We start from the raw sequence: 56,236 nt of genomic DNA, 5'->3' as shown, positions 1-56,236 counted from the left end.
GCCGGGCCGCACTCCTGCTGGCCGCCGAGGCGGGCGCCGAGGTGACCGCCGTAGATCTGCACGAGCCCTTCCTCGACGAGCTGCGCTCCTGTGCGCGGGCCCGGGGGCTTGCCGGATCGATCACCGCCGTCAAGGCCGACATGGCCGAACTCCCCTGCCCGGACGGCTCCTTCGACCTGGTCTGGGCCGAGAGCTCGGTCTACGGCATCGGCTTCGACACCGCCCTGCGCGCCTGGCGCCGGCTGCTCGCCCCCGGCGGGGCGCTGGTCGTCACCGAGTGCGAGTGGACGGCCGCCGAGCCGTCCACCGCGGCGCGCGCCTTCTGGGACCAGCACTACTCGCTGCGCACGGGCGAGGAGAACCTGCGGGCCGCCACCGCCGCCGGGTACCGCGTGCTCGGCCGGTACCTGCAGCCCGAGTCCGACTGGGACGAGTACTACGGACCGCTGGCCGCCCGCGCGGACGCGGCGGATCCGGGCGTGCCCGGCATGGCCGAGGCGCTCGCCGCCACCCGCGAGGAGATCGCGATGCGGCGTGCACACGGGGCGGAGTTCGGCTACACGGGCTACGTCCTGCGCCCGGTGGAATCCTGGCCGACCCGGCCGGAGACCGCCGCGGACCGCCTCGCCGTGCACGCCGTGAACGCCGCCGCCTTCGCGACGGAGGCGGAGGCCGACCTGGTCGACGCGCTGCGCGAGGACCCCCGGGCGTGGCTCCCGGACCTGTCCTACGTCGCCGAGGCGCCGGACGGCTCGGTCGCGGCGTACGCGCTGCTCACCCGCTGCCGGGTGGGCGGGGCGCCCGCCCTGGCCCTCGCGCCCGTCGCCGTCGAGCCGCGCCACCAGCGCACGGGCGCCGGTTCGGCCGTCGTGCGGGCGGTACTCGACGCGGCACGCGCGCGGGGCGAGCGGCTCGTGCTCGTGCTCGGGCATCCCGCGTACTACCCGAGATTCGGTTTCGAGCCGGCCTCCCGGCATGGGATCCGGCCCGCTTTCGAGGTTCCCGACGAGGCGATGATGGCGCTCGCCCTCGACAACGGCGGTGATTCGGCGCCGCCGCCGGTGGGCACGATCGAATATCCGGCCGCTTTCGGCGTCTGAGCCTGCCCGGCACTTTCGACGAGGGCGTCCGCCCGCATGTCCCGGCGCGCACCCGCGCGCCGGGACATGCGGGGCCTGGAGTGCCTGGAGTGTCCGCCGCGTACGGCAGACTTGAGGCTCGAACCGAAGCGAAGGATGGGTATGCCGACCACACCTGCCACCGCGGCGAACACCTCGTCGAACGGGAACGGCACCGGAGAAGCGATCTTGCTCGAACTCGTCGACGAGGACGGCAGGACGATCGGCACAGCGGAGAAACTCTCCGCGCACCAGGCGCCCGGGCAGCTGCACCGGGCGTTCTCCGTTTTCCTCTTCGACGAACAGGGCCGACTGCTGATCCAGCAGCGCGCGTCCGGCAAGTACCACTCCCCCGACGTCTGGTCGAACACCTGCTGCGGTCATCCCTACCCGGGCGAGGCGCCGTTCGCCGCGGCCGCCCGGCGCACGTACGAGGAGCTGGGCGTCTCGCCGTCGCTGCTCGCCGAGGCGGGCACCGTGCGCTACAACCACCCGGACCCGGCGTCGGGCCTGGTGGAGCAGGAGTTCAACCACCTCTTCGTGGGGATGGTGCAGTCACCGCTGCGCCCGGACCCCTCCGAGGTCGGCCGGACCGCGTTCGTGACGGCCGAGGAGCTGACGGCCCGGCACGAGGAGGCGCCGTTCTCCGCGTGGTTCATGACGGTGCTGGACGCGGCGCGGCCCGCGATCAAGGAGCTGACCGGGTCCGCCACCGGCTGGTAGCCGCCCGGCCCGTCCGCGTCCGTCGGCGGGGCGGACGGGCCGCGTCAGCAGCCGTGGCCGGGCTTCAGCGGCAGCGCCGCCCAGATGACCTTGCCCCCGCTCGCGGTGTGCTCGACGTCGCAGGCGCCCCCCGCCTCCTCGGTGATCTCGCGGACGATGAGCAGCCCACGGCCGCCCGTCTGCCCGTGGTCGGCCACCAGTGCCGTCGGCCGGTAGGGATGGTCGTCCTCGACGGAGACCCGCACCCATTCGGCGCCGACCGCGACCTCGACCGCGAGCATCGGCGAGAGCAGGGCCGCGTGCCGCACCGCGTTCGTGACCAGCTCCGAGACGATGAGCAGCAGGCCCTGGATGAGGTCGTCCGAGGCCGGTACGCCCTGCCGGGCCAGCAGGTCGCGCACCGCGTGCCGCGCCTGGGGGACGGAGGCGTCGACGGCGGGGGCGGTGAAGCGCCACACCCCTTCGTACGGCACCTGCCCGTCCCCGCCGGGGAGTGGGCCGGGGCCCCTCCCGTCGTTCTCCATCGTCCGGTCGCCGCCCTCGCGCTCGATTGTCACCACATGTCGAGTGTTGGGAACGTACTGCCCCGGACCGCGCTACTGACCAGAAGTCAGCGGTTAATGACGGGATTTGATCGAAGGCGTATGACAGCGTCAGTTGTACGACTGATCCTGTCCTCCTTGTTCGCGCTTCCCGGTTTCTTCAGGTTGTACGAGACTCACGATGCGGCGGCCGCCGATGCCGGTGGCGATCAGTCCCAAACCGTCGAAGAGCAGTGCCAGGGAGAAGAAGCAGCCGATGACGTACTGGCTGCTGCTCGGCCACTCGGCGAGCACCAGAATGCCGATGAGCAGGCCGAAGGCCCCTTGCAGGAGGGTCAGGGCGAACTGGGGGCCGCGCACCACCAGGCTGCCGACCAGGCGGAACACCCCGCCGGTCAGGAAGAGGAGCGCCGCGAACATGGTCAGCGCCTCCGCCGCCACGTCGGGCCTGCGGATGATCACGACGCCGGCGGCGAGGTTCAGCGCGGCGACCACGACGCCCAGCCAGAAGAAGCTGCTGCCCCGCGACTGGACGGCGTGCAGCACGCCGACGATGCCGCCGACCAGCAGGAGCCAGCCGAACAAGAGCATGGAGGTCAGGGTGGCGACGCCGGTGTAGACGAGGCCGACGATCCCGGCGACGGCCAGGATGACCCCCAGCAGCGCGAGCCAGCCGAAGCCACGGCTGAGCCGGGCGCCCTGGGCCTCGGCGCTCGCGCTGCCGGGCCTCGCGGATGTGGTGCCCCTACCTCGGAACATCAGGGTCTCCCTCTCGCTCGGCGACCCCCTTCTTGATCTTACGTTCGAGGGATGCGGATAGCATCCGGCGCATGGAGCCGCAGCTGAGGCACACCGTCGCCGACGGCGTCGCCACCGTCGTCATCGCCCACCAGGCCAAGCGCAACGCCATGACAGCGGACATGTGGCGCCAGGTGCCGCCGCTGCTGGCGGGGCTCACCGCCGACCCGGCCGTGCGGGTGCTCGTGCTGACCGGTGAGGGCGCCACCTTCTGCGCGGGCGCGGACATCTCCTCGTTGCGCGGGTCGGCCGAGGGGGCGCAGGAGCTGGCGGTGCGGGCCGAGGAGGCGCTCGCGGCCTTCCCCAAGCCGACGCTCGCCGCGGTGCGGGGCTTCTGTGTGGGCGGTGGCTGCCAGCTGGCGGGCGCGTGCGACCTGCGGTTCGCCGAGGAGGGCGCCTCGTTCGGGGTCACGCCCGCGAAGCTCGGCATCGTCTACCCCTCCTCGTCCACCCGGCGCCTGGTCTCGCTGGTGGGGCCCGCCACCGCCAAGTACCTGCTCTTCTCCGGTGAGTTGATCGGCGCCGAGCGGGCCCTGCGGACCGGTCTCGTCGACGAGGTGCTGCCCGCCGGCGGCCTGGACGCGCGAGTCGCCGAGTTCGCCCGCGTCCTCGCCGCGCGCTCCCAGCTGACGCAGGCGGCGGCCAAGGAGTTCACCGCGGGACGCACGGACCGGGACGCCCACTGGACGGAGCAGGCACGCCTCGGCGGCGAGACGGCCGAGGGCGTCGCCGCGTTCCTGGAGCGCAGGCAGCCCCGCTTCACGTGGAGCGCCCAGAGCGGGTGAGGCCGGCGCCCCCTGGAGGTACCGGGCCGGGTCACAGGTCGTGGGGCGGACGGTTTCCCCCTCACATACCGACCAGTAGGTAACCTGTTGCCATGACCTCTACGACGCCCTCGTCCCCGGCCCCCGCGCTCCACCCGCGCGCCGGGCGCCGCTGCCACACCGTGCTGAACGCCACGCACTCGTCGCACTACTTCTCGCCGGACGTCACGCGGGAGCTGGCGGGGCTCGGGATCACCCATTCCGCCGCCGTGAACTTCGCGGTGCGCGCGGCGGCGCTCGGGGCCGTCGGCGCGGGCACGGTCGCCGCCACCTTCTACAACTACAAGTACGAGCTGGTCGCGGCGCACGTGCCGAGGATCTGGGAGACCGCGTCCCCCGGGGACGTCCTCGCGGCCCGGCTGCGCGGTGTCGACGCGACCCTGCGCAGGCTGCTCGGCGACGACGCGGTCGCCTCGCCGGAGATGGCGGAAGCCGCCCGCCTGGCGCTGCGCGCCACCGAGGCCTGCTCCCGCCCCGCGCGGCCCCTGTACTCCGCGCACGCCGACCTGCCGGTGCCCGAGGAGCCGCACCTCGCGTACTGGCACGCGGCGACGCTGCTGCGCGAGCACCGCGGCGACGGGCACCTGACCGTGCTGCTCGGCGCCGGACTCGACGGCCTGGAGGCGATGGTGACCCACACCGCCACCGGCAAGGGCACCGCCCCCAAGTGGGTCCTGGCCACCCGCGGCTGGAACCGGCAGGAGTGGGACGCGGCCGTGGAGCGGCTGCGCGGGCGCGGACTGCTGGACGGCGAGGGCGAGTTGACCGAGGCGGGCGTGGCGCTGCGCCGGGAGGTCGAGGCCGAGACGGACCGCCTGGACCGGGCGCCCTATGAGCACCTGGGCGTGGCGGGCGTCGAGCGACTGACGGAGCTGGGCACCGCGTTCATCGGCACGGCACTGGAGGCCGGCGCGTTCCCGGCGGATCTGGTCGGCAAGGGCTGACGGCCACCGGCGTTTGCCGGTCGCAAGGGTCGGGCCCGCCGGGTCCGGCCCCCGTCGTCGGTGCCACCTGCCACAATTGCCCGGCAACCCCAGCGAGAAGGCGGTACCGGAACGTGGCAGCTTTGAAGACGTCCACTCCCTCGTCCATCGAAGGCAGGATCGCCGAGGAGCTCGGCGTACGGGAGCGGCAGGTGAAGGCCGCCGTCGACCTGCTCGACGGCGGTTCGACGGTGCCCTTCATCGCGCGCTACCGCAAGGAAGCGACCGAGATGCTCGACGACGCGCAGCTGCGCGCGCTCGAGGAGCGGCTGCGCTATCTGCGCGAACTGGAGGAGCGGCGCGCCGCGATCCTCGACTCGGTCCGTGAGCAGGGCAAGCTCACCGCCGACCTGGAGGCCCGCATCCGCGAGGCCGACACCAAGGCGCGCCTGGAGGACATCTACCTGCCGTTCAAGCCGAAGCGGCGCACCAAGGCGCAGATCGCCCGGGAGGCGGGCCTGGAGCCACTGGCCGACGGGCTGCTCGCGGACCCGGCGGTGGAGCCGAAGACGGCCGCCGCCGCGTTCGTGGACGCCGGCAAGGGCGTGGCCGATCCGCAGGCCGCTCTCGACGGAGCGCGCGCGATCCTCGCCGAGCGGTTCTCGGAGGACGCCGACCTCATCGGCGAGCTGCGCGAGCGCATGTGGGTGCGCGGCCGTCTCGTCGCGAAGGTACGGGAGGGCAAGGAGGAGGCGGGCGCCAAGTTCGCCGACTACTTCGACTTCGCGGAGCCCTTCAAGGAGCTGCCCTCGCACCGCGTGCTCGCCATGCTGCGCGGCGAGAAGGAGGAGGTCCTCGATCTCGTCCTGGAGCCCGAGGAGCCCGTGGAGGGCCCTTCCTCGTACGAGGGGATGGTCGCCCGGCGCTTCGGCATCGCCGATCGGGGCCGCCCCGGCGACAAGTGGCTCCAGGACACCGTGCGCTGGTCCTGGCGGACCCGCATCCTCGTCCACCTCGGCATCGACCTGCGGCTGCGACTGCGTACGGCCGCCGAGGACGAGGCGGTGCGGGTCTTCGCGGCCAACCTGCGCGACCTGCTGCTCGCGGCGCCCGCGGGCACGCGCGCGACGCTGGGCCTCGACCCCGGTTTCCGTACGGGCGTGAAGGTCGCCGTCGTGGACGCCACCGGCAAGGTGGTCGCGACCGACACGATCCACCCGCACGTCCCGGCGAACAAGTGGGACCAGTCGCTGGCGACGCTCGCCGGGCTCGCCAGGAAGCACGCGGTCGACCTGATCGCCGTCGGCAACGGCACGGCCTCGCGCGAGACCGACAAGCTCGCCGCCGAACTCATCGAGAAGCACCCGGAGTTGAACCTCACCAAGGTGATGGTCTCCGAGGCCGGCGCCTCGGTGTACTCCGCGTCGGCGTTCGCCTCGCAGGAGCTGCCGGACCTCGACGTGTCGATCCGCGGCGCGGTCTCCATCGCGCGGCGGCTCCAGGACCCGCTCGCGGAGCTGGTGAAGATCGACCCGAAGTCGATCGGCGTCGGCCAGTACCAGCACGACCTGTCGGAGGTGAAGCTGTCGCGTTCGCTGGACGCCGTCGTGGAGGACTGTGTGAACGGTGTCGGCGTGGACGTCAACACCGCCTCCGCCCCGCTGCTCGCCCGGGTCTCCGGCATCGGCGCGGGCCTCGCGGAGAACATCGTGGCGCACCGCGACGCGAACGGCCCCTTCAAGAGCCGCAAGGCCCTCAAGGACGTGCCCCGCCTCGGCCCGAAGGCGTACGAGCAGTGCGCGGGCTTCCTGCGCATCCGTGGCGGCGATGACCCGCTGGACGCCTCCAGCGTGCACCCGGAGGCGTATCCGGTGGTGCGCAAGATGGTGAAGTCGGCGGGCGGTCAGGTCTCCTCGCTGATCGGCGACACGGCGACGCTGCGTTCGCTGCGGCCGGACGACTTCGTGGACGAGGTCTTCGGTCTGCCCACGGTCACCGACATCCTGAAGGAGCTGGAGAAGCCCGGGCGCGACCCGCGTCCCGCCTTCAAGACGGCGACCTTCAAGGACGGCGTGGAGAAGATCTCCGACCTGGCCCCGGGGATGATCCTCGAAGGCGTCGTGACGAACGTGGCCGCGTTCGGTGCCTTCGTGGACGTCGGGGTGCACCAGGACGGTCTGGTGCACGTCTCGGCGATGTCCGAGAACTTCGTCAAGGACCCGCGGGACGTGGTCAAGCCGGGCGACATCGTCAGGGTGAAGGTCATGGACGTCGACATCCCGCGCAAGCGGATCTCGCTGACGCTCCGCCTCGACGACGAGGCGGCCCCCTCGGGCGAGGCCGGCGCGGAGCGGCCGAAGCGCGGCGGGCGCCCGCCTCAGCAGCGACGCCAGGGTCAGGGCGGCCAGGGGCAGGGCGGCCAGGGCCGGCGCGGGCAGAAGCCGCAGCGGCAGGGCCCGCCGCCCGCCAACGACGCGATGGCCGAGGCGCTGCGGCGGGCCGGTCTGGTCGATCCGAAGCGGGGCTGACGAGGGGGCGGGGCGGAGGTCAGAGCGACAGCTCGGTCACTTCGCCCGCCGCCACCTCCAGGCGGCGCGTCACGCTCACCGCGTCCAGCATCCTGCGGTCGTGCGTGACCAGCAGCAGCGTGCCCTCGTAGGACTCCAGGGCCGCCTCCAGCTGCTCGATCGCGGGCAGGTCGAGGTGGTTCGTCGGCTCGTCCAGGACCAGGAGGTTGACGCCCCTGCCCTGGAGGAGCGCGAGGGCCGCGCGGGTGCGTTCGCCGGGTGAGAGCGTCGCCGCGGGGCGCAGCACGTGCTCCGCCTTCAGGCCGAACTTGGCCAGGAGCGTGCGGACTTCGGCGGGTTCGGTGTCCGGTACCGCCGCGCAGAACGCGTCGAGCAGGGACTCCTCGCCGTGGAAGAGGGCGCGGGCCTGGTCCACCTCGCCGACGAGGACGCCCGAGCCGAGGGCCGCGTGGCCCGCGTCCACCGGGACGCGCCCCAGGAGGGCGCCGAGCAGCGTCGACTTGCCCGAGCCGTTCGCGCCGGTGATCGCGACGCGGTCCGCCCAGTCGATCTGGAGCGTGACGGGGCCGAGGGTGAAGTCGCCCCGGCGCACCCGCGCCTCGCGCAGGCTCGCCACGACCGCGCCCGAGCGGGGAGCCCCCGCGATCTCCATGCGCAGCTCCCACTCCTTGCGGGGCTCCTCGACGACGTCCAGGCGCTCGATCATGCGCTGCGTCTGGCGGGCCTTGGCGGCCTGCTTCTCGCTGGCGTCGGCGCGGAAGTTGCGGCCGATCTTGTCATTGTCGCCGCCGCCCGCCTTGGCTGCCTTGCGGCGGGCGTTCTTGACGCCCTTGTCGGCCCAGGAGCGCTGCATCTGGGCGCGGCCGTGGAGCGCCGCCTTCTTGTCCGCGTACTCGTCGTAGTCGTCGCGGGCGTGCTTGCGGGCCACCTCGCGCTCCTCCAGGTACGCGTCGTAGCCGCCGCCGTAGAGGTTGATCTGCTGCTGGACCAGGTCGAGTTCGAGGACCTTGGTGACCGTGCGGCTGAGGAACTCACGGTCGTGGCTGACCACGACCGTGCCGGCGCGCAGGCCCCTGACGAAGCTCTCCAGGCGTTCCAGCCCCGCCAGGTCGAGGTCGTTGGTGGGCTCGTCCAGGAGGAAGACGTCGTAGCGGGACAGGAGGAGGGAGGCGAGGCCGGCGCGGGCCGCCTGGCCTCCGGAGAGGGAGGTCATCTCCTGGTCCAGGCCGACGCTCAGGCCCAGGTCCTGCGTGACCTCCTCGGCGCGCTCGTCCAGGTCGGCGCCGCCGAGGGCCAGCCAGCGCTCCAGGCTGTCCGCGTAGGCGTCGTCGGCGCCCGGGGCGCCGTCGACCAGGGCCTGGGTGGCCTCGTCCAGGACGCGCTGGGCCTCGGCGACGCCGGTGCGGCGGGCCAGGAACGCGCGGATCGTCTCGCCGGGGCGGCGGTCCGGCTCCTGGGGCAGGTGGCCCACGGAGGCGGACGGGGGCGAAAGCCGCAGCTCGCCTCCTTCGGGGGTGTCCAGGCCCGCGAGCAGCCGCAGGAGGGTGGACTTGCCGGCACCGTTGGCACCGACGAGGCCGATGACGTCGCCGGGGGCGACGACCAGGTCCAGGGCGGCGAAGAGGGTGCGGTCGCCGTGGGCGGCGGTGAGGTCTTTGGCGACGAGGGTTGCGGTCATCAGGGGGTCATCCTACGGCCGGGCCGGTGCGGCCCCGCAGGGTGCCGGTCGGTTCAGCGGGCGGCGGTGGGGGCGACCAGGACGCCGGTGGAGGTGCGCGCCACCACGTAGGAATCGCCCTTCGTGGCCTTCGCGGCCAGGGGCACCCGGTGCTCCCCCGCCTGGAGGACCTCGTCGAGGACCTCGTGGACGTGCGCGCGGGCCAGGCGGTCCACGCGGTACGCGATCAGCTGGACCCGGCACGTCGAGGTGACCTGGAGCCGCGCCGTGTCCCGGCACGCGGCGAGGCCGGTGAGCCGGCGCTGCTCTCGCGGGCTGCGGTCCAGGGCGTGCTCGATCTGGGCCACCAGGAGGGGCACTATCGGCGCGAGGCCGTCCACGTAGGCGACCTCGGCCCCGGCCCCCTCGAAGGCCGCGCGCACCGCCCGCCGGGTCTCGTCGGGCACCGCGCGGCCGAAGGCGACGGCTCCGTAGGTGCGCAGCTCACCGGGTGCGACGCCCGCCGTGTCGGCGGCGATCTCCGCGCCCGACGCCGATCGCGCGCAGCGCCGCCGCGAGCTCGGCGAGGAGCGCGACGCGGGGGCCGATCAGCAGGACCCTGCGGCGGGCCTGCGGCGCATCGGCGGCGAGCAACTGGCCGAGCGCCTCGCGGTATTGGTCGCCGTGGAAGCGGAAGGGCCCCATGCCGTGGTAGCCGTTGCGTGCCAGGTCGGCGGGTTCCGCCGTCTGCCAGGCGAAGTCGCGCCAGACGAAGTCGTCGCCGCCGTCGGGGGCCTTCTCGATGACCGCGGTGACCGCGCCGCACTCCAGGCTCTCGCACGCGGGGCAGCCGTAGATGACGTACCGCCCGTCGCGCAGCGGTGCCTCGGCCTCCAGGAGGAGCCTGCGGACGTGGGCCGTGAAGATGGCGGGCGGGATGTCGGCGGCCAGCGGCGAGACCGCGTCGAGGTCGCAGAGGCGGAAGAGCAGGGGCCGGCCGTCCACGATGAAGTCCACGAAGTCACGGTGGACCTGGTAGTCACCGTTGGCGAGAACTCCACCGGCGCGGGCGGCCGGTGCCAGGGCGAAAGTCGCGTACCGGGCAGACATGCCGTGAGTATCCCCACCAGAGGGGTGAGGTGAGCACGGCACGCCCCACTTCGCTCGGTCGGGGCGGCGACGCCGTGCCCCCGGCCGCCCGGGACGCGGGTCGCTGCGTACGCGTGGTCGAGGGCGTAGTCGCGCCGGGGGCGCTGGACGCGGGGTGAGCCCGGGGGCGGCACGTCCGGGGTGTGCCGCTCCCGGGGCCGGGTCAGCGGGTGCGGGCCGGGTCGTCGTCGCCCGCCAGGTCCTCGCCGTCGTTCTGGGCGGGGCCGATGCGGATCTCGAACTCGCCGTCGTACTGCTCGTGGCCCGCGATCACGGCCTTCTCGACGGCTTCCGTGCCGTGCTCCCCGCGCACGATCAGCGGGTCGTGGCGCAGGTCCTTCATGAGGGAGACGCACATGCCGATCATCACGAGTGTGAAGGGCGCGGCGACCAGGATCGTGAGGTTGCGCAGGCCGGTGAGCGCGTCGTCCGAGCCGTCGCCGATGAGCAGCATGATCGCCGCCACGGCACCGGTCACGATGCCCCAGAAGATCACGACGAACCGCCCGGGTTCGAGCGCTCCCCGCTGGGAGAGCGTGCCCATGACGATCGACGCGGCGTCGGCGCCCGACACGAAGAAGATGCCCACGAGGAGCATCACGAGCAGGCTGGTGACGGTCGCGATCGGATACTCGTGGAGCAGCCCGAAGAGCTGCGCCTCCGGTGTCGTCTCGCCCTTGAGGCCGCCCCGGTCCGCGACGGTCATGGCGCTGCCGCCGAAGACCGCGAACCAGATGAGGCTGACCGTGCTCGGCACGAGGATGACGCCGCCGACGAACTGACGGATCGTACGGCCGCGGCTGATGCGGGCGATGAACATGCCGACGAAGGGCGTCCAGGAGATCCACCAGGCCCAGTAGAAGACCGTCCAGCCGCTCAGCCAGTCCGCGACGCCCTTGCCGCTGGAGGCCTCGGTGCGGCCGATCAGCTGGGGCAGGTCGTCGAGGTAGGCACCGAGCGACGTCGGCAGCATGTCGAGCATGATGACGGTCGGGCCCGCGATGAAGACGAACACCACGAGCAGCAGCGCGAGCACCATGTTGATGTTGGACAGCCATTGGACGCCCTTCTCCACACCGGAGACGGCGGACGCCACGAAGGCCAGGGTCAGCACGCCGATGATCACGACGAGCAGTCCGGTGCCCGCGTCGTCCATCCAGTCCAGCACCTCGATGCCGCTGCCGATCTGCAGGGCGCCGAGGCCGAGGGAGGCGGCCGAGCCGAAGAGGGTGGCGAAGATGGCCAGGATGTCGATGATCCGGCCCCAGGTGCCGTGGGCGTGCTTCTTGCCGATGAGCGGTTCGAAGACGGCGCTGATGGTCTGGCGCCGGTTGCGCCGGAACGTGCTGTAGGCGATGGCGAGGCCCACGACCGCGTAGATGGCCCAGGGGTGGAGCGTCCAGTGGAAGAGGGTCGTGGCCATGGAGGTCTCCATCGCCGCGGCCGAGTCGGCCGGATCAGTGCCCGGCGGCGGTGCGGTGAAGTGCGCCAGGGGCTCGCTCACCCCGTAGAACATCAGGCCGATGCCCATGCCGGCGCTGAACATCATGGCGACCCAGGAGACGGTGCGGAACTCCGGTTCCTCGCCCTCCTTGCCGAGGGTGATCTTCCCGTACCGGCTGACGGCCAGCCAGAGCGCGAAGACCACGAACCCGGTGGCGGTCAGCATGAAGAACCAGCCGCCGTTGTGCATCAGGCCGTCGAGCATGTCCGTGGTGACGTTCTTGAGCGAGTCCGTCGCCACCGCGCCCCAGACCACGAACGCGAGGGTGAGCACGGCGGTCACGCCGAACACCACCCGGTCCGTGCTCGGGGACCGGCCGCCGGGGGCGGGCGCCATGATCTCCCGCGACCCTCCCCCGTCGTCCGCTTGTCGCTGATCCTGCGTCACAGGTGACACCTTTCAAGGGGGTCGGTTGAGTCAAAACTTTGTTCTCCGATACCCCCTACCACATGTGACCGGCGTCTCAGGCGCTCAACAGTCCATGTCGGGCCGAGCTGTGACCATGTGATACGGCGCACGCTCGTCGAGCAGGAGCGGCACGAGGGCCCGCGCCGACTGCCGCAGCGGGACACGGGCGCCGGACTTGCCGCGCTCCACCGTCACGCCGTGCAGGGCCAGTTCGTCCTTGATGTCGGCGTACTGCCCGGCGTCCAGGCGGTAGCCGCAGGGCGGGTCCTGGATGACCTCGGACGGTTCGGCGGGGTCGTTGTCGGCGCCGCCGAGGTAGACCGGGCCGCGGTCGCGCAGCCCCTCGGCGCGGGCGGCGTCGGTGGCGCGCTCCAGGCGGCCGCGCCGCTCGTCGGAGAAGGCGAAGAGGCCTTCGAGCGCGGCGGTTTGGGACGTCACCCGGCGGCGGTTGTTCAGCGCCTCGTCGTTCTTCTCCGCCTCCGTGAGGGGGTCGACCCGGCTCTCGATGAGCAGGCCCGCCGCGTGCTTGATGCCGGAGATGTTGCGCAGGATGCGTTCTTGCCCGTCTCCGGCCGTCTGCTTGATGGGGTCCCCGGTGACGGGGTCCGTCCAGATGCCGTAGGTGCCGATGGTGTGTCCTGCGGCCTCGGCGGCCGGTCGTACGTACGCCTTCGACAGGGTCTGGGCCTCTTCGTGTACCGCCTCGTCGGTGTTGAGGTTGCGCGGCCAGAGGTCGAAGAGGTCCTTGTCGTAGTACTTGGGGGTGGCGCCGTACTCGTGCAGGTCGTAGATGACGTCGGGCCGGTGGTCGCGGATGACGGCGGCCAGGGCGCGGCCCTCGGCGGTCTTCAGGGCGATGTGGTCGCGGTTGATGTCGACGCCGTCGGCGTTGCCGCGGGTGTCGGCGGCGCGGCCGTCCGGGTTGGCCGTGGGCACGAACAGGAGCGTGGTGCGTGCCAGGAAGCGCCGGGTCTTCGCGTCCTTCGCGTGGGCGAGGTCGCGGATGGTCGACAGGCAGGCCTCGCGGCCCGCGGGTTCGTCGCCGTGCTGGCTGCAGATCAGCAGGACGACGCTCTTCGTGGGGCGCTCGCCGACGCGGACCAGCTGCAGGGGGCGGCCTTGCCCGGTGGTGCCTATGCGGGAGACGCGGACCCGTTTGCTCGCCTTGTCCACGGCGGCCAGGAGCCGTTGCTCCTCGGGCTGGGTGGTCCAGCGGGCGCCCTCGCTCTCCTCGAACCCGGTGCGTGGCGGCTTCGGGGTCGCCTGGGCGGGTGCCGTCAGAAGCGGTGCGGCGAGGGCGACGGTGGCGCAGGACAACGCCAGGGTGCGGATGCGCGGTGTCATGAAGTGCTGCCTCCCGGGAGCGGGTTGAGCGGACGCGGCGGGGCCACGCCGTCGAGACGGGGTGCGCGGGGGGTGGTGGACGCGGAGGTGGTGAACGCCTTCGCGCCGCCCACCAGCGGCAGCTCGGCGAAGGTGCGGGCCAGGTCGAGGGCGAGCGTCGGGGTGTCGGCGGGGCGTTCGATGAGGCCCTTGTCGGTGCCCGCCACGATCAACGCGAGGCGGTGGCCCTTGGGGACGACGTGGTCGCTCGCGGCGAGGTCGAGGGTGATGGTGTGGGGCTTGCCCGGGGTGAGCGGGCGGCCGTGCCGGGCGTCCGCCCAGTTGCCGAGGTCGGCCCAGCCGCGGCTGAAGATCGTGTAGTCGACGTCGGTGGTCTTCGCCCTGGTGTCCTTGAAGCAGGAACTGTCGCCGGTGGTGCTCGCGCCCCAGCAGGTGCGTGCGGGGAGCGTGGTGATGCCCTCGTCCTCGTCGGCGTAGTCCCGGATGGTGGCGGGGCCGAGGTCGACCAGGACCGCGGAGAGGTGGGCGGTGCGGGTCGTCGGGGTCGCGGTGACCGTCACCCTCGATGAGCCGGACAGGCGCAGGTCGCGGCCCAGCGGCCGGCTGACGAACCCGGCCTTCGCGGGCGTGGCGGTGTGGATCCGCTCGGCCCAGTCGGTCTCGCTCAGCCCCGGGTCGTCGGTGAAGGTCTCCGTGCCCCTGCCGGGGCGCGGGCCGAGCGTGCCGACGCCGGGTGCGGTGCCCTTCGCGGGGCGCAGCGTGGCGGTGTCGGTGCCGCGCGGGGGCCACACGCGGTCGGTGGTCCAGTGGTCGGGGGCGCGCTCGATGTCGGCCATCGGTTCGCGGTCGACGCCGTTGTCACGGCCGAGCAGTTCGTGGTCGAACCAGCGGTGCAGGGTGCACACCCAGTGGGTTCTGCGGAAGTCGAAGGGGTCGACGTGGCCGGCCTGGCTGAGCCAGACCTTGCGGTCCACGCCGTTCTCGGCGAGCGCGTCCCACCACTGGCCGAAGTGCTTGGTGCGCACGTTCAGGTCCTGCATGCCGTGCACGGCGAAGACGCTGGCCGCTACCTTGCCCGCGTCGGGGACGTGGTCCCGCTCGTCCCACAGGCGGGTCCAGTCGCCGCTGCGGGGCGCTCCGTCGATCAGCCGCTGATGGGCGGCGCCGCAGCGGGCGCGGGCCTCGGGGCTCTCCACGGCCCTCGCGAGGCCGTCGGGGCCGCTGCCGTAGAGCGGGGCCCCCTTGGCGAAGTAGTAGTCGTACCAGGAGGAGATGGCGCCGATGGGCACGATCGTCTTCAGGCCCTTGACACCGGTGGCGGCGACGGCGTTCGCGATGGTGCCGTCGTAGCTCTTGCCGATCATGCCCGTTCTGCCGTTGGTCCACGTGGCGCGGGCACGTTCGTCGCCGGTGCGGTTCGTGTAGCCGCGGGCGCGGCCGTTCAGCCAGTCGACGACCGCCTTGGCCGACTGGACGTCGGAGCGGCCGCCGATGTCGACACAGCCGTCGGAGCGGTTCGTGCCGGTGAGGTCGACGGCGACATAGCCGTAGCCGCGGGGCACGAAGTAGTTGTCGTAGTAGAGCGGGAAGCGGACGGGGTCGCCGTGCTCGTCGTACGTCTTCTTCTGGCTCTCGTTGCCGCGGCCGCAGCAGGCGTAGTACGGACTGGCGTCCATGATCACCGGTATGCGGCGGCCGGTGCGGTCGAGTTCGCGGGGGCGGACGATGTCGACGGCGACGCGGTCGGTCCGGCCGTTCGCGTCGCCGTCGATCCCGGTGTCGACCCACACGGACTCGCGTATCGCGTTCTCGTACGAGTACACGGGCCGGCTCTCGCCCGCGCGGCGGGGCGCCTCGCCGGGTGCGCGCGGGGCGTCGGCGGCCGACTGCGCCGCGACCGGGGACATCAGTGTGGCCATCAGGGCGGCGAGGGCCGCCGTCAGCAGCACTCTCCACAGGAGACGGGTGCGTCGCGCGCGTATCGGCATGGCGCGGAAGGTACACCGGTGAACTCCGGTGCGACAGAGGGCCGTACGCGCCGCGTCAGGTTCGTGGGGCATAGCGGCACATGTCGGCCGAATGGCGATCGTGTGACAGAGGGGGCCATGGACATGACCTGTGCGGGGCGGGCTGAATAGGGTCGTCGGACAAGACGAACCGATCTTGAGCCCCTACGACTTGGAGCTTGACGTGCACCGCAGACTCATCGCCCCGGGCGCGCTCGCGGCCTCTCTCCTGCTGGCGATCCCGGCATCGGCCGCCGACTTCTCCCCCGGGGCGCCGGGCATCGGCGATCCCTATTACCCGGCGAGCGGCAACGGCGGATACGACGTCTCCCACTACGACCTGAGGCTGAAGTACCAGCCCGGGACCGACCTCCTGGAGGGCACGGCCACGATCAACGCCCGCACCACCCAGAACCTCTCGCGCTTCAACCTCGACCTCGGTCTCAAGGTCTCCGAGGTGCGGGTCAACGGCAAGAAGGCGAAGTTCGAGAAGACCGGCGACCAGGAGCTGGAGATCACCCCGCCCGCGGGTCTCGCCAAGGGCACGCAGATCACCGTGGTCGTGCGGTACGCGGGCAAGCCCTCCGAGTTGAAGATCAACGGGTACACGGCCTGGCACCGCACACCGGACGGTGGCGTCGCGGCGCAGGAACCGGCGTCCGCCGTGTGGTGGTTCCCCTCCAACGACCACCCGCTGGACAAGGCGACGTACGACGTGTCGGTGTCCGTGCCCGACGGCAGCCAGGCGATATCCAACGGCGTTCTGCAGTCGCAGAGTTCGAAGCTCGGCTGGACCCGCTTCAACTGGCGCTCCAACAAGCCGCAGGCGAGCTATCTCGCCACGCTCGCGGTCGGCAAGTTCGACATCACGACCGACAAGACCGAGAGCGGCCTGCCGGTCCTCAACGCCTACAGCAAGGACCTCGGCGACAACGCGGGCGCGGCGCGGGCCAGCATCGAGCGCACGACCGAGGTCGCGGAGTGGCTGGAGACGGTCTTCGGCGCGTACCCCTTCAACGCGCTCGGCGGCTATGTGCCGAACGTGAAGAGCAGCTACGCCCTGGAGACCCAGACGCGGCCGTTCTACAGCCCCGCGGCGTTCGCGAACGGCTCCAACGCGTCCATCGTCGTCCATGAGCTCGCCCACCAGTGGTACGGCGACAGCGTCTCCGTGCACCACTGGAAGGACATCTGGGTCAACGAGGGCTTCGCGCGCTACAGCCAGTGGCTGTGGTCGGAGAAGGAGGGCGAGGGCACGGCGCAGGAGCTCGCGGACTACGCGTACGCGCTGCGGCCCGCCGACGATCCGTTCTGGACGGTCAAGCCGGGCGATCCGGGTCCGGACAACCAGTTCCACGGCGCGGTCTACGACCGGGGGGCGCTCGCCCTGCAGGCGCTGCGGAACGAGATCGGCGACGAGTCGTTCTTCGCCGTCCTCAAGGGCTGGCCGCAGCAGTACAAGTACGGCAACGCCAAGGTCGGCGACTTCGTGAAGTACGCGGAGAAGGTCTCGGGCAAGCCGCTCGCGGAGCTGTTCGACACCTGGCTCTACCAGCCGTCGCGGCCGGACGCCCCGGCCGCGCGGGAGGCCGGGCTCGCCCGCTCCTCGGCCACGCCCGTCCGGCCGAAGTCGTGGAAGCAGATCGCCGCCACGAACGGCGTGCACGACCACGGACCCGACCACGGGCGTGGCCACGGCCACTGACGGTGACGCGGTGAGCCGCGCCTGCCGGTCCGGGTGACCGGCGGCGCGGTGCCGGGTCGGGCGGCGGGGCCTCAGCGCGCCGCCGCGCACGCCTCCAGGATGGCGTCCGCGACCGCCGACGGCTCGCGCAGGGTCGGGAAGTGGTCGCTGTGGGCGAGGCGTACGAGGTGGCAGCCCGGGATGCGTTCGGCCATCTCCTCGTTGGTGCGGACCACCTCGGGCCGGTCGTGCTCCCCGATGACGAGGACGCACGGCACGTCGATCTCGCCGAGGCGGTCGAGGACGGGCGGGTCGGGGACGTGGTACGGGTGGCCGGCGAGCCACGCCGGGACCACCGACCTGACGTACGCCTCGGCCTGCGCGTCGGCGCCCGTGCCGGCGGCGCCGGAGGTGCGCATCGTCAGCGCCACGATGCCGTCGAGGTCGCCCGCCCGGGCCAGCCGGCCGACCTCGGCCGTGAAGTCGCGCGTCAGGAGGTCCTCGGCGCCCGTGACACCCGGGACCACCAGGGCTAGGCCCGCCACCCGTGCCGGGTCGCCGACGGCGAGGCTGAGGGCCGCGGCACCGCCCATGCTGGACCCGGCGAGGACCGCGCGGGCCACGCCGAAGTGGTCGAGGACCGCGGTCAGGTCCGCCACCGGGGAGAACGGGGCACTGGGCGCCGGGGACCTGCCGTAGCCGCGCGCGTCGTAGCGGATCACCCGATGGCGCTCCGTGAGGCGCGGCAGGACGGGGTCCCAGATGCGGGAGTCACCGACTCCCGGGTGGACGAGCACCAGGGGCGGGCCACCATCGGCCGGGCCCCCGGGCCCGCCCGAGTCGCGGGCCCAGACCTCGCCGTCCTTGACCGGGATCATCGCGTCCTTGACCGGGATCATCGCGTCCATGCCCCGAGTCTGCGACGGGGGCCGCCGAGCCGCCGGGAAAAGGCCCGCGCGGCACCCGATCGGGTGGCTCCGCCGTCCGGCCGCACACAGCGCGGTGGCGCCACCCGGGAGACCTCAGTGCTCCGGGGTGACGCCACCGTGAGAGGGCGGAAAGCCGCTGCTACCGCTCCGAGTCCTGCTGGGGCGCCGTGAGGCTCTGCGCCTCACGCTCCACCCGGCGCCTGACGCCGAACCAGCCGACGACCAGGGCGGCGCCCACGATCGGGATGAGGAACAGAGTCTTGCGGCCCACCTCGGCGTCCTTCCACATCAGGCAGAGGACGGCGAGCAGGAACGCGATCGTCACGTACTCGGTGATGCCGCTGCCGGGCAGCCGGAACGTCGGCCGGGTGATCACGCCTTCCTTCGCGCGGCGCACGAAGGCCAGGTGACAGACCATGATCATGATCCAGGTGCCGATGATGCCGAGCGAGGCGACGTTCAGGACGATCTCGAAGGCCTGGTCCGGGACGATCCGGTTCAGGCCGACGCCGAGCACGCCGATGGAGGCGGTGAGCAGGATGCCGCCGTACGGCACCTGGTTGCGGTTCATCTTCGCCGTGAACCTGGGCGCGGAGCCCGACATCGCCATCGAGCGCAGGATGCGGCCGGTGGAGTACAGGCCGGAGTTCAGCGAGCTCATGGCGGCGGTGAGGACCACGAAGTTCATCACGTCGCCGGCGGCCGGTACGCCGATCTTGGACAGCACCGTCACGAACGGGCTCTGGTCGGCCGAGTACAGCGTGCCGGGGAGCAGCAGCGCGAGCAGCACCACGGAGCCGACGTAGAAGACGCCGACGCGCCACATGATCGAGTTCACCGCGCGCGGGACGATCTTCTGCGGGTCCTTGGTCTCGCCGGCCGCGACGCCGACCAGCTCCAGCGAGGCGTACGCGAAGACGACGCCCTGCATCACGATCACGACCGGCATCATGCCGTTCGGCAGGAAGCCGCCGTGGTCGGTGATCATGCTCAGACCGGGCTTCCCGCCACCGACCTCGTGCTGGCTGGCCAGCAGGAAGATGCCGATGATCATGAAGGCGGTCAGCGCGGCGACCTTGATGATCGAGAACCAGAACTCCATCTCGCCGAAGTACTTCACGGAGATGAGGTTCACGCAGAGCACCACCGCGAGCGCGATCAGCGCGAGCACCCACTGCGGTATGTCGGTGAAGAAGCTCCAGTAGTGCGTGTACAGGGCGATCGCCGTGATGTCGGCGATGCATGTGGTCGACCAGTTGAGGAAGTACATCCAACCGGCGAAGTACGCGCCCTTCTCGCCGAGGAACTCACGCGCGTAACTCACGAACGAGCCCGACGAGGGACGGTAGAGCACCATCTCGCCGAGGGCGCGCACCACGAAGAACGCGAAGACACCGCACACGAGGTACGCGAGGGCGAGCGCGGGGCCCGCCGAGTGGAGGCGGCCGCCCGCCCCGAGAAAGAGCCCTGTGCCGATCGCGCCGCCGATGGCGATCATGTTGACGTGACGGGCCTTGAGGTCCTTGCTGTAACCGGCGTCGCCCGCGTCCGCGGGGGCCTGGGACGCGTCTGTGCGGGACACGTCCGCGGCGGCCGTGTCTACGGCTTCCTTGCTCACGTGGGGGATCTACTCTCTGGTGCCCGGAGAGGACTCCGGGGTCCGGATGGTGCTCCGGCCCGCGACACCCCTGACGCGCGCGAACCGACGGGACACCTTCCCTCACGGATTGCCGCGCACGCGGTGGCGCACGTCACATAGCGGGACTTCTCACATGCTGGTCAGGGGGTGTACAAGGCGTCGATCACCTGCTGGTACTTCTCGCGGACGACGCGGCGGCGCAGCTTCAGGGACGGGGTCAGCTCGCCGCTCGCGGGGCCCCACTCCCCGGCGAGGAGGCGGTGCCGCTTGATCTGCTCGGTGCGGTTCAGGCGGGCGTTGGCCGCTTCGACGGCGCGGCCGACCTCCTCCCGCACGGCCGGGTGGCCGACGAGGTCGCCCTCGATGCCGCGGGCGGCGGCCCAGGCGGGGGCCACCTCCGCGTCCAGGACGAGCAGCGCCACCAGGTAGGAGCGGCCGTCCCCGTGCACGAAGGCCTGACCGATCAACGGGTGTTCCTTGAGCGCGTTCTCCACGAGGGCGGGCGAGACGTTCTTGCCCGTGGAGGTGACGATCATTTCCTTCTTGCGGTCGGTGAGCCAGAGGAAACCGTCCGAGTCGACGCGGCCGATGTCGCCGGTCGCGAACCAGCCGTCCGCGTCGCGGGCCCGGTCGACGCCGCCGTCGGGCCGCAGATAGCCGTCGCACACCGTCGCGCCCCGCACCAGGATCTCGCCGTCCTCGGCGGTGCGGATCTCCAGGCCTTCGAGGGGACGGCCCACCGAGCCGAGGCGGAACGCGGCGGGGGTGTTGGTGGTGACCACGCCGGAGGTCTCGGTGAGTCCCCACGCGTCCATGATCACGATCCCGAAGCCGGCCCAGAAGCGGGTGACGTCCGGCGGCATCGGCGCCGAGGCACTCGCGGTCCACACCAGCCGGTCGAACCCGGCGAGGGTCAGGAGCGGGTCGAGCACCTCCAGCTTCGCCTTCTGGTACGCGGCACGCAGCGCCGCCGGTGGCTCCTCGCCGCGCTCCTGGCAGGCGACGTGCGCGCGGGCCGTCTCGTTCGCCGCCTCGATGGCGCGCCGCCGCTCCTCGGGCAGCCCGGCGAGCGCCGCCCGCACGGACGCGGCGAGCTTCTCCCAGACGCGGGGCACGCCGAAGAACTGGAAGGGGTGCAGCTCGCGGGCGGTGGCGGCCACCTCGCCGGGGTCGGCGCAGAGGTGGACGTGCGCGGCGCGCAGCACGGGGAGGTAGATGCTGAGCAGGCGCTCCGCGATGTGCGCGAACGGCAGATAGGAGATGTGCCCGACGTGTTCGGGGAAGTCGACGACCTTGTCCAGGGCGATGCCGCCGAGGAACACGTTGCGATGGGTGAGGCGCACGCCCTTGGGGTCGCCGGTGGTGCCCGAGGTGTAGACGACGGTGAGCGCGTCGGTCGGGCGGGTGGGGCGCCATGCCGTCTCGAAGGCGTCGGCGTCGAAGAGGCGCCCGCCGGTGGCGCGCAGGGAGCCGTAGGTGCGGTGCTCGCCGGCCTCGGCGGCCTCCACCACCACGAGGCGCTCCAGCGGGGAGTCGGCGTCGGCCAGCAGAGGCTCCCAGCGGGGTAGCTCGCGGGCGCCCTCGATGATCGCGAGGCGGGCGCGGCTGTGCCGGACGATGTGCGCGATCTGCCCGGGGGCGGAGGTGCCGTACACGCTGACGGGGACGGCGCCGAGGTGCGTCAGGGCGAGGTCGCTCAGCCAGTGCTCGGGGCGGTTGCCCATCATCATCAGGACGTGCTCGCCGCGCTCGACGCCGAGCGCACCGCAGCCGGCGGCGAGGACGGCGACCTCGCGCCGTGCCTCGCGCCAGGTGAGCGTCGACCAGGTGGCACCCGTGCGCCAGGAGAGGGCGGGCAGTCCGCCGTGGTCCTCGGCGTTGCGCAGCAGCAGGGCGGGGAGCGTGAGGTCGGCGGGGGCTTCGGGGAGTCGCGGGATCGTGGTCATGACCGCCTCCAGGTGCCGTCGGCAGGGCGTGTGCGGACGCGTGACGTGGGCGTGGCCGGGCGTGCGGCGGAGCAGCAACTGGCCCGGAGGGTTTCACAACCCTGGTGTGCCAGCAATACTGTTGGACCGGATCGGTGCGGGGGCCGCCCCGGGACCGAGGGAGACGCGGGGAGGGAGGCGGGCCATGACGACGGACACCGAGAGCGCGCCGACGCACGCCGAGGAGCCGACGTTCACGGTGGACGAGCTGGCCGCCCGCGCGGGCGTCACCGTCCGCACGATCCGCTTCTACGGCACCAGGGGCCTGCTGCCGCCGCCGGTGATCGGCCCGCGCCGCGTCGGGCACTACGGGCAGGACCATCTGTCCCGGCTCGCGCTGATCGAGGAGTTGCAGCACCAGGGCATGACGCTCGCCGCGATCGAGCGGTACCTGGAGCAGTTGCCCGCGGACCTGAGCGCGCACGACCTGGCCATCCACCGCGCCCTGGTGGCGAGCTGGGCCCCCGAGCCGGCCGAGGACGTCTCCCGCGCCGAGCTGGAGCGCAGGGCGGGCCGGCCGCTGTCCGGCGCGGACCTGGACCGCCTCGCCGCGATGGACGTCATCGCGTACGGGGAGGACTCCGGCACCTACCGGGTGGACCCGGGCCTGTTGCGGCTCGGGGTGCAGCTGCTCGGGGTGCCGATCGCGCACGAGACGATCCTGGCCGCCCGCACGGTCCTCCTGGAGCACACGCGCGAGGCCGCGCACGAGCTGACGCGCCTCTTCCGCGACGAGGTCTGGGACCCCTACCGGGAGCGGGAGGCCGATCCCGACCATGTGGCGGCGATGAAGTCGCTGTCCGCCCATATGCAGCCGATGGTCGTGCAGGCCCTGGTCACGGCGTTCCAGCGGTCCCTGAGGGAAGAGCTGAGGGAGGCGTTCCGCGCCGAGCGCTGAACGCCTCCCCTGCTCTTCGCCCCAGCTCGGCCGAAGGACTCAGGCGTCGCTGAACTTCTCGCCCCGTTCCGCTTTCTCGACCAGCAGCGCGGGCGGCGTGAACCGCTCTCCGTAGCGTTCGGCGAGTTCCCGCGCGCGTGCCACGAAGCCCGGCAGGCCGCCTTCGTAACCGTTGATGTACTGGAGCACGCCGCCCGTCCAGCCGGGGAAGCCGATGCCGAGGATGGAGCCGATGTTGGCGTCGGCGACCGACGTCAGGACGCCCTCCTCCAAGAGGCGCACGGTGTCGAGCGCCTCGGAGAAGAGCATGCGCTCCCGCATGTCCTCGAAGGGGATCTCGTGGCCGGGCTTGGTGAAGTGCTCGCGCAGGCCCGGCCAGAGCTTGCCGCGCTTGCCGTCCACGTAGTCGTAGAAGCCCGCTCCCCCGCTCCTGCCGGCCCGTCCGAACTCATCCACCATGCGGTCGATGACGGTGTCCGAGGGGTGGCCCGCCCAGGTGCCGCCCGCTTCCTCGACGGCCCTCTTCGCCTCGTCGCGGATCTTGCGGGGCAGGGTGAGGGTCAGCTCGTCCATCAGGGACAGGACCTTGGCCGGGTAGCCCGCCTGCGCGGCGGCCTGCTCGACGGAGGCGGGCTCGACGCCCTCGGCGACCATCGCGACGCCTTCGGTGATGAAGTGCCCGATGACACGCGAGGTGAAGAAGCCCCGGGAGTCGTTGACGACGATGGGCGTCTTGTTGATCTGGCGCACGAGGTCGAAGGCGCGGGCCAGCGCCTCGTCACCGGACCGCTCGCCCTTGATGATCTCGACGAGCGGCATCTTGTCGACGGGCGAGAAGAAGTGCAGGCCGATGAAGTCGGCGGGGCGCGTGACGCCCTCGGCCAGGGTGGTGATGGGCAGGGTGGAGGTGTTGGAGCAGAGCAGCGCGTCCGGCTCCACGATGTCCTGGATCTCCTGGAACACCTTGTGCTTGAGCGAGGTGTCCTCGAAGACGGCCTCGATCACGGCGTCGCAGCCGGCGAGGCCCCGCGGGTCGGCGGTGGGCGTGATGCGGGCGAGCAGCGCGTCCGCCTTCTCCTGGGTGGTGCGTCCGCGCTGGACCGCCTTGGCGCAGAGCTTCTCGGAGTAGGCCTTGCCCCTCTGGGCGGCCTCCGCGGAGACGTCCTTGAGGACGACCTCGATGCCCGCGCGGGCGCAGGAGTACGCGATGCCCGCGCCCATCATGCCGGCGCCGAGCACGGCGACCTTGCGGACGGTCCTCGGCTCGACGCCCTGGGGGCGGTTCGCGCCGGAGTTGACGGCCTGGAGGTCGAAGAAGAACGCCTGGATCATGTTCTTGGCGATCTGGCCGGTGACCAGCTCGGTGAAGTACCGCGCCTCGATGGTCAGCGCGGTCTCGAAGTCGACCTGGGAGCCCTCGACGGCCGCGGCGAGGATGTTGCGCGGGGCCGGGTAGGGGGCGCCCGCCGTCTGCTTCTTGAGGTTGGCCGGGAACGCGGGCAGGTTCGCCGCGAACTTCGGGTGGGCGGGGGTGCCGCCCGGGATGCGGTAGCCGGGCTTGTCCCAGGGCTGCTGCGACTCGGGGTTGGCGTCGATGAAGGCACGCGCCTTGGCCATCATCTCCTCGGGGCTGGCCGCCACTTCGTGGACGAGGCCGTTCTCCAGGGCGCGCTCAGGGTTGTACTGGGTCCCTTGGAGCAGCACCTTCAGGAGCGCGTCCGTGATGCCCATGAGGCGCACGGTGCGGGTGACGCCGCCGCCCGCGGGCAGCAGGCCGAGGGTGACCTCGGGCAGGCCGATCTTGGAGCCGGGGGCGTCCAGGGCGACGCGGTGGTGGGAGGCGAGGGCGATCTCGTAACCACCGCCGAGGGCGGCGCCGTTGATGGCGGCGACGACGGGCTTGCCGAGGGTCTCGATGCGGCGCAGCGAGCGCTTGATGGCGTTGCCCGTCTCGAACGCCTGCCGGGCGTTCTCCGGGCCGATCTTGATCATGTCCTTGAGGTCGCCGCCCGCGAAGAACGTCTTCTTGGCGGACGTGTAGATGATGCCGCGGATGGCGTCCTTCTCGGCCTCGGCGCGGTCGGCGATGGCCGCGATGGAGTCCTTGAACGCCTGGTTCATGGTGTTCGCGGACTGCTCGGGGTCGTCCAGCACGAGGGTGACGACACCGGTGTCGTCCTGTTCCCAGCGGATGGTGGTGCGCTCGGTCATGTCTGTGTCTCCGTGAGGTCTGAGGGGGCTCTTGGGGGCGGGTTCGGGGAGGGGGCCTGGGTCCGTGGCCGACTGTCCGCCGGTGGCGGCTGGGCGCGCAGTTCCCCGCGCCCCTGAGGCAGCGGCTTCGCCGCGCCTCATGAAGGCGCACGCAGTGCGTCCTTCAGGGGCGCGGGGAACTGCGCGAGCAACGACGGCGTACCCGCGGCCGGCGACGCACCCGAACCCCTACGGCGCTCAGCCCTACAGCCGCTCGACGATCGTCGCGATACCCATCCCGCCCCCGACGCACAGCGTGGCCAACCCGTACCGGAGGTCCCGCCGCTCCAGCTCGTCCACGAGCGTGCCGAGGATCATCGCGCCGGTCGCGCCCAGCGGATGCCCCAGCGCGATCGCGCCGCCATTGACGTTGACCTTGTCCAGGGAGAGCCCCATGTCCTTGACGAAGCGCAGCACGACCGCCGCGAACGCCTCGTTGATCTCCACGAGGTCGATGTCGTCGATGGTGAGCCCCGCCTTGGCGAGGGCCTTCCGCGTCGCCGGCGCCGGCCCCGTCAGCATGATCAACGGCTCGGAGCCGGAGACGGCCGCGGAGACGATCCGCGCCCGCGGAGCGATCCCGTACCGCTCGCCGACCTCCTTGGTGCCGACGGCGACCAGCGAGGCACCGTCGACGATGCCGGAGGAGTTGCCGGCGTGGTGGACGTGGTCGATCTCCTCGATCCAGTGGTATTTCTGCAGCGCGACGGCGTCGAAGCCGCCCAGGTCGCCGATGTCCTTGAAGGACGGCTTGAGCCCCGCGAGGGAGTCGGCGGTGGTGCCGGGGCGCATGTGCTCGTCGTGGTCGAGGACGACCAGGCCGTTGCGGTCCTTGACGGGGACGACGGACCGCGCGAAGCGGCCGTCCTTCCAGGCCGCGGCGGCGCGCTCCTGGGAGAGCGCCGCGTACTCGTCGACGTCGCGCCGCGAGAAGCCCTCGATGGTGGCGATGAGGTCGGCGCCGATGCCCTGCGGCGCGAAGCCCGTCTCGAAGTTGGTCATCGGGTCGTTGAACCACGCGCCGCCGTCGGAGGCCATCGGCACCCGGGACATCGACTCGACGCCGCCCGCGAGGACGAGGTCCTCCCAGCCCGAACGCACTTTCATCGCGGCGAGGTTGACCGCCTCCAGTCCCGAGGCGCAGAAGCGGTTCTCCTGGACGCCGGCCACCGTGTCGGGCAGTCCGGCGGCGATGGCGGCGATCCGCGCGATGTCGGAGCCCTGGTCGCCGACGGGCCCGACCACGCCGAGGACGATGTCGTCGATGGCCGCCGGGTCCAGGCCGGGGAACCGGGCCCGGATCTCGTGGATCAGGCCGACGACGAGGTCGATCGGCTTGGTGCCGTGCAGGGCGCCACTGGCCTTGCCGCGTCCGCGCGGGGTGCGGATCGCGTCGTATACGTATGCTTCGGTGGTCACGCGTGAGCCTTTCGGGGGTGTCCGGGGGAGGGCGGTTCAGCCGAGGACGGAACGGCCGATGATCTCCTTCATGATCTCGGTCGTGCCGCCGTAGATGGTCTGGATGCGTCCGTCGGTGAAGGCCTTCGCGACGCGGTACTCGCTCATGTAGCCGTAGCCGCCGTGCAGTTGCAGGCACCGGTCGGCGACGCGCTTTTGCAGCTCGGTGGCCCACCACTTCGCCATCGACGCGTGGACGGCGTCGAGTTCCCCGTTCGCGTGGTCGACGATGCACCGGTCGAGGAAGGCGCGGGTGACGGCGCACTCGGTGGCCATCTCCGCGATCTCGAAGCGGATGTGCTGGAGCTTGGCCAGCGGCCGGCCGAAGGCCTCGCGCTCCTTCACGTACGCGGTGGTGATCTCCAGGAGGTGCTCGGCGGCGGCGATCCCCGCGACGGCGATGCCCATGCGCTCCTGGGCGAGGTTCGTCATGAGGTGCACGAAGGCGCCGTTCAGCTCGCCGAGGAGATTCTCCTTCGGGACGCGTACGTCGTCGAAGAACAGCTCGGCGGTGTCCTGGGACTTCTGGCCGATCTTGTCGAGGTTGCGGCCCCGCTCGAAGCCCGCCGTACCGCGCTCGACCACCAGCAGGGACAGGCCGTGGGCGCCGCCCTCCGGGGAGGTCTTGGCGACGACGATGACGAGGTCGGCGAGGATGCCGTTGGAGATGAACGTCTTGGAGCCGTTGAGCACCCAGTGGTCGCCGCGGTCCTCGGCGCTGGTGCGGATGCCCTGAAGGTCGGAGCCCGCGCCGGGCTCGGTCATCGCGATGGCCGTGATCGTCTCACCGGTGCAGAAGCCGGGCAGCCAGCGGCGCTTTTGCTCCTCGGTGGCCAAGGAGGTCAGATAGGGGCCGATGATGTCGTTGTGCAGGCCGATCGCGAGCCCGGCGGCGCCCGCGCGCGTGAACTCCTCGGCGAGGACCGCGGAGTAGCGGAAGTCGGCGTTCCCGCCGCCGCCGTACTCCTCGGGGACGGCGAGCCCGAGGAGCCCCTGCCGGCCGGCGGCGAGCCACGCCTCGCGGGAGACGATGCCGTCCTTCTCCCACTGCTCGTAGTGCGGGAGCACCTCCTTGGCGAGGAAGGTCCGCACGGTCTCGCGGAACGCGTCGTGCTCGGCGGAGAAGATCTGCCGTTTCATCGGTACGTGGCCTCCTGGAGCCCTGTGCGGGCCGGCCCTCGGTGGTCAGCGGTCGCGGTCGTCATGGTTTCTCCGGCGGTGCGAGGGCCGGTACGTCCCAGTCGCGGGCGACCTCGGCGGTGTCGGCGCCCGGCCGCGCGGGGCCGGTGCGCACGCGTGTCGGGGTCGCGGAGAAGCGGGGCGCGGGGGCGGGCTGGGTGATGCCGCCGTGGTCGGTGAAGGTGCCGCGCGCGGCGAGGTGCGGGTGCGCGGGAGCCTCGCGCAGGGAGAGCACGGGTGCCACGCAGGCGTCGGAGCCCTCGAAGACAGTGGCCCAGTCCTCGCGCGTACGTTCCTTGAAACGCGCGGCGACGGCCTCGCGCAGCTCGTCCCAGCGGGCCAGGTCCTTGCGGGCGGGGGCCGCCTCGGCGAGGTCGAGCAGCGCGATGAACTCGTCGTAGAACCGCTGTTCCAGAGGGCCCACGGCCATGTAACCGCCGTCGGAGGTCTCGTAGGTGCCGTAGAAGGGGCAGCCGCCGTCGAGGAGGTTGGCGCCGCGCCGGTCCTGCCAGCCACCGGCCGCGAGCATGCCGTAGATCATCGAGGAGAGGTGCGCGGCGCCGTCGACGATCGCGGCGTCCACGACCTGCCCCGCGCCGTGGGCGCGGGCGTGGGTGAGTGCCGCGAGGACGCCGACGACGAGGTAGAGCGAGCCGCCGGCGTAGTCGCCGAGGAGGTTCGCGGGGATCGCGGGCGGCTCCCCCGCCTTGCCGATCATGCCCAGGGTGCCGGTGATCGCGATGTAGGCGACGTCGTGCCCGGCGCTCCGGGCGAGCGGCCCGTCCTGGCCCCAGCCCGTCATCCGGCCGTAGACGAGCGCCGGATTGCGCGCGTGGCAGGCCTCGGGGCCGACGCCGAGGCGCTCGGCCACGCCGGGTCGGTAGCCCTCGATGAGGACGTCGGCGCGCTCGACCAGGTCGAGGACCCGCGCCGGGCCGCCGTCCGCCTTCAGGTCGATGAGCACGGAGCGTTTGTTGCGGTTGGTGACGTCGTACGCCGGGTCGATCGCGAGGCCGCCGCCGTCCGGGCGGTCCACGCGTACGACGTCGGCGCCGAGGTCGGCCAGGAGCATGGCCGCGAACGGGCCGGGCCCGATGCCCGCCAGCTCCACCACGCGCACCCCGGCGAGCGGCCCGTCAAAGCCCTTGCCCGGCACTGCCATTGAGCCCCCAGTGCTATGACACAACTGATGTAACACCAGTGATGCTAAGAACGTGTTCCACTGTGCACAAGCCCCTGACGAGCAAGCGCTTAGCCAATCTTGGCCCCGCGAGGCCCGCAGGCGCGGGCGCCACCCCCTGGGGACGCACGCTAGCCTCGGCCACCCAACTGCCCCTGCGTACGGCGAAGAGGTGTCATGACCGGTCAGCACGGCGAAAACGGCGGGAGTCAGGCGGCGAACGGCGCGGAGGGGTCACCAAACCCTGCGAACGCGGCGCCGAGCAGTGCGAAGGAGGTGCCGAGCGGCGCGGAGAAGGCGGGCGCGCAGGACGATCGCGCGTACGACATCGTGCTCTTCGGCGCGACCGGCTTCGTCGGGATGCTCACCGCGGAGTACCTCGCCAGGCACGCGCCCGAGGGGCTGCGGTGGGCGATCGCGGGGCGCGACACGGGCAAGCTGGAGCGGCTGCGCGAGCGGCTGGCCGCAATCGTCCCGGCGTGCGCCGGCCTTTCGCTGGTGCACGCCGATGTGGCGGACCCCGCCTCCCTGCGGGAGCTGGCCGCTCAGGCGCGGGTGGTCGCCACGACCGTCGGCCCGTACCTGACGTACGGGCAGGAGCTGGTCGCCGCGTGCGCGGACGCGGGCACGGACTATGTGGACCTCACGGGTGAGCCCGAGTTCGTGGACCTGATGTACGCGCGGCACGACGCCCGCGCCCGGGAGACAGGCGCGCGGCTCGTGCACTCCTGCGGCTTCGACTCGGTCCCGCACGACCTGGGGGCGTACTTCACGGTGGGGCAGCTGCCGGAGGGGGTGCCGCTGCGCGTCGACGGGTTCGTGCGGACGAACGGGCGTTTCTCCGGCGGCACGTTCGCGTCGGCGCTCAATCAGTTCGCCCGGGCGCGGCAGATGATGGCCGCCGCCAAGGACCGGCGGCGCCTGGAACCGCGCCCGGTGGACCGCAAGGCGTACGCCCCGCCGAGCGCTCCGCGGTACGCGGGGGAGGTCGGCGCGTGGGCGCTGCCGCTGCCGACGATCGACCCCCGGGTGGTGCAGCGCTCGGCGCGGGCCCTCGATCGGTACGGGCCCGACTTCCGCTACCGCCACTACGCCGCCGTGCGGACGCTGCCGATGGCTCTCGGCGGCACGGTCGCCGTCGGCGGCCTGGCCGTCGCCGCGCAGCTGCCGCCCGTCCGGCGGTGGTTGTCGGACCGCCTCAAGTCCGGTGACGGGCCCCGGCAGGAGGTGCGGGACAAGGCGTGGTTCTCGGTGCGGTTCGTCGGCGAGGGCGGCGGCAAGCGGGTCTTCACCGAGGTCGCGGGCGGCGATCCGGGGTACGACGAGACCGCGAAGATGCTGGGCGAGTCGGCGCTGTGCCTCGCGCTGGACACCCTGCCGCCGATCGCCGGACAGCTCACCACGGCGGTGGCGATGGGCGACGCGCTGCTCGCGCGACTGCGGGCCGCGGGACTCACTTTCCGGGTGGCCTCGGTGCGCTAGCCTCTCCCGAAACCCATGCTCATGCTTCCGGGGCCCTCGTCGAGGGCCCGGGCGTCTTCGTCGGCCGCATCCGCGACCGCGACCGTCCGGTCCGGCGTGCCGTCAGTGATCACGACGTATCCCCGCGACATCGAGAAAGCGCGCTTCAACGCCGATCGACGCGAAAACTCCCGCTCGGTAGTATCCGCGCGCGTGGGCCCGGGGGGGCGCTTCCGCCAGGTCGTCCGATGGAGGTCGCCCGAAACCGGGGGATATTGCCCGTCGCTGGAGGTCCCCGAGTATTTCGTCGGGGACCTGCGGGACGGCCTCGCGGCGGTGCTGGCCGCTCATCGGTGAACGCGGCCGGGTGCCGGCACTCGATCACCGCTTGTTCCCGTTCCGCGAGATCAGCAGCCGGTCGTCCTACCGGGAACGGTTGTACACCTGCGCGCGGGTGGCGCCGTCCCTGTCGTCGCGCCGGAGCCTGTCCTCGCCCATCAGGGTCAGCGTCGAAGCTCTGCCGGGCGCGCACGCCGAGGGCGGCCTGCCCGAGGTCACCGTCGAACTGCGCAACCTGACGACGCCAGAGGTCACGGCGTCCAATCGCGCTTCGAACACGCAGCGGTATTCGCCTCCCCCCTCCTTTCTCCCGATTGCTGTCAGGGTCATCACCGTGTCGTCCACGTATCCCTGCCGGATCACCATCCTCCGGGTGTGGAGCCCCTCCCCGTTCTCGACGGTCTTCTCCCAAGTACCGAGGTACTTCTCCGGCAGCACGCCCGCCGGCTGGTGAGCCGGAGGCTGCTCCTCCACGCTCAAGCCCCCCTCATGGTGGACGTAGGCGCCGAAGGCAACGGCCATGACGGCGGCAGCCGTGGCCAAGATCAGTCCACGGCGTGGCCGTTCCCTGACCGGGAGCTTTACCGGCGCCGCCCCCAGGGTCACCAACGGGGACGGCGCGGACGGTGCGATGCCACCCGCCCTCTCTCCTCCCACCCTCTGCGCCGGCGCCTCGGCTTTCGCGTCTGCGGGCAGGCGGTACGCACGGATGCCGATGATCGCGGCGGCGGCCCTGCGCGTCAGCGTGAGGCCCTGCGCGAGGGGCAGGGCGCGAGCGTGGCTCGGGCGCCGGTCGACTCCGATCACGGCCGCGGCCGCGCGACGGAGCAGCGTGGGCCGGGTCATTCCGTGCTGCTCGGGCCCGCGGCCGGTCGCCGGGAGACAGGCCGCTCGGCCGGCGGCCCGGGCACCGGTGGTGGGGCGTCCTGCGGCTGGGAGACCTGCGGTGCGTCGGGGTCGCCGATCAGGACCCCCGCCAGCCGGGTGTGCTTGAGCTGGACGAGGATCAAGGGTGCCGACGCCCCGACGGCGAACGTCGCGAAGCCGCCGTCGATCTGGCCCCAGACCGCCATGAGCAGGGCCACCCCGGCTCCCATCACCATGTGCACCACGGCTGCGATGCTCTGGCCCGCGACATCGTAGAAGGCGCCGAAGGCGGGAGGCGGTTCCTCGGCCTCGCGCTGCTCGGAGAGCCTGAACTCCTGTCGCCGCAGGAGCCATTCGGTCATGCAGTCGTAGGCGTGCACGACTCCACGCACCGCTCCGCCTGCCGCCCCGATCAGAAGCAGACTCGCCGTGTCCACGTGCCCCCAGTCCATGCAGAGAGACTCAGACGGTCGACACAGAAGGCTACGGCCCGCCCCACGACATGAGAAGCCCACCCATGCCGCCAAGGGGCCCGACCTTCCCCTGGACCGGACCCCTCGGCGTGTGCTGTGCCTCGCTACGCCCCTTGGCCCTCCGGATGGAAATTGATGCGTTCCCTGACGACGGGGAAGCCGGCCTTGGTGAAGTTCGCGGCCATGGGGAAGTTGCCCTGGTCCGTCGCTCCGGTGACGAACTCCGCGCCCTGCTCGACGAGGAGGTGGGTGCACTCCGCGAGGAGGTCGTAGGCGTAGCCGTGACCGCGCTGTTCCGGGACGACTCCGATGAAGCCGATGGTCGGGCCGGAGGGGTTGTGGGCCGGGATGTGGATGCCGGCCAGGTCGCCCTCCGGTGTGTACGCGGTCTGCCACCACTCCCGTGGGGAGGGGCACCAGTGGAAGAAGTCGAGTTCCTCCTGGGCGGCCTGGTCGAGGCCGCCCTCTCCGATGGCCCTGAGAGCGTGGGCGTCCAGGGTGACGGAGTGGATGCGGCGCAACGCGTCAAAGAAGACCGTGTCGTCGGGTTCGGCGCTGAAGCGCAGGCGTCCGGGCCGCTCGGGCAGACCTCGTTCCGGGGTCCAGCGGTACAGGAAGCGTTCCACCAGGAGTTCGTACCCTGCGGCTCGTGCGGCGGCGAAGCGCGACTCGGCGGCGGCCCGCAGGTCGGTCTTCTCCCGCCAGCCGCCCGGCAGGTTGATCTCGAGTTCGACCTGCCAGGGAGCGGAGCGCAGGAGCTCGACGCCGGCCTCCTCCTCGCCGTCGGCCACGTCGAACCAGTTGATGTTCATGGGCTCCGGGTCGTCGGGGCCGCCCCACCACGCGCCGCGTGCGACGACCTCGCCGTCGCGCAGGGCGACACGCTTCCAGTCGGGACGGAACCGGGTGCGCCGGTGGCCCTCACGGGCGCCCAGGGGGTCGGGGAGTGCGTCGAAGAGATGGGCGTCGCTCGCGGAGAGCGCGCGGATGACCACTTCGGTCATGGATTCCTCCGGGATACAGGCTGCTCGGAGCGCTCCCGGTCAGAACTCACGAACCACGCCGGGACAGCGGAAAGAGGGAGCGCTGGAAAGGTGTGAACCGCACGGCACTCGCCTCCTTCCATCCGTCTCAGGGCGTGGAGCCACACCCTAAGCGGTCCCCCGCGGACCCGTCCACGGATTTCCTCGCGCGCAGACCCGCGAACTGACCGCCCGGGCAAGGCTGGTGGCATGATCGAGGCATGGCCGGTGAAGCCGCTCAGCCCGGAGCCGGGAAGTACGTCCTGTTCGATGTCGATGGCACGTTGATCGATGCCGTGGACAACCAGCGCCGGGTCTGGGGTGTGTGGGCGCGGCGATACGGGCTGGACCCCGATGCGGTCCATCAAGTGGCGTTGCGGACAAGGCCGATGGAGACCTTCGCGCGGGTCGCTCCGGACCGTGACCCGCGGGAGTGCCTGGCCGCGCTGCACCACCTGGAGGACGAGGATGTGCGGTCCGGTGTCTACACGGCCTTCGACGGTGCCTCCGAGCTGCTGGCCGCCCTGCCCAGCGGGTCCTGGGCGTTGGTGACGTCGAATTACGGGCACCGGGTGCGCGGACGCTTCGCCCGGACCGGGTTGCCGGTGCCGGATGTCATCGTGGACGCGGCCTCCGTCGCGGAGGGCAAGCCCTCACCTGTTCCGTATCTGGTGGCCGCCGAGCGGCTCGGTGCCGAGCCGGAGGACTGTCTGGTGATCGAGGACGCCCCCTCCGGGGTGCGGTCCGGGCTGCGGGCCGGCATGACGGTGTGGGGCGTCAACGCTCCCGTCGCCGTCGACGGCGTGCACCGTCACTTCGGGACCCTGCGCTCAGCGGTGCCCGACATTCTCACCTTCGCGTCCGGCATCTCGAAGTCCGCGGGCGACCGTGCGGGGCACACCGCGCCATGCTCGGCATCACCCACCCGCACGGCCTCCGGACCGCCATCGACCGCGAACCGCGCCTCCGCTGCCGCGAGCGGCGACGAAGGCGCGGGGCCACGGCCTCGGGATCAGGCGACCGGCACGGGATACGTCGGGTACTCCACCCCGGACACGTGCTGGACGACCCGGATGACCTGGCAGGAGTAGCCGAACTCGTTGTCGTACCAGAGGTAGAGGATCGCGTTGTCGCCGTCGACCTTGGTGGCGCCCGCGTCGACGATCGAGGCGTGGCGCGAGCCGATGAAGTCGTTCGAGACCGCGTCGGGGGCGCTGGTGAAGTCGATCTGGCGCTTGAGCGGCGAGGTCAGCGAGACGTTGCGGAGGTAGTCAAGGACCTCCTCGCGGGTGGCCTCGCGGCCGAGCGTGAGGCTGAGGATCGCGATCGAGACGTCCGGCACCGGGACGCGGATCGAGCTGCCGGTGATCGGCGCCTTGAGGTCCGGCAGCGCCTTGGCGACGGCGGAGGCGGCGCCGGTCTCGGTGATCACCATGTTGAGCGGCGCCGAGCGGCCGCGGCGGTCGGCCTTGTGGTAGTTGTCCAGGAGGTTCTGGTCGTTGGTGAAGGAGTGGATGGTCTCCACGTGGCCGCGCAGCACGCCGTACTCGTCGGCCATCGCCTTCAGCGGCGGGACGATCGCGTTGGTGGTGCAGGAGGCGCAGGACAGGATCCGCTCGTCGGGCTTGATCGTGTCGTGGTTGACGCCGTGCACGATGTTGGGCACGTCGCCCTTGCCCGGGGCGGTCAGGACGACCTTGTCGACACCGGGGCGCAGGTGCTTGGAGAGGCCCTCGCGGTCACGCCACTTGCCGGTGTTGTCGATGAGGATGGCGTTCTTGATGCCGTACGCGGTGTAGTCGACCTCCGTGGGGTCGTTCGCGTAGATCACCTTGATCTCGTTGCCATTGGCGATGATCTTGCTGTTCGCCTCGTCGACGGTGATGGTGCCCTGGAACTGGCCGTGGATGGAGTCGCGGCGCAGCAACGAGGCCCGCTTCACGATGTCCTCGGCGGCCCGCTCGCCTCCCCCACGTACGACGATGGCGCGCAGCCGCAGGCCGTTGCCGGAGCCGGCCTTCTCGATGAGCAGGCGGGCGACGAGGCGGCCGATGCGGCCGAAGCCGTAGAGGACGACGTCGCGGCCCTCACGGCACTCGATCTTGTTCTCACCGGTGGCGCCGGCGACCGCCTCGGCGGTGAACTCGGCCACCGACAGGCCGCGGTCGTCGCTCTTGTACGTCGCGGCGAGCATGCCGATGTCGATCTGGGACGGGCCGAGGTCGAGCGCGGTGAGAGCCTGCAGGAAGGGCAGCGTCTGGGTGACCGACAGCTCCTCGCCGGCGATCTGCCGGGCGAAACGGTGGGTCTTGAGGATGCTGACCACCGACTTGTTCACCAGGGAGCGGCTGTGCAGCAGGACCGTCACGTCCCGCTCGCGGTGCAGCTTCCCGATGATCGGGATCATCGACTCCGCGATCTCCTCGCGGTTCTTCCAGTTGGTGAACGAGTCGTCGTTGACAGTCACAGGTTTCTCTTTCGAGCTAGGCGGCGCTCATATGCTAACCCGCTGTTCATTTGATCGTTCACCCGGTCGCTCCACCGCTTTCACCTGGCCGTTTCCCGCAGAGCGGCCCGGCACAGCGCGTCCGCGCGGCGGGTGGTCTCCGGCAGCCGGTACCGGGGCGTGAGCCGCAGTGCGTGCGCGCACGCCCCGGCCTGCGTCACCCGGTGACCGGCCGAGACGAACACCGGCTTCACGCCCTCGCGGGTGCGCAGCGCCCGGCCCACCTCCTCCGTGCCGTCCAGCAGCGGTGCGGTGCTGCCCCGGGGCGCGGCCGGAGCCTCGTACGAGAAGGTGAAGGGGTTCTTCGCGACGCCCATCGTCGCCAGTCCCGTCAGGACGCCGAGGTGGCTCGCGAGGCCGAAGCGGCGCGGGTGGGCGACGCCGTAGCCGTCGCAGACGACGAGGCCGGGGTCGACCGTGAGCCGGGAGAGGGCGGCGAGCACGGCCGGGATCTCCCGGAAGGCCAGCAGGCCCGGCACGTAGGGGAAGGCCACGGTGCCGACCGCCGTCGCCTCCTCGACCACGTCGAGCGTCGCCGCGTCCAGCACGACCACGGCGGCCGCGACGACGTCCCGCTCGTCGTCGTAGGCGACGTCCACCCCGCTCACGTGTCCGGTGCCGGGCGGCGGGCCCTGCTCGTCGAGGACCACGCGGGCACGCAACTCGTCCTGGACGGCGCGCGCCGCCGCCTCGTCGGTGGGCCAGTCGGCGGGAAGCGAGTAACTGATCATGATGCGCGTCAGCCTAGTGGGGCGCCACGCGGGGCCGACCGGAGCTTTTCGACGGGGGTAGCCTCGCGATCATGTTCATTCTCGAATTGACCTACACCGCGCCCCTGTCCGCCGTCGACGAGCAGCTGGCCGCCCATGTGGCGTGGCTCGACGAGCAGTACACGACGGGGACGTTCATCGCCTCCGGGCGCAAGAACCCGCGCGACGGCGGCGTGATCATCGCCGTGGCGGAGGACCGCGCGCGGATCGAGGAGATCACCGCCGCGGACCCGTTCGTCGTGGCCGGGGTGTGCGCGTACCGGATCACCGAGTTCTACGCGACCAAGACGGCCCCGGAGTTGGCGCCCTACCGCGAGCAACTGCCCGCGTAGCCGCGGCCGGGGCGGCGCCCCTTCGGTCTCCAGGGGTTCAGCGCTCCAGGCCTGTTCAGCGCTCCAGGCGGGCGATCCGCCCCTTCTCGCCGGACGCCCAGCAGCCCCGGTCCCGGGCGCAGTCCACGGTGTCGAACGACCCGGGGTCGACCGTGCGCCAGGTCCGCCCGCCGTCCGAGGTGAGGTCCGTGCCCGTGGGGCCGACCGCGAGGGCGGTGGTGCGGCTGTGCGGCAGCCAGGTCACGCCCGAGCGGTAGGCGGGCGGCGGCTGCCCGGACGGGGTCCAGGCGCGGCCGCCGTCGCGGGTGTGCGCCGCCGTCTTCGGCGAGGCCTGGTCGGGGCGGTAGTCGCCGCCGACCGCGAGGCCGTGCGTACGGTCGCGGAAGGCGACCCCGAAGACACCGCGGGCCGGGTCGCCGGCGGGGATCGGCGCGTCGGTGGCCCGCCAGGTCAGGCCCCGGTCCGCGGAGTGCAGGACGCGCGCGCGGGCCGCGCCGCCGGTGGCCAGCCACACGTCGCGCGGCCCGGCGGCCACCAGGCACTGGCCGCTCGCCGCGAACGCCGCCTCGCCCTCCTGCGCCCGGGGCATGCCCGTGTTCGGCAGCACCTTCCAGGAGCGGCCGCCGTCGGCGGTGGACAGGACGCGGTACCTGCCGTCGACCGGGTCGCTCAGCGCCAGGCCGTGGCGGGGGTCGAAGAAGGTCACGCAGTCGTAGAAGGCCTTGGGGTCGGTGTTGCGGAAGGACTCCGTCCAGGTCGCGCCGCCGTCGTCGGTCCGCAGCACCCTGGACGCCTCGCCCTCGCCGATGGCGAGGACGACCGCCCGCCGGGCGTCGAAGGCCTCCACGTCCCGGAGTTCGAGCGCGGCGCCGCCCGGTGGGGAGACATCGCGCCAGGTCCTGCCGCCGTCCGACGTGCGCAGCACGGTCCCCTTCGAGCCGGCCACCCAGGCCGTGTCCCGGCTGACGGCGGCGAGGCCCCGGAAGCGGGCGTCGGTGCCGCTGTCCTTGAGCCGCCAGCTCGGGGCCCCGTTCGGCGTCTGCCCCGGGCCGTCCGGCCGGGCGGTGGCGGGCGAGGCGAGGACGCCCGCGGCGAGCGCCGCCGCGCACACCGCCGTCGGCACCGCGCGCCTCATCGACTTCGACTTCCCCATGGGCCTCATGGCGGGCGAAGCTAGCCGACGCGCCGCGGCTCGTCCAGATGGCCTGAAGGCGTCCCCCGCGAGACGGGCGGCGGGAACCGCGGGCGCTCCCACGGTGTCGCGGTGACAGAGGTCACTCGGTCTCACCCTCCTCGCGTGTGCACGGAACCCGTCTTTCCGTCGTCTATCCAAGTGCCGACCCCAGTCGTCCAGCAGTCAGTGAGGGAGCAGGCGTTGTCCACCGTCATCGAGCAAGCCGTAGAGGCCCGCCTGGTCGCCACCGCGCCGCGGATGCCGACCATTCCCGCGACACTCCACTACGACCGGCGGGACCCCTTCGCCGTGCGGATGAGCTTTCCCGCTCCCGCGACCCTGGAGGGCGTCGAGGTCTACTGGACCTTCGCCCGCGAGCTGCTCACCGACGGGGTGGAGCGCGCGGTCGGCCACGGCGACGTGCGGGTGCGCCCGTACGGCTTCGACCGCACGGTCCTGGAGTTCCACGCGCCCGAGGGCACGGCGATCGTCCACATCCGCACCGGGGAGCTGCGTCACTTCCTGCGCCGCACGACGACGCTGGTGCCGGTCGGCCAGGAGTACCGGCACGTCGACCTGGACCAGGACCTCGCGGAGCTGATGCGGGACGCGTGCTGAGGGAGGCACACGCGCCGGCCTCCCTCAGCCGGTCGCCCCGGCCCGTGCTCCCTCGGACCTGCCCCTCCCCCGCGCTCCCTCAGCCGCCGAGCAGCGTGTTCAGCTCCCCGTGGTCGAGCCCGCCCTCCAGCGGCCCGTACGTCCCCTTCGCCAGCAGTTCCAGCGCGGCTTCCCGTACGACGGCGTGCGCGGCCCGGGCGATTCCCGCGCCGACGCTGACCCGCGCGACCCCGAGCGCGGCCAGCTCCGCGACGGACGGCGCCCCTGGTCCGGCCGTCACGTTGAGCGGGCCCCCGACGCCCGCGACCAGCGCCGCGAGTGTGTCGGGGTCCACGACGCCCGGCACGAAGATCCCGTCGGCCCCCGCCTCCAGATAGGCGGCGGCGCGCTCCAGGGTGAGCGCGAGCCGGTCCGTCTCCCGACCCACCGCGCGCAGATAGGTGTCCACGCGTGCGTTGATGAACAGCGGGACCCCCGCCGCGTCCGCCGTCTTGCGGGCCGTCTCGAGCCGCGCCGTCTGGCCGGCCAGCGCGCGCAGCGGCGCGGCGCCCTCGTGCGCCGCGTCCTCGATGTTCACGCCCACGGCGCCCGCGGCGAGGACCCCGCGCACCGTCTCGGCGACGCCCGCCGCGTCCGTGGCGTAGCCGCTCTCGATGTCGGCGCTCACGGGCACGCCCACCGCCGCGGCGATCGTGGCCACGGCCCCCAGAGCGCGGTCCCTGCCCAGCCGGTCACCGTCCGCGGCGCCGAGGTCCCAGGCGACGCCCGCACTGGTGGTGGCGATCGCCCGGGCACCCGCCGCCTCGATGACCCGGGCGCTCGCGGCGTCCCAGGCGTTGGGCAGCACGAGGGGACGGCCCGCGGTGTGCAGGGCACGGAAGGCGAGGGCGGCTTCACGGAGGTGGGTCGTCATGCGGCGTACTCAACCAGCGCCCCTGAACGGCGTCTGGCAGAAATCCGACATCATCGTGAAGGGCCCGGGGTGGCCCCGGGGTGTTCAGGGCGCAATCGGCAGTTCCCGCTTGTGCGCGGTCAGCCGGTACCGCTGGATGATCTTGGTTGCGACGGTCTCGTCGACCGGCTCGCCCTCCAGGAAGGCGTCGATGTCGTCGTAGGTGACGCCGAGCGCCTCCTCGTCGGACAGGCCCGGGTTCAGCGACTCCAGGTCCGCCGTCGGGACCTTGTCCACCAGGGCGTCCGGTGCGCCCAGTTCCCGTGCCAGGGCGCGGACCCGCCGCTTGGTGAGGCCGGTGAGCGGGACGACGTCCGCCGCGCCGTCGCCGAACTTGGTGAAGAAGCCGGAGGCCGCCTCGGCCGCCTGGTCGGTGCCGACCACGAGGCCGTTGTGCGCCCCCGCCACCGCGTACTGGGCGATCATGCGCTGGCGGGCCTTGATGTTGCCGAGGACGAAGTCCTGGTGGTGGGCGTCACGGAAGAGCGCGCCGCCCGTCACCACCGCTTCCAGCGCGGCATCGGAGGCGGGCTTCACGTCGACGGTCAGGATCTTGTCCGGCCGGATGAAGTCCAGTGCCGCCCGGGCGTCGTGCTCGTCGGCCTGGGCGCCGTACGGCAGCCGCATGGCGAAGAACGTCGCCTCCTGCCCGGAGTCGGCGCGGACCCGCTCGACCGCGAGCTGGCACAGCCGCCCCGCGGTCGTGGAGTCCACGCCGCCGCTGATGCCGAGCACCAGGGAGCGTAGGCCGTTGGAGGTCAGCTGGTCGGCCAGGAAGGCCACGCGGCGCTCGATCTCCTGCCGCACGGCGAAGTCCTTGCTCACCTGGAGGGCCCGGGCGATCTCCTGCTGCGGGGAGGCGGTCTCCTGCCGCGGGGAAAGGGACGCACGGTCGGTCATGGTCGCTCCTGCTGTCGTTCCTGCTCTTGTCTGCGGTCGGGATGGGAAGGGTTCCCCCGCGTCAGCACCGTACGCGCGGCAGTCCGGTGACCGCTGTCACCAGCGAGTACAGCGAGGTCGACGCGGTGATGAACAGCCGGTTGTTCTTGGGGCCGCCGAAGGCGATGTTCGAGACGGGCTCGGGGATGTTCAGCCGGCCGATGAGCGTCCCGTCCGGGTCGTAGCAGTGCACGCCGCCCGCGATGGCCGCCGCCCACAGCCGGCCCCCGTCGTCGAAGCGAAGGTTGTCGAAGCGGCTGACGCCGTCCGTGGCCTCGGCGAAGACCTCTCCGTCGGACAGGGTCCCGTCCTCGCGCACGTCGAAGACGCGGATGACGCCGCCGCGGGTGTCCGAAACGTACAGCTGCCGCTCGTCGGGCGAGAAGACGAGTCCGTTCGGCGCCTCGAAGCAGTCCGCGACCAGACGCACCTCGCCCGTGCCGGGGTCGATGCGGTAGACGTTGAGGCCGTCCTGCTCCCGCTCGGCGCGATGGCCTTCGTAGTCGCTGGTGATCCCGAAGTCGGGGTCGGAGAACCACACCGAGCCGTCGGAGCGTACGACGGCGTCGTTCGGGCTGTTGAGCCGCTTGCCGGCGTAACGGTCGGCGAGCACGGTGATCCTGCCGTCGGGCTCGGTGCGGGTGACCCGGCGATTGCCCTGCTCGCAGGTGATCAGCCGGCCCTCGCGGTCCAGCGTGTTGCCGTTGCTGTGTCCGGCCGGGGAGCGGAAGACGGACACGGCGCCGGTCGCCTCGTCCCAGCGCAGCATCCGGTCGTTGGGGATGTCGCTCCAGACGAGCTGGCGCCAGGCGGGGAGGTAGAGGGGGCCTTCGGCCCAACGGCAGTGGTCGTACATCTTCTCCAGGCGGTCGTCGCCGTTCGCACACCCCCCGGTGCGGAACCGCTCGTCCAGGATCTCGTACAGCTCGGTGTCGGCGGAACCGGACATGCTTACTCCCGCTTGCTCATATTCTGAACTGTATTCGGCTTCGTCGGACTATGCCAGAACCGCATATGGTGGCGCCATGGGACCGGGGAACGACATGGACGACATCGACCGCAAGCTGCTCGCGGTGCTCCAGCAGGACGCGACCACCGCGTACGCCGCGCTCGGCAAGGAGGTCGGCCTGTCCGCGGGGGCCGCCCATGAGCGGGTGCGCAAGCTGCGGGAGCGGGGCGTCATCCGGCGCACCACCATCGACGTGGACCCGGCCGCGCTCGGGCGTGGCGTACTGGCCTTCGTCATGGTCGAGTCGAACGCCTGGATGGGGAACTCGGCCGAGGCCTTCGCCGCGATCCCCGAGATCCAGGAGGCGCATGTCATCGCGGGCAGCGCCTCCGTCCTGGTGAAGGTGCGCGCGGCGACGACGGAGCAGCTCCAGGACGTGCTGCGCAGGCTGTACGCCATCGACGGCGTGAGCGGCACGCAGGCCACCGTGTCGCTGGAGACCTTCTTCGAGCGCCCGGTCCCGCCGCTCCCGCCGGCTTCGCGCTGACGCGGGGCGGCGATAAAACGTTGACAGGGGCCCGTGGGGGTTCCTACCGTGTACAGCGGATCTGTTGCCGTCGATAGGAGAAGGACGTTGCTCGTCTGAGGTCATGAGACACCGCGTCACGCAGCCTTCGCTGCCGTGTACGCCGCGTGCGACCTCGGCATTCGAGCCGTCCCGTCCCCCCGGCACAGGCCTTTTCCCGTTCTTCGGCCTCCACTCCCGCCGCGGTGTCTCGAACGCGTTGCCCCTGACCGCGCTCCACCACGCAACCGCGAGGCCCGTATGTCTTCTTCCCCCACCTCTCTCAGCTGCTCGTCGCTCACCTTCGCCTGGGCCGACGGGACCAGCGTCTTCGAAGGCCTCCAGGTGGCCTTCGGCCCCGGCCGTACCGGGCTCATCGGCGCCAACGGCTCCGGAAAGTCAACGCTGTTGAAGCTGCTGGCCGGCGAGTTGACCCCCACCGACGGCACCGTCAAGGCCGTCGGCGAGGTCGGTCACCTGCCGCAGAACGTCACGCTCGACACCGCGCTGCGCGTCGACGAGGTGCTGGGCATCGCCGCGACGCGCGCCGCCCTGCACGCCATCGAGGCGGGTGACGCGAGCGAGGAACACTTCACGGCCGTCGGCGACGACTGGGACGTCGAGGAGCGGGCCCGCGCCACCCTCGACCAGCTCGGGCTCGGCCACATCGGCCTCGACCGCACCACGGGCGAGGTCTCGGGCGGCGAGTCGGTGCTGCTGCGCCTGGCCGCGCTGCTGCTGCGCCGACCCGATGTCCTGCTGCTGGACGAGCCGACCAACAACCTGGACCTGTACGCCCGTCGGCGCCTTTACGCGGCCGTCGAGGCCTGGTCCGGGATCCTGGTCGTGGTCAGCCACGACCGTGAACTCCTCGAACTGGTCGACCAGATCGCCGATCTGCGTGACGGCGCGGTCAGTTGGTACGGGGGCGGCTACAGCGCGTACGAAGCGGCTCTCGCCGGTGAACAGGAGGCGGCGGAGCGCATGGTGCGCGTCGCCGAGTCGGACCTGCGCAAGCAGAAGCGCGATCTGGCCGACGCCCAGGTGAAGTTGTCCCGCCGCAAGCGCTACGGGCAGAAGATCCAGGAGAGCAGGAGCCAGCCGAAGATCCTGATGGGCGCCCGCAAGCGTGCCGCCCAGGAGTCCGCGGGCAAGCATCGCGTCATGCACGAGGAGAAGCTCGCCGAGGCCAAGGAGCGCCTCGACGAGGCCGTGGAAGCGGTGCGGGACGACGACGAGATCCGCGTCGACCTGCCGCACACCCTGGTCCACCCGGGCCGCACGGTCCTCACCCTGAGCGGCCTGGAACTGCGCTACGGAGCCCGGGTCCAGGGCGAGTTCGAATTGCGCGGGCCCGAGCGGATCGCGCTGATCGGCCGCAACGGCGCGGGCAAGACGACACTGCTGCGCACCGTCGCGGGCGAGCTGGAAGCGGTCGCCGGCGAGGCGCGGGCGCATGTCCCGATGCGCTTCCTGCCGCAACGGCTCGACGTTCTCGACGACGACCTGACCGTCGCCGAGAACGTGGCCGCGTACGCCCCCGAGGCGACCAGGAACCGCGTCCGGGCACGGCTGGCCCGGTTCCTGTTCAAGGGCGCCAAGGCCGACCAGCGGGCGGCGACCCTCTCCGGCGGCGAGCGGTTTCGCGCGGCGCTCGCGGCACTGCTGCTCGCCGAGCCGGCACCCCAGCTGCTCATGCTCGACGAGCCGACGAACAACCTCGACATGGCCAGCGTGCGGCAGCTCTCGACGGCTCTGGAGTCGTATCAGGGCGCACTGATCGTGGCCAGTCACGACCTGGCGTTCCTGGAGTCCATCGGCATCACGCGGTGGCTCCTGCTCGACGGGGAGCTGACGGAAATCACCCAGGAAAAGAAGACAGAAGCTGTCGGCTATTTTGACTAGCTTCACGTATATGCACCAGCACACACGGAACCACACCCCCCAGGACAGGCAGCCGGGCGCGCACCAGCACATCACCATCTCCGGAGCCCGGGAGAACAACCTCAAGGAGGTGGACCTGCGCATCCCGAAGGGCCGCCTCACGGTCTTCACGGGGGTGTCGGGGTCCGGGAAGTCGTCGGTCGTCTTCGACACGATCGCGGTCGAGTCCCAGCGGCAGCTGAACGAGACCTTCACCTGGTTCGTCCGCAACCGGCTGCCGAAGTACGAGCGGCCGCACGCGGACGCCATCGAGGACCTCTCACCCGCGATCGTCGTCGACCAGAGGCCGATCGGCGGCAACTCCCGCTCCACCGTGGGCACGATGACGGACGTCTACTCCGTGATCAGGGTGCTCTTCTCCCGGTACGGCACGCCGAGTGCGGGCCCGGCGACGGCGTACTCCTTCAACGACCCGTCGGGCATGTGTCCCGCGTGCGACGGGCTCGGCCGGACCGTACGGCCCGACTACGACCGCATCATCGACCCCACCAGGTCCCTGGCGGACGGCGCGATCCTCTTCCCGCCGTTCGCCGCCGGGACCTGGCACGGCCAGACGTACACCAACACCCCCGACCTGGACACGCGCAAGCCGGTCGGCGAATTCACCGACGCCGAGCGGGAGTTCCTGCTGCGCGGCGGACGAGGGGCAGGCGGACGGAAGAAGGTCAGCGTCGACAACACCGGCGGCGCCCGGGACATCGACTACGAGGGCCTGGCCGACCGCTTCGAGCGGCTCTACCTCAACCGGGACCTCTCCTCCCTCGCCCAGAAGACCCGGGACATGGTGCGGGGCTTCCTCCACGAGGGCCCCTGCCCGGCCTGCCGGGGCGCCCGGCTCAACCCCGCCGCGCTCGCCACCCGGATCAACGGCCTCGGCATCGCGGACTGTGTCCGGATGGAGGTCACCGACCTCGTCCGCGAGCTGGGGCGCGTCCACGACCCGGTGGCCGGCCCCGTCGCCGCGGCGGCCGTGGCGGCCCTGGAGCGGATCGAGGCGATCGGCCTCGGCTACCTCAGCCTGGACCGCGAGACGTCGACCCTCTCCGGCGGCGAGGGGCAGCGGCTGAAGATGGTGCGCCACCTCGGCTCCAGCCTCACCGGCATGACGTACATCTTCGACGAACCGAGTGTCGGCCTGCACCCGCGCGACGTGGGGCGCCTCAACGACCTGCTGCTGCGGCTGCGCGACAAGGGCAACACCGTCCTGGTGGTCGAGCACGACCCGGACGTGATCGCGGTCGCCGACCACGTGGTCGACATGGGGCCGGCGGCCGGCGCCGACGGCGGCCTGGTCGTCTTCGAGGGCACGCCCGACGAGCTGCGCGGGGCGGACACCCTGACCGGCCGCCACCTGCGCCGTGTCAGGGGCGTCAAGGACAAGCCGCGCGAGGCGACCGGCGGCCTCTGGATCAGGGGCGCCGATCTGCACAACCTCAAGAACGTCAGCGTGCGGATGCCGACCGGGGTGCTCACCGCGGTCACCGGCGTCGCCGGGTCCGGCAAGAGCACGCTGGTGTCGAAGGCGTTCACCGGTGCCCACCGAGACGCCGTGGTCGTCGACCAGTCCTCCATCGGCATCTCGGGCCGCTCGACCCCGGCGACCTACCTCGGGATCATGGACACCGTACGAGGACTCTTCGCGCGGGAGACGGGCGCGAAGGCGAGCCTGTTCAGCTTCAACTCCCATGGCGCGTGCGAGCGTTGCCGGGGGCGCGGGATCATCTACAGTGATCTCGCGTTCATGGACCCGGTGACCACGACCTGCGAGGCGTGCGAGGGCCGCCGCTTCAAGGAGGAGGTGCTGCGCCTGACCGTCGACGGCCGCTCCGTCGTGGACGTCCTGGAGATGACCGCCGAGCGGGCGCTCGACTTCTTCGCGCGCTTCGAGGACCGGGCGGTACGCCGACGCCTCGGCGCCCTGCGGGACGTGGGGCTCACCTACCTCACCCTCGGCCAGCCGCTCAGCACCCTGTCCGGCGGCGAGCGCCAGCGCATCAAGCTGGCCACGCAGCTGCACCGCACCGGCACCACGTACGTCCTGGACGAGCCGACCACCGGTCTGCACATGGCCGACGTGGACGGACTCCTCGCGCTGCTGGACCGGCTCGTCGACACCGGGAACACCGTCGTCGTGGTCGAGCACAACCTCGACGTCGTCAAGCACGCGGACTGGGTGATCGACCTCGGCCCCGGCGGCGGCAAGCACGGGGGGCGGGTCGTCTTCGAGGGCACCCCGGCGGAGCTGCTGCGGGCACGCGGGTCGTTCACGGCGGATCACCTCCGAGGCGCTCTGGGCCCGGACGGGGAGCGCGCTGCATGATGTGCGGCAACGCCCGCCCCCATGAGGAGTACCCCGTGCACACCAAGAAGGCCCTGATCCGCCGCCCCGGCCCGCGCCTCGCCGAAGGACTGCTCACCCACCTGGAGCGCACCCCGGTCGACGTGGAGCTGGCCCTTCGGCAGTGGGAGGGCTATGTCGCGGCACTGAATGCCCACGGCTGGCAGACGCTGGAGGTGGCGCCCGCCGACGACTGCCCCGACGCCGTGTTCGTGGAGGACACGGTGGTGGTGTTCCGGAACGTGGCGCTGGTCGCCCGGCCGGGAGCCGAGGCGCGGCGGGGCGAGACCGCCGGCGTGGAGGAGGCCGTGGTCCGGCTCGGCTGCTCGGTGAACCGGGTCCGTGAGCCGGGCACGCTCGACGGCGGCGACATCCTCAAGATCGGCGACACGCTCTACGTGGGGCGGGGCGGCCGGACCAACGCGGAGGGGGTGCGGCAGCTGCGGGCCGCCTTCGAACCGCTCGGCGCCCGTGTGGTGGCCGTCCCGGTCGCGAAGGTCCTGCACCTGAAGTCGGCGGTGACGGCCCTGCCCGACGGGACCGTGATCGGGTACGGGCCGCTGGTCGACAGCCCCTCGCTCTTCGCGCCCTTCCGGCCGGTGCCGGAGGAGCCGGGTGCGCACGTGGTGCTGCTCGGGGGTGGGAAGCTGCTGATGGCGGCGAGCGCGCCGAAGAGCGCGGAGCTTTTCGCGGATCTCGGCTTTGACCCGGTTTTGGTGGACATCAGCGAATTCGAGAAGCTGGAAGGCTGTGTGACGTGCCTCTCAGTTCGGCTCCGCGAACTGTACGTCTGAGCCGCGTTGGGCCCTCAGTTGCGGGGGAGACGGGTGGAGAGGGCGGGCTCGCGGCCTCTTTACGGAGGGTTTAACCTACGGCAACGTAACCTACGACACCGTAGGTAGTGCCCCGCTCGCACTGCCCGTAAGCAATCCCCGCCCCCGTATGGAGCACACGTGACGATCACCTCTCCCCACCTCGCCGGCTCGGACAACTGGACCGATGCCCGGCTCCTCCACGCGCTGGAGGAAGTGGTCGAGCAGGAACTGAACCGCCACCTGAAGGTGGCCAAGGACTGGATGCCGCACGAGTACGTGCCGTTCTCCGACGCCCGCAACTTCCCCGGCCTCTTCGAGGACGGCGAGGCGTGGGAGAAGAGCCAGTCCCCCGTCACCGACATCGGGCGCATCGCCCTGGTGGTCAACCTGCTCACCGAGGACAACCTCCCCAGCTACCACCACGAGATCGCCTCCCTCTTCGGCCGGGACGGCGCCTGGGGCACCTGGGTGCACCGCTGGACGGCCGAGGAGGGCCGGCACGGCATCGTGATGCGCGACTACCTCCTCGCCTCGCGCGCCGTCGACCCGGACCAGCTGGAGCGGTTCCGGATGTCCCACATGAGCGAGGGCTTCGAGTCGGACAACCGCCACTCGATGCTGCACTCGGTCGCCTACGTGGCCTTCCAGGAGCTGGCGACCCGCATCTCGCACCGCAACACCGGCCACCAGTCCGGTGACCCGGTCTGCGACCGCATGCTGGCGCGCATCGCCACCGACGAGAACCTCCACATGGTCTTCTACCGCAACCTCCTGAAGGCCGCCTTCGAGCTGGCCCCCGACCTGACGATGCAGGCCGTGCGGGACGTGGTGGTCGACTTCCGCATGCCGGGCCACGGCATTCCCGGCTTCGAGCGGGCCGCCGCCCAGATGGCCATCGGCGAGGTCTACAACCTGCGTATCCACCACGACGACGTGCTCCAGCCGGTGCTGCGCCACCTGAAGGTCCTGGAGATCGACGGCCTCGGCCCCCAGGGCCTGAAGGCCCAGGAGGAGCTGGGCTTCTTCATGGGCGGGCTCGACGCCGAGGCGTCCAAGTTCGACGAGCGGCTCGCGGCGCGCAAGGCGCGCATGGCGGCGCGGGGGGCCTGACGCCCCGCACGCGCGGTGGCGTGCGCCGGACCGGCCGCGTCACCGCGCCCCGGTCCGCGCACCGGCCGGCACGCGCCTGAGGGCGAACCGCTCCTTCTCGGAGAGGCCGCCCCAGACGCCGAACCGCTCGTCGTGGGCGAGTGCGTACTCCAGGCAGGCCGGGCGCATCTCGCACATCCGGCAGATGTCCTTCGCCTCCCGCACCGAGCTGCCCGGCTCGGGGAAGAAGAAGTCCGCTCCGGTCTGCGCGCACAGCGCCTGCTCCTGCCAGGCGAGTTCGGGCTGGGCCATCGTGTCGATCTGCATGGCCACGATGGTGCCCCGGCGCGCGAAACAAACGATCAACGAACGATCAACGCGCCGCCGGCCGGCGTTTCCCCGCTGCTCTGGTGCCCCGCTCGGCTACGACGCCATCGGCTCGCCGGGAGGGGCCGGCTGGAGCACCGCGAACCGCGCGCCCGCCGGATCCGCGAACTTGGCGAAGCGGCCCACGCCCGCCATCTCCACCGTGTCCATCCGCACCGTGCCGCCCTCCCGCCGGACCTTGGCGACCGCGCCGTCGCAGTCGTCCACCTGGAAGTACGGCAGCCAGTACGCCCCGGACTCGGCGGGGTCGTCGTCGAGGGACGCGATGCCGCCGAACATGTCGTCCGGGGTGCCGTCGGCGGGGTGCACCATCGTGTACGTGCCCGCGGGGGACTCCATCGCGGTGGTCCGCCAGCCGAACACCGAGCCGTAGAACGACGTGGCCGCGGAGGCGTCCGGCGTATACAGCTCCGTCCAGACGAGACCGCCCGGCTCGTTCAGCACGTCGAGTCCCTTGATCTGCCCCTGCTGCCAGACCGAGAAGGGCACACCCGCCGGGTCGGTGAAGCCCGCCATGCGGCCGAGGTCGAGGACGTCCACGGCTCCGTGGAGCGTGCCGCCGCCGGCCTGCTCGACCTGCTTCGCCGTGGCGTCCGCGTCCGGCGTGCAAAAGTACAGCGTCCAGGCCGGTGGGGCCTCGTCCGCGGGCATGGCCATGGCGCCGGCGGCGGTCCCGCCGGAGAGCTGGAACTGGCTGTAACCCCCTACTTCCTCGCCGCCCCGCTGGAGCTCCCAGCCGAACAACTCGCGGTAGAAGGCGCTGACGCCGTCCAGGTCGGGGGCGCACATGTCCACCCAGACCGGGGCGCCCGCGGCAAAACGGGAACTGAGCATGATCGACTCCTTCGTCGGATCTCTCCGCCGTCTCCTTCGAGTCTGGCACCCCCCACTGACAACGCGCCTGTCGTCACCTCCTGGAGGCGCGACCCTTTTGAGAGCGCTCTCAGTCATAACTCTTGACGCCGCAACCACCCGCCACGACAGTGGTGCACCACCCCCACGCACACGGTTCGAGCACCTCCCCCGTAGCCCCCCACCGCGCAGGAGACCTTCCGTGATCTCGCGTCGTACGTTCCTGACCACCACCACCGCCGCCGGCGCCGCGGGCGCCCTCATCCATCCCGGCCGGGCGGGCGCTCTCGGCCCGCGCGCCCAGGCGGTCGGCAAGGCCGCGCCCGCAACCTGCGAACTCGCCCTGCGGAACAAGTCGCTCCCCGGGCGCGTGCACGCCTACGTCACCGGCCATGAGCAGGGCACCGGCCGCTGGGTGCTGCTCAGGCCCGACGGCGGCGTGTACCGCCCCGACTCGCCGCCCGCGCCACAGACGCCGCTGCCCGTCGACTGCGCCATCCCCCTCGGCGCCGCCGGTTCGGCGCCCAGAGTGCTGACGCTGCCGCAGATGTACGGCGCCCGCGTCTACTTCGTGCGCGACGCCAAGCTGGACTTCTTCCTCAACCCCGGGCCCGCACTGGTCGAGCCAGCCTTCGCGACGCCCGCGGACCCCAACTACGGCCGCACCTGGTCGTTCTGCGAATTCACCTTCAACCCCCAGCAGTTGTACGCCAACATCAGCTATGTCGACCTCGTCACCGCGCTGCCCATCGGCCTGACCCTCCAGGGCGATGCCACGCACACCGTCGCCCCGCTCCCCGACGGGGCCGTCGACAAGATCGCCGCGGACCTCACGGCGCAGGCGGCGAGGGACGGGCAGCCGTGGGACGACCTGGTCATCAGGGGTGCCGGCGGCGGCGTCCTGCGGGTGATCTCACCGCAGAACCTCATGGCGCCCTACTTCGACCGGCCCGACCAGATGCCCTTCCGCGACGTCTGGAACGCCTACATCGACCGGGTGTGGGACAAGTACCGCTCCACGGACCTACAGATCGACCTCCAGGGCGGCCGCGGCGTGTTCACCGGGCGCGTCAGTGGCGACGTACTGACGTTCAACGGCGGCCACTCCTTCGCCAGGCCGACGTCGAAGGACATCTTCACCTGCAATCACGGCCCCTTCGCCAACAATCCGGGCGACCCGGACGACAAGAAGGGCCTCCTCGCGCGGCTCGCGGCCGGGTTCAACCGCAGCATCATGCTGACCCATCCCGCGCAGCCGGGCGGCGCGACCGCCGCCGACTACTACCGGGGCGAGGTGACCAACCACTGGTCACGGGTGGTGCACGCCAACTCCCCCATCGGCTACGCCTTTCCCTACGACGACGTGCGGCCCGACGGGCAGCCGGACGTCTCGGGTGCCGCGAACGACGGCAACCCTCGGCGGTTCACGGTGAGCGTGGGGTCCTGAAGAACAATGGGGTCCTGAAGAACAAGGCGAGCGGGCGCCGCCGACGACATGCCCCGCGTCCGGAGGATCCGCACGGGGACGGGACGAGACTGTCCCCATGGACCTTCTCTCACTGCGCTGCTTCCAAGCCGTGGCCCGCCATCAGCACATCAGCCGCGCCGCACAGGAATTGCGCGTCGCCCAGCCGTCGGTGAGCCGCACGATCAGTCGGCTGGAGTCGGAACTCGGGGTCCTGCTGTTCGATCGACACGGCCGCCGGATTCGGCTCAACGAGCACGGCGCGGCGTTCCTGCGACGGGTCGACCGGGCCACGGCCGAACTGGACGACGCGCGGCGCGAGATGGCGGATGCCGCCGGCGCCGGCCTCGGGCGGGTCGCCATCGCCGCGGAGACGTTGATGCAACTGGCTGAGGTGCTGGCCGCCTTCCGGGCGCACAGTCCCGGCGTGCAGGTGCGCCTGCTCCAGGCCTCGGCGCAGTCGATGCGGCGCCATCTGGCCGCCGCGGAGGTGGACTTCGCCCTCGCGTCGCAGCCGCTGGCCGGGCCGGGCCTGGACACGGTGACGCTGCTGCGGGAGGAGGTGTTCCTCGCCGTGCCGTACGGTCACCGCCTGGCGGGTCGGGAGCACGTCACGGTGTCCGAACTGGCCGAGGAGGAGTTCGTCAGTACGCGCGCCGGCCATTGGCAACGCGTGCTTCTGGAGGCGTTGTTCGCCCGTGAGGGCCTGCAACCGCAGGTGAGCTGTGAGGGCGACGAAGCCGCGGCCACCCCGAGGCTCATCGCGACCGGTCTCGGCATCGGCCTGATGCCCGCCGTCGCACGACGTGCCATGAGCGCACACGAGGCCGTGGCCTGGGCGCGCCTCGACACCCCGGACGCCCACCGCACACTCAGCCTCGTGTGGCGGCGGGACGCCTACCTCTCGCCGGCGGCCGGGACGTTCCGCCGACTGGCCGTCGACCACTTCATGCCTCCCTCGTCATGAACACATGACACAACTGGTCGTGGAAGGCATGAACGGAAGTCTCTAGCGTCGGGTTCGCCCACCGGACCCCTGATCCCTCGAACGGGAGCGCTGAAATGTCACGGCATCACGGAGCACCGATCCCCTTCACCAGTTACGTCGAGGCCGTCCTCGCCACCTTGTCCACCGCCCCGCGGCGCACCGTCCTCACGGACGCGGAGGGGCGCACGACCAGTGGCGGCGACTTCCGCGACCAGGTGTACAGGCTGGCGGCGGAACTGCGACAGCGTGGGGCGGTCGTGGGCACCACGGTCGCCCTGCTCACCGGCAACACCGTGGAAGCCCTGGCCGCCCGCTACGCGGCCAACCTCGCCGGCGCACGGGTGGTCTGCCTGTACGACGGCATGAGCGCACCGACCATGGCGAGCATCGTGACCAGCGCCGACTGCCACATGCTCCTGGCGGACACGCGGCAGCGGCACCTGGCGGAGGAACTGCGGCAGGAGCCGCTGCCATCGGCGCACGGGTTCCCCATGCTGTTCCTGGGGCCGGGCACGGACGGCGAGGACGTCCTGGCTCAGGCCCTGCGGCACCCGGCGCGGCCACTGCCGTCTCCGGTGGGTCCGGACGACGACTGGCGCATCGGCTACACCGGAGGCACCACCGGAGTGCCGAAGGGCATCCGCATGACGCACGGCCCCCATCGCAGCGGGATCGAGGACCGGCTCACGGACGCCGGTGACCCGCCGCGATTCCTGGCCTGCACTCCCCTGGCCCATCTGGCGGGGCTCCTGGCCGACCGCACCCTCCACCAGGGCGGATCGGTGGTACTGCGCCACAGTTTCGATGCCGCCGACGTACTGGCCACCATCGAGCGCGAACGCATCACCCACACCTGGCTGTTGCCGCCGCTGCTGTACCAACTCCTCGACCATCCGGCGCTGAGCGGCACCGACCTGTCGAGCCTGGGGCGCATCACCTACGGTGGCACCGCTGCCTCTCCTGCCCGGCTACGCCAGGCGGCAGCGGCTCTCGGCCCCGTGCTGTACGGCTGGTACGGGCAGGCCGAGGCCCAGCACATCACCGAAACGGGCCCCGACGAACAGGAGACGACCGGGCCTGACGGACAGCTGACCGTCGGCAGAGCCCTGCCGGGCGTACACATCGAGGTCCGCGACGCCGACGGCGTCCCACTCCCCACCGGGAGCCGCGGTGAGGTAGTCGTCCGCTCCCCCTACGCGATGCAGGGCTACTGGAAACAGCCCGAACTCACCGCCCAGGTACTGCGCGACGGATGGGTACACACCGGTGACGTCGGCTATCTGGACGACAAGGGATATCTCTACATCGTGGACCGGATCAAGGAGATGATCGTGGTCGTCGGCGGCCACGTCTACCCGGCCGAGTTGGAGGAGTTGCTGCTGAGTCACCCCGCCGTCGCCCAGTGCACCGTCTTCGGCGACCGGGACGACGAAGCAGTCGAGCACGTTCACGCCGCCGTGGTGCCCACTGCCGGACACGAGCCCGACCTGGCGGAGATCCGTGAGTTCGTCACCGCCCGCAAAGGCCGGCTGTACGCTCCCGAAGCTCTCCACGTGCTGCCCGCCCTCCCCCTGACGGCGGTGGGCAAACCCGACCGGCAGCGTCTGCGCGCGCAACTGGGAACCCGTCCTTGAACTCCGGCGGTGTGGGCGGATCGGGTCCCTCGGTGACCCGGATCCTGAGCCGTGCGGGCATTGCTCCTTGCCCGTGCAGGCCGGAGAGCCACTGAGGCGCGTGACGAGATCAGCGGGGTTGCAAGGATGTGCGCTCAGGCCGAAGCCCTGCGCACCAACGCGGTCGGCAGGACCACACCGGCGGGCTCGGCGGCCGGCTCCTCACCTTCCCTGCCGCGCAGCAGCATCCGGGTCATCAACCGACCCATTCCCTCGATGTCCTGACGGACCGTCGTCAGCGGCGGCTCGGTCTGTTCGGCCACCGGCAGCATGTCGTCGAAGCCGACCAGCGCGACATCGTCCGGCACCCTTCGGCCACGCTCCCGCAACACCCGCAGGGCGCCGGACGCGGACAGGTCGTTGGCCGCGAAGACCGCGTCCAACTCAGGCACTCGATCCAACAGTTCGCGCATGGCGTGTTCTCCGCCCGCGGGCGTGAAGTCCCCCTCGGCGATCAGCCGCGGGTCCGCCTCGCCGAGGACGTCTCGGTAGCCGTCGAGCCGGTCGACCGCGGAGGTCTGGTCGAGGGGGCCGGTGATGTGCGCGACGCGGCCGCGGCCGAGGCCCACCAGGTGCCGCACCGCCTCGCGCGCGCCGCCGCGGTTGTCGCTGTCGACGTACGAGGCGCTCGGCTCGCCCGGTGCCGGCTGGGGCCAGCCGGGGCGCCCGCCGAACACGGTCGGCACCCCGGCGCGCCGGATGATGCCGGGCAGCGGGTCGTCGAGGTGCAGCGAGAAGGCGAGGGCACCGTCCACGTGCCCGCCCGCGAGATAGCGGCCGACCCGTTCGTGGTCGTCGCGCCCCTCGGTGAGCAGCAGCACGAGCTGCACGTCGTGCTCCGTCAGTTCCTTGCTGATGCCGCGTAGTTGGAGCGCGAAGAACGGATCGGCGAAGACCCGTGTCTCCGGTTCGGCGATCACCACGGCGACGGCGTCGTGGCGCCGGGTGACCAGGCTGCGGGCGGCGCGGTTGGGGACGTAGCCGAGTTCGTCGACCGCGTGCCGCACCTTCTCGGCGAGCCTCTCCCGCACTCCCGGGTCGCCGTTGACGACTCGGGAGACGGTGGCCCTGGAGACCCCGGCGCGGGCGGCCACGGCCTCCAGGGTGGGACGCGGTTCCTCGGTCACCTTCGCTCACTCCTCCCTGACGGTGTCAGGGAGCATCCTCGCGCATGGGCCCGGCCGTCATCCCGGCGAGGGGGTTCGCGTCCGGCGCGTCCGGACCGGTGCCGGACACCGGCACGCCGGCCCGTGGATCGTCGGGCCACTGCCGCACGGCAGGTACGTACCCGCCGGACCGGACCCGACCGGGGTCTACTCCCCCTGCCCGTCCCGCTTCGCCCGGCTCGGCTGTACGCGCTTGGGCTCGCCCGGCATCTTCGGGTACTCCGGCGGGTAGGGCAGGTCGCCGAGCGCATGGTCCCGCTCGTCCTTGTCGGCGAGGTCCAGCAGGGCCCGGAGGGAGAAGGCCCGCTCCTCCATACGGGCGTGGACGTCGCCGGCCTTCGCGAAGCGTTCGGGCATGGTGGCGATGTCGAAGTCCTCGGGCGTCGCGTCGTCCACCTCGTCCCAGCGCAGCGGCGCGGAGACCGGTGCGTGCGGGCGGGCGCGGATCGAGTAGGCGGAGGCGATGGTGCGGTCTCTGGCCGTCTGGTTGTAGTCGACGAAGATCCGGGGGCCGCGCTCCTCCTTCCACCACGCCGTGGTCACCTGATCCGGCATCCGGCGCTCCAGCTCCCGCCCGCAGGCGATCGCCGCGCGCCGCACCTGGGTGAAGGTCCAGCGCGGCTCGATGGGCACGAACACGTGCATGCCGCGCCCGCCGGACGTCTTGGGCCAGCCGACCAGGCCGCCGAACTCATCGAGTACGGCGCGCAGTTCGTGGGCGGCGCGCACCGCGTCGGCGTAGTCGGTGCCGGGCTGCGGATCGAGGTCGATGCGCAGTTCGTCGGGGTGGTCGAGGTCGTCGCGCCGGACCGGCCAGGGGTGGAAGGTGAGGGTGTTGTACTGCGCCGCCCAGATGACGGCGGCCACCTCCGTGGGGCACATCTCGTCGGCGGTGCGGCCGCTGGGGAAGGTGATGGTGGCGGTGGGGATCCAGTCGGGATGGTTCTTCGGGGCCCGCTTCTGGTAGAAGAACTCGCCGGCCGCCCCGTCCGGGTAGCGCTGGAGGGTGGTGGGCCGGTTCCGGAGCGCGCGCAGGATGCCGGGGCCGACGGCGACGAGGTACCGGGCGACGTCCAGCTTGGTGAAGCCCCGCTCGGGGAAGACCACCCGGTCGGGGCTGGACAGGCGTACCGTCCGCTCCCCCGTGTCGATCTCGACGGCCGCGCTCTTGCCCTTGGCTTCACCCATGGAGCCACGCTAAACGGCGCGGACATTCGCCGCACACCGGGCGGTATGGAGCGGATCGCCGCAGAATCGGAGCATGGACCTGCCGGTGATGCCCCCCGTGAAGCCCATGCTCGCCAAGCCCGTGGCGAAGATCCCGCCCGGGATGCAGTACGAGGCCAAGTGGGACGGTTTTCGCGCGATCGTCTTCCGGGACGGGGGCGACATCGAGATCGGCAGCCGTACGGGCAAGCCCCTCACCCGCTACTTCCCCGAGCTGGTCGAGGCGCTGCGGGAGCGCCTGCCGGGGCGCTGCGTGATCGACGGCGAGATCGTCATCGCCAGGGACGGTCACCTGGACTTCGACGCGCTCACCGAGCGCATCCATCCGGCGGCCTCGCGGGTCGCGACGCTGGCCGAGCGCACACCTGCCTCCTTCGTCGCCTTCGACCTGCTGGCCCTCGCGGAGGAGTCCCTCCTCGCCACTCCCCTGGCCGAACGCCGCGAACGTCTGGTCACGGCCCTGGCCGGGGTGAGCGCGCCCGTCCATGTGGCGCCGGCGACCACGGACACGGAGGTGGCGCTGCGCTGGTTCGAGCAGTACGAGGGCGCGGGTCTCGACGGTGTCGTCGCCAAGCCGCTCGATCTGCTCTACCGCCAGG

General features: G+C 71.8%; 45 protein-coding genes and 3 pseudogenes (2 of these 48 running past the window's edge). 21 read left to right on the top strand and 27 right to left on the bottom strand.

Translation table 11 applies throughout. The features are described from left to right. Nucleotides 1-1,100, top strand: partial view of a bifunctional class I SAM-dependent methyltransferase/N-acetyltransferase gene (locus ACZ5GP_RS08055; protein ID WP_468749987.1) — the 3' portion only. Its footprint begins 157 nt before the window's first position; the window shows 1,100 of its 1,257 coding nt (coding positions 158-1,257); the start codon falls outside the window, past its left edge; its stop codon occupies nt 1,098-1,100. Between the two features lie 141 nt (nt 1,101-1,241). After that, nucleotides 1,242-1,841: an isopentenyl-diphosphate Delta-isomerase gene (gene idi / locus ACZ5GP_RS08050; protein ID WP_468749986.1), complete on the top strand. Its 600-nt coding sequence runs from the start codon at nt 1,242-1,244 to the stop codon at nt 1,839-1,841. A 44-nt stretch (nt 1,842-1,885) separates the two neighbouring features. Here the strand turns inward: idi and ACZ5GP_RS08045 are convergent, their stop codons facing one another. Together ACZ5GP_RS08045 and ACZ5GP_RS08040 are read right to left on the bottom strand one after the other, a co-directional pair. Next, on the bottom strand, nt 1,886-2,365 hold the full coding sequence (locus tag ACZ5GP_RS08045; RefSeq protein ID WP_468750166.1) for an ATP-binding protein: 480 nt from the start codon (nt 2,363-2,365) through the stop codon (nt 1,886-1,888). A 129-nt stretch (nt 2,366-2,494) separates the two neighbouring features. Further along, nucleotides 2,495-3,142 (bottom strand): HdeD family acid-resistance protein, encoded by a 648-nt coding sequence (locus tag ACZ5GP_RS08040; protein ID WP_468749985.1) that lies wholly within the window; start codon nt 3,140-3,142, stop codon nt 2,495-2,497. A gap of 71 nt (nt 3,143-3,213) precedes the next feature. Here ACZ5GP_RS08040 and ACZ5GP_RS08035 point away from each other — a divergent pair, with 71 nt between their 5' ends. The 3 genes from ACZ5GP_RS08035 (at nt 3,214) to ACZ5GP_RS08025 (ending at nt 7,456) form a co-directional block, all read left to right on the top strand. After that, nucleotides 3,214-3,966, top strand: a complete 753-nt coding sequence (locus tag ACZ5GP_RS08035) for an enoyl-CoA hydratase/isomerase family protein (RefSeq protein WP_468749984.1) — start codon at nt 3,214-3,216, stop codon at nt 3,964-3,966. A 92-nt stretch (nt 3,967-4,058) separates the two neighbouring features. Then, nucleotides 4,059-4,949 (top strand): SCO6745 family protein, encoded by an 891-nt coding sequence (locus ACZ5GP_RS08030; RefSeq protein WP_468749983.1) that lies wholly within the window; start codon nt 4,059-4,061, stop codon nt 4,947-4,949. Nucleotides 4,950-5,062: 113 nt separating this feature from the next. Further along, nucleotides 5,063-7,456 (top strand): Tex family protein, encoded by a 2,394-nt coding sequence (locus ACZ5GP_RS08025; protein ID WP_468749982.1) that lies wholly within the window; start codon nt 5,063-5,065, stop codon nt 7,454-7,456. Between the two features lie 19 nt (nt 7,457-7,475). Here the strand turns inward: ACZ5GP_RS08025 and ACZ5GP_RS08020 are convergent, their stop codons facing one another. The 5 genes and pseudogenes from ACZ5GP_RS08020 to ACZ5GP_RS08000 all read right to left on the bottom strand — a co-directional run bounded on the left by ACZ5GP_RS08020 (nt 7,476) and on the right by ACZ5GP_RS08000 (nt 15,506). Beyond that, the gene (locus tag ACZ5GP_RS08020) at nt 7,476-9,134 is read right to left on the bottom strand and encodes an ABC-F family ATP-binding cassette domain-containing protein (protein ID WP_468749981.1); all 1,659 of its coding nucleotides are present in this window, start codon (nt 9,132-9,134) and stop codon (nt 7,476-7,478) included. Between the two features lie 53 nt (nt 9,135-9,187). Then, a pseudogene (locus tag ACZ5GP_RS08015) lies at nt 9,188-10,223 on the bottom strand (oxidoreductase). Between the two features lie 202 nt (nt 10,224-10,425). Continuing rightward, entirely contained in the window at nt 10,426-12,102 is a 1,677-nt protein-coding gene (locus tag ACZ5GP_RS08010; protein WP_468750165.1) for a BCCT family transporter, read from the bottom strand. A gap of 135 nt (nt 12,103-12,237) precedes the next feature. After that, on the bottom strand, nt 12,238-13,518 hold the full coding sequence (locus ACZ5GP_RS08005) for a M14 family metallopeptidase (protein ID WP_468749980.1): 1,281 nt from the start codon (nt 13,516-13,518) through the stop codon (nt 12,238-12,240). Further along, on the bottom strand, nt 13,515-15,506 hold the full coding sequence (locus ACZ5GP_RS08000; RefSeq protein ID WP_468749979.1) for a Xaa-Pro dipeptidyl-peptidase: 1,992 nt from the start codon (nt 15,504-15,506) through the stop codon (nt 13,515-13,517). Before ACZ5GP_RS08000 ends, ACZ5GP_RS08005 begins: the two co-directional genes overlap by 4 nt. A gap of 202 nt (nt 15,507-15,708) precedes the next feature. Between ACZ5GP_RS08000 and ACZ5GP_RS07995 the strand changes: the two genes are divergently transcribed. Further along, a complete protein-coding gene (locus ACZ5GP_RS07995) occupies nt 15,709-17,229 on the top strand; it encodes a M1 family metallopeptidase (protein ID WP_468750164.1) in 1,521 nt (506 codons plus the stop codon). A 71-nt stretch (nt 17,230-17,300) separates the two neighbouring features. Here the strand turns inward: ACZ5GP_RS07995 and ACZ5GP_RS07990 are convergent, their stop codons facing one another. The 3 genes from ACZ5GP_RS07990 to ACZ5GP_RS07980 form a co-directional block, all read right to left on the bottom strand. Beyond that, entirely contained in the window at nt 17,301-18,116 is an 816-nt protein-coding gene (locus tag ACZ5GP_RS07990) for an alpha/beta fold hydrolase (protein ID WP_468749978.1), read from the bottom strand. A 160-nt stretch (nt 18,117-18,276) separates the two neighbouring features. Then, complete coding sequence (locus tag ACZ5GP_RS07985) at nt 18,277-19,755, bottom strand: amino acid permease (RefSeq protein ID WP_468749977.1); 1,479 nt, start codon at nt 19,753-19,755, stop codon at nt 18,277-18,279. A gap of 161 nt (nt 19,756-19,916) precedes the next feature. Further along, complete coding sequence (locus ACZ5GP_RS07980) at nt 19,917-21,722, bottom strand: AMP-dependent synthetase/ligase (protein ID WP_468749976.1); 1,806 nt, start codon at nt 21,720-21,722, stop codon at nt 19,917-19,919. Between the two features lie 184 nt (nt 21,723-21,906). On the opposite strand from ACZ5GP_RS07980, the gene ACZ5GP_RS07975 reads away from it, so the two are divergent. Next, on the top strand, nt 21,907-22,659 hold the full coding sequence (locus ACZ5GP_RS07975; RefSeq protein ID WP_468749975.1) for a MerR family transcriptional regulator: 753 nt from the start codon (nt 21,907-21,909) through the stop codon (nt 22,657-22,659). 39 nt (nt 22,660-22,698) lie between these two features. On the opposite strand, the gene ACZ5GP_RS07970 is transcribed toward ACZ5GP_RS07975, so the two are convergent. From ACZ5GP_RS07970 to ACZ5GP_RS07955, 4 genes are all read right to left on the bottom strand, one after another. Continuing rightward, a complete protein-coding gene (locus tag ACZ5GP_RS07970) occupies nt 22,699-24,870 on the bottom strand; it encodes a 3-hydroxyacyl-CoA dehydrogenase NAD-binding domain-containing protein (RefSeq protein ID WP_468749974.1) in 2,172 nt (723 codons plus the stop codon). Between the two features lie 243 nt (nt 24,871-25,113). Further along, nucleotides 25,114-26,328, bottom strand: coding sequence for an acetyl-CoA C-acetyltransferase (locus tag ACZ5GP_RS07965; protein WP_468749973.1), 1,215 nt, complete (start codon nt 26,326-26,328; stop codon nt 25,114-25,116). Between the two features lie 36 nt (nt 26,329-26,364). After that, nucleotides 26,365-27,507, bottom strand: coding sequence for an acyl-CoA dehydrogenase family protein (locus ACZ5GP_RS07960; RefSeq protein ID WP_468749972.1), 1,143 nt, complete (start codon nt 27,505-27,507; stop codon nt 26,365-26,367). 61 nt (nt 27,508-27,568) lie between these two features. After that, complete coding sequence (locus ACZ5GP_RS07955; protein WP_468749971.1) at nt 27,569-28,708, bottom strand: CaiB/BaiF CoA transferase family protein; 1,140 nt, start codon at nt 28,706-28,708, stop codon at nt 27,569-27,571. Between the two features lie 294 nt (nt 28,709-29,002). Here ACZ5GP_RS07955 and ACZ5GP_RS07950 point away from each other — a divergent pair, with 294 nt between their 5' ends. Both ACZ5GP_RS07950 and ACZ5GP_RS07945 read left to right on the top strand, forming a co-directional pair. Continuing rightward, nucleotides 29,003-30,208, top strand: coding sequence for a saccharopine dehydrogenase family protein (locus ACZ5GP_RS07950; protein WP_468749970.1), 1,206 nt, complete (start codon nt 29,003-29,005; stop codon nt 30,206-30,208). A gap of 207 nt (nt 30,209-30,415) precedes the next feature. Then, nucleotides 30,416-30,544 (top strand): annotated as a pseudogene (locus ACZ5GP_RS07945) (epoxide hydrolase); the annotation flags it as partial. 66 nt (nt 30,545-30,610) lie between these two features. On the opposite strand, the gene ACZ5GP_RS07940 reads toward ACZ5GP_RS07945, so the two are convergent. The 3 genes from ACZ5GP_RS07940 to ACZ5GP_RS07930 all read right to left on the bottom strand — a co-directional run bounded on the left by ACZ5GP_RS07940 (nt 30,611) and on the right by ACZ5GP_RS07930 (nt 32,870). Next, the gene (locus ACZ5GP_RS07940) at nt 30,611-31,372 is read right to left on the bottom strand and encodes a hypothetical protein (protein WP_468749969.1); all 762 of its coding nucleotides are present in this window, start codon (nt 31,370-31,372) and stop codon (nt 30,611-30,613) included. Further along, nucleotides 31,369-31,845 (bottom strand): hypothetical protein, encoded by a 477-nt coding sequence (locus ACZ5GP_RS07935; protein ID WP_468749968.1) that lies wholly within the window; start codon nt 31,843-31,845, stop codon nt 31,369-31,371. The genes ACZ5GP_RS07940 and ACZ5GP_RS07935 overlap by 4 nt, the downstream gene beginning before the upstream one ends. 125 nt (nt 31,846-31,970) lie before the next feature. Further along, on the bottom strand, nt 31,971-32,870 hold the full coding sequence (locus tag ACZ5GP_RS07930) for a GNAT family N-acetyltransferase (protein WP_468749967.1): 900 nt from the start codon (nt 32,868-32,870) through the stop codon (nt 31,971-31,973). 239 nt (nt 32,871-33,109) lie between these two features. On the opposite strand from ACZ5GP_RS07930, the pseudogene ACZ5GP_RS07925 reads away from it, so the two are divergent. Then, a pseudogene (locus tag ACZ5GP_RS07925) lies at nt 33,110-33,754 on the top strand (HAD family hydrolase); the annotation flags it as partial. Nucleotides 33,755-33,900: 146 nt separating this feature from the next. On the opposite strand, the gene ACZ5GP_RS07920 reads toward ACZ5GP_RS07925, so the two are convergent. Together ACZ5GP_RS07920 and ACZ5GP_RS07915 are read right to left on the bottom strand one after the other, a co-directional pair. Next, entirely contained in the window at nt 33,901-35,355 is a 1,455-nt protein-coding gene (locus tag ACZ5GP_RS07920; protein WP_468749966.1) for a glyceraldehyde-3-phosphate dehydrogenase, read from the bottom strand. 80 nt (nt 35,356-35,435) lie between these two features. Next, the gene (locus ACZ5GP_RS07915) at nt 35,436-36,125 is read right to left on the bottom strand and encodes an endonuclease V (protein WP_468749965.1); all 690 of its coding nucleotides are present in this window, start codon (nt 36,123-36,125) and stop codon (nt 35,436-35,438) included. Nucleotides 36,126-36,196: 71 nt separating this feature from the next. Here ACZ5GP_RS07915 and ACZ5GP_RS07910 point away from each other — a divergent pair, with 71 nt between their 5' ends. Further along, a complete protein-coding gene (locus ACZ5GP_RS07910; protein ID WP_468749964.1) occupies nt 36,197-36,496 on the top strand; it encodes a YciI family protein in 300 nt (99 codons plus the stop codon). 55 nt (nt 36,497-36,551) lie between these two features. Here the strand turns inward: ACZ5GP_RS07910 and ACZ5GP_RS07905 are convergent, their stop codons facing one another. Then, nucleotides 36,552-37,658: a WD40/YVTN/BNR-like repeat-containing protein gene (locus ACZ5GP_RS07905; RefSeq protein ID WP_468749963.1), complete on the bottom strand. Its 1,107-nt coding sequence runs from the start codon at nt 37,656-37,658 to the stop codon at nt 36,552-36,554. Nucleotides 37,659-37,871: 213 nt separating this feature from the next. Between ACZ5GP_RS07905 and ssgD the strand changes: the two genes are divergently transcribed. Then, nucleotides 37,872-38,288, top strand: a complete 417-nt coding sequence (gene ssgD / locus ACZ5GP_RS07900) for a spore wall synthesis regulator SsgD (protein WP_468749962.1) — start codon at nt 37,872-37,874, stop codon at nt 38,286-38,288. A 79-nt stretch (nt 38,289-38,367) separates the two neighbouring features. Here ssgD and ACZ5GP_RS07895 read toward each other — a convergent pair whose 3' ends face one another. The 3 genes from ACZ5GP_RS07895 to ACZ5GP_RS07885 all read right to left on the bottom strand — a co-directional run bounded on the left by ACZ5GP_RS07895 (nt 38,368) and on the right by ACZ5GP_RS07885 (nt 41,128). Beyond that, nucleotides 38,368-39,201, bottom strand: coding sequence for an isocitrate lyase/PEP mutase family protein (locus ACZ5GP_RS07895; RefSeq protein WP_468749961.1), 834 nt, complete (start codon nt 39,199-39,201; stop codon nt 38,368-38,370). An 84-nt stretch (nt 39,202-39,285) separates the two neighbouring features. Then, entirely contained in the window at nt 39,286-40,140 is an 855-nt protein-coding gene (nadE, locus tag ACZ5GP_RS07890; protein WP_468749960.1) for an ammonia-dependent NAD(+) synthetase, read from the bottom strand. A 61-nt stretch (nt 40,141-40,201) separates the two neighbouring features. After that, the gene (locus tag ACZ5GP_RS07885) at nt 40,202-41,128 is read right to left on the bottom strand and encodes an SMP-30/gluconolactonase/LRE family protein (protein ID WP_468749959.1); all 927 of its coding nucleotides are present in this window, start codon (nt 41,126-41,128) and stop codon (nt 40,202-40,204) included. A 94-nt stretch (nt 41,129-41,222) separates the two neighbouring features. Between ACZ5GP_RS07885 and ACZ5GP_RS07880 the strand changes: the two genes are divergently transcribed. The 5 genes from ACZ5GP_RS07880 to ACZ5GP_RS07860 all read left to right on the top strand — a co-directional run bounded on the left by ACZ5GP_RS07880 (nt 41,223) and on the right by ACZ5GP_RS07860 (nt 47,900). Next, nucleotides 41,223-41,675 carry an Lrp/AsnC family transcriptional regulator gene (locus ACZ5GP_RS07880; protein ID WP_468750163.1) on the top strand — a complete coding sequence of 151 codons (453 nt, stop codon included), beginning with the start codon at nt 41,223-41,225 and terminating at the stop codon, nt 41,673-41,675. Nucleotides 41,676-41,954: 279 nt separating this feature from the next. Beyond that, nucleotides 41,955-43,598, top strand: coding sequence for an ABC-F family ATP-binding cassette domain-containing protein (locus ACZ5GP_RS07875; protein ID WP_468749958.1), 1,644 nt, complete (start codon nt 41,955-41,957; stop codon nt 43,596-43,598). A 10-nt stretch (nt 43,599-43,608) separates the two neighbouring features. Further along, nucleotides 43,609-45,957 (top strand): ATP-binding cassette domain-containing protein, encoded by a 2,349-nt coding sequence (locus ACZ5GP_RS07870; protein WP_468749957.1) that lies wholly within the window; start codon nt 43,609-43,611, stop codon nt 45,955-45,957. Continuing rightward, nucleotides 45,957-46,769: a dimethylargininase gene (gene ddaH, locus ACZ5GP_RS07865; protein WP_468750162.1), complete on the top strand. Its 813-nt coding sequence runs from the start codon at nt 45,957-45,959 to the stop codon at nt 46,767-46,769. Before ACZ5GP_RS07870 ends, ddaH begins: the two co-directional genes overlap by 1 nt. A gap of 159 nt (nt 46,770-46,928) precedes the next feature. Further along, the gene (locus ACZ5GP_RS07860; RefSeq protein ID WP_358698244.1) at nt 46,929-47,900 is read left to right on the top strand and encodes an acyl-ACP desaturase; all 972 of its coding nucleotides are present in this window, start codon (nt 46,929-46,931) and stop codon (nt 47,898-47,900) included. 39 nt (nt 47,901-47,939) lie between these two features. Here ACZ5GP_RS07860 and ACZ5GP_RS07855 read toward each other — a convergent pair whose 3' ends face one another. After that, nucleotides 47,940-48,206: a WhiB family transcriptional regulator gene (locus tag ACZ5GP_RS07855; RefSeq protein ID WP_468749956.1), complete on the bottom strand. Its 267-nt coding sequence runs from the start codon at nt 48,204-48,206 to the stop codon at nt 47,940-47,942. A 96-nt stretch (nt 48,207-48,302) separates the two neighbouring features. Next, on the bottom strand, nt 48,303-49,100 hold the full coding sequence (locus ACZ5GP_RS07850; RefSeq protein WP_468749955.1) for a VOC family protein: 798 nt from the start codon (nt 49,098-49,100) through the stop codon (nt 48,303-48,305). Between the two features lie 220 nt (nt 49,101-49,320). Between ACZ5GP_RS07850 and ACZ5GP_RS07845 the strand changes: the two genes are divergently transcribed. From ACZ5GP_RS07845 to ACZ5GP_RS07835, 3 genes are all read left to right on the top strand, one after another. Beyond that, nucleotides 49,321-50,565 (top strand): glycoside hydrolase family 64 protein, encoded by a 1,245-nt coding sequence (locus ACZ5GP_RS07845; RefSeq protein WP_468749954.1) that lies wholly within the window; start codon nt 49,321-49,323, stop codon nt 50,563-50,565. A gap of 97 nt (nt 50,566-50,662) precedes the next feature. After that, nucleotides 50,663-51,550, top strand: a complete 888-nt coding sequence (locus ACZ5GP_RS07840; protein WP_468749953.1) for a LysR family transcriptional regulator — start codon at nt 50,663-50,665, stop codon at nt 51,548-51,550. Nucleotides 51,551-51,645: 95 nt separating this feature from the next. Further along, nucleotides 51,646-53,205, top strand: a complete 1,560-nt coding sequence (locus tag ACZ5GP_RS07835; protein WP_468749952.1) for an AMP-binding protein — start codon at nt 51,646-51,648, stop codon at nt 53,203-53,205. Nucleotides 53,206-53,339: 134 nt separating this feature from the next. Here the strand turns inward: ACZ5GP_RS07835 and ACZ5GP_RS07830 are convergent, their stop codons facing one another. Further along, nucleotides 53,340-54,371, bottom strand: a complete 1,032-nt coding sequence (locus ACZ5GP_RS07830) for a LacI family DNA-binding transcriptional regulator (protein ID WP_468749951.1) — start codon at nt 54,369-54,371, stop codon at nt 53,340-53,342. A gap of 186 nt (nt 54,372-54,557) precedes the next feature. Next, the gene (ligD, locus tag ACZ5GP_RS07825) at nt 54,558-55,598 is read right to left on the bottom strand and encodes a non-homologous end-joining DNA ligase (protein WP_468749950.1); all 1,041 of its coding nucleotides are present in this window, start codon (nt 55,596-55,598) and stop codon (nt 54,558-54,560) included. 73 nt (nt 55,599-55,671) lie between these two features. Between ligD and ACZ5GP_RS07820 the strand changes: the two genes are divergently transcribed. Next, nucleotides 55,672-56,236 carry the 5' portion of an ATP-dependent DNA ligase gene (locus tag ACZ5GP_RS07820; protein WP_468749949.1) on the top strand. It continues 506 nt past the right edge of the window, so the window shows 565 of its 1,071 coding nt (coding positions 1-565); its start codon is at nt 55,672-55,674; the stop codon falls past the right edge of the window.

It is taken from the genome of Streptomyces sp. NPDC031466 (assembly GCF_055581265.1).
This window is presented reverse-complemented; position numbering and strand designations above follow the sequence as displayed.

What these genes read in the sequence shown, in the direction of transcription:
- idi (WP_468749986.1), top strand. Translation starts at nt 1,242, where the DNA reads ATGCCGACCACACCTGCCACCGCGGCGAACACCTCGTCGAACGGGAAC.
- ACZ5GP_RS08045 (WP_468750166.1), bottom strand. Translation starts at nt 2,365, where the DNA reads ATGGAGAACGACGGGAGGGGCCCCGGCCCACTCCCCGGCGGGGACGGG.
- ACZ5GP_RS08040 (WP_468749985.1), bottom strand. Translation starts at nt 3,142, where the DNA reads ATGTTCCGAGGTAGGGGCACCACATCCGCGAGGCCCGGCAGCGCGAGC.
- ACZ5GP_RS08035 (WP_468749984.1), top strand. Translation starts at nt 3,214, where the DNA reads ATGGAGCCGCAGCTGAGGCACACCGTCGCCGACGGCGTCGCCACCGTC.
- ACZ5GP_RS08030 (WP_468749983.1), top strand. Translation starts at nt 4,059, where the DNA reads ATGACCTCTACGACGCCCTCGTCCCCGGCCCCCGCGCTCCACCCGCGC.
- ACZ5GP_RS08020 (WP_468749981.1), bottom strand. Translation starts at nt 9,134, where the DNA reads ATGACCGCAACCCTCGTCGCCAAAGACCTCACCGCCGCCCACGGCGAC.
- ACZ5GP_RS08010 (WP_468750165.1), bottom strand. Translation starts at nt 12,102, where the DNA reads ATGGCGCCCGCCCCCGGCGGCCGGTCCCCGAGCACGGACCGGGTGGTG.
- ACZ5GP_RS08005 (WP_468749980.1), bottom strand. Translation starts at nt 13,518, where the DNA reads ATGACACCGCGCATCCGCACCCTGGCGTTGTCCTGCGCCACCGTCGCC.
- ACZ5GP_RS08000 (WP_468749979.1), bottom strand. Translation starts at nt 15,506, where the DNA reads ATGCCGATACGCGCGCGACGCACCCGTCTCCTGTGGAGAGTGCTGCTG.
- ACZ5GP_RS07990 (WP_468749978.1), bottom strand. Translation starts at nt 18,116, where the DNA reads ATGGACGCGATGATCCCGGTCAAGGACGCGATGATCCCGGTCAAGGAC.
- ACZ5GP_RS07980 (WP_468749976.1), bottom strand. Translation starts at nt 21,722, where the DNA reads ATGACCACGATCCCGCGACTCCCCGAAGCCCCCGCCGACCTCACGCTC.
- ACZ5GP_RS07975 (WP_468749975.1), top strand. Translation starts at nt 21,907, where the DNA reads ATGACGACGGACACCGAGAGCGCGCCGACGCACGCCGAGGAGCCGACG.
- ACZ5GP_RS07970 (WP_468749974.1), bottom strand. Translation starts at nt 24,870, where the DNA reads ATGACCGAGCGCACCACCATCCGCTGGGAACAGGACGACACCGGTGTC.
- ACZ5GP_RS07960 (WP_468749972.1), bottom strand. Translation starts at nt 27,507, where the DNA reads ATGAAACGGCAGATCTTCTCCGCCGAGCACGACGCGTTCCGCGAGACC.
- ACZ5GP_RS07955 (WP_468749971.1), bottom strand. Translation starts at nt 28,708, where the DNA reads ATGGCAGTGCCGGGCAAGGGCTTTGACGGGCCGCTCGCCGGGGTGCGC.
- ACZ5GP_RS07940 (WP_468749969.1), bottom strand. Translation starts at nt 31,372, where the DNA reads ATGACCCGGCCCACGCTGCTCCGTCGCGCGGCCGCGGCCGTGATCGGA.
- ACZ5GP_RS07935 (WP_468749968.1), bottom strand. Translation starts at nt 31,845, where the DNA reads ATGGACTGGGGGCACGTGGACACGGCGAGTCTGCTTCTGATCGGGGCG.
- ACZ5GP_RS07930 (WP_468749967.1), bottom strand. Translation starts at nt 32,870, where the DNA reads ATGACCGAAGTGGTCATCCGCGCGCTCTCCGCGAGCGACGCCCATCTC.
- ACZ5GP_RS07915 (WP_468749965.1), bottom strand. Translation starts at nt 36,125, where the DNA reads ATGATCAGTTACTCGCTTCCCGCCGACTGGCCCACCGACGAGGCGGCG.
- ACZ5GP_RS07910 (WP_468749964.1), top strand. Translation starts at nt 36,197, where the DNA reads ATGTTCATTCTCGAATTGACCTACACCGCGCCCCTGTCCGCCGTCGAC.
- ACZ5GP_RS07905 (WP_468749963.1), bottom strand. Translation starts at nt 37,658, where the DNA reads ATGAGGCCCATGGGGAAGTCGAAGTCGATGAGGCGCGCGGTGCCGACG.
- ACZ5GP_RS07895 (WP_468749961.1), bottom strand. Translation starts at nt 39,201, where the DNA reads ATGACGACCCACCTCCGTGAAGCCGCCCTCGCCTTCCGTGCCCTGCAC.
- nadE (WP_468749960.1), bottom strand. Translation starts at nt 40,140, where the DNA reads ATGACCGACCGTGCGTCCCTTTCCCCGCGGCAGGAGACCGCCTCCCCG.
- ACZ5GP_RS07885 (WP_468749959.1), bottom strand. Translation starts at nt 41,128, where the DNA reads ATGTCCGGTTCCGCCGACACCGAGCTGTACGAGATCCTGGACGAGCGG.
- ACZ5GP_RS07880 (WP_468750163.1), top strand. Translation starts at nt 41,223, where the DNA reads ATGGACGACATCGACCGCAAGCTGCTCGCGGTGCTCCAGCAGGACGCG.
- ACZ5GP_RS07875 (WP_468749958.1), top strand. Translation starts at nt 41,955, where the DNA reads ATGTCTTCTTCCCCCACCTCTCTCAGCTGCTCGTCGCTCACCTTCGCC.
- ACZ5GP_RS07870 (WP_468749957.1), top strand. Translation starts at nt 43,609, where the DNA reads ATGCACCAGCACACACGGAACCACACCCCCCAGGACAGGCAGCCGGGC.
- ddaH (WP_468750162.1), top strand. Translation starts at nt 45,957, where the DNA reads ATGTGCGGCAACGCCCGCCCCCATGAGGAGTACCCCGTGCACACCAAG.
- ACZ5GP_RS07855 (WP_468749956.1), bottom strand. Translation starts at nt 48,206, where the DNA reads ATGCAGATCGACACGATGGCCCAGCCCGAACTCGCCTGGCAGGAGCAG.
- ACZ5GP_RS07850 (WP_468749955.1), bottom strand. Translation starts at nt 49,100, where the DNA reads ATGCTCAGTTCCCGTTTTGCCGCGGGCGCCCCGGTCTGGGTGGACATG.
- ACZ5GP_RS07840 (WP_468749953.1), top strand. Translation starts at nt 50,663, where the DNA reads ATGGACCTTCTCTCACTGCGCTGCTTCCAAGCCGTGGCCCGCCATCAG.
- ACZ5GP_RS07835 (WP_468749952.1), top strand. Translation starts at nt 51,646, where the DNA reads ATGTCACGGCATCACGGAGCACCGATCCCCTTCACCAGTTACGTCGAG.
- ligD (WP_468749950.1), bottom strand. Translation starts at nt 55,598, where the DNA reads ATGGGTGAAGCCAAGGGCAAGAGCGCGGCCGTCGAGATCGACACGGGG.